This is a genomic window from Dyadobacter sp. CY323 (assembly GCF_021390245.1).
Taxonomy (GTDB): domain Bacteria; phylum Bacteroidota; class Bacteroidia; order Cytophagales; family Spirosomataceae; genus Dyadobacter.
Genome location: NZ_JAJUXH010000020.1, coordinates 54,952 through 112,622, shown reverse-complemented (window position 1 = coordinate 112,622; position 57,671 = coordinate 54,952). Strand labels below are relative to the sequence as shown.

The 57,671-nt window shown below is 46.1% G+C and carries 57 protein-coding genes (1 of these 57 running past the window's edge); 18 read left to right on the top strand and 39 right to left on the bottom strand.

What is annotated here, in order from left to right:
* The first annotated feature begins 3 nt into the window (after window positions 1-3).
* Window positions 4-1,590, top strand: coding sequence for a hypothetical protein (locus LZG72_RS23760; protein WP_233877630.1), 1,587 nt, complete (start codon window positions 4-6; stop codon window positions 1,588-1,590).
* 347 nt (window positions 1,591-1,937) lie between these two features.
* On the opposite strand, the gene LZG72_RS23755 is transcribed toward LZG72_RS23760, so the two are convergent.
* Window positions 1,938-2,402: a nuclear transport factor 2 family protein gene (locus LZG72_RS23755; protein ID WP_233877629.1), complete on the bottom strand. Its 465-nt coding sequence runs from the start codon at window positions 2,400-2,402 to the stop codon at window positions 1,938-1,940.
* A gap of 270 nt (window positions 2,403-2,672) precedes the next feature.
* Between LZG72_RS23755 and LZG72_RS23750 the strand changes: the two genes are divergently transcribed.
* The 3 genes from LZG72_RS23750 to LZG72_RS23740 all read left to right on the top strand — a co-directional run bounded on the left by LZG72_RS23750 (window position 2,673) and on the right by LZG72_RS23740 (window position 4,218).
* A complete protein-coding gene (locus tag LZG72_RS23750) occupies window positions 2,673-3,038 on the top strand; it encodes a type II toxin-antitoxin system RelE/ParE family toxin (RefSeq protein WP_233877628.1) in 366 nt (121 codons plus the stop codon).
* Between the two features lie 15 nt (window positions 3,039-3,053).
* Window positions 3,054-3,344 (top strand): helix-turn-helix domain-containing protein, encoded by a 291-nt coding sequence (locus LZG72_RS23745; RefSeq protein WP_233877627.1) that lies wholly within the window; start codon window positions 3,054-3,056, stop codon window positions 3,342-3,344.
* A gap of 97 nt (window positions 3,345-3,441) precedes the next feature.
* The gene (locus LZG72_RS23740; protein WP_233877626.1) at window positions 3,442-4,218 is read left to right on the top strand and encodes a class I SAM-dependent methyltransferase; all 777 of its coding nucleotides are present in this window, start codon (window positions 3,442-3,444) and stop codon (window positions 4,216-4,218) included.
* A 179-nt stretch (window positions 4,219-4,397) separates the two neighbouring features.
* Here the strand turns inward: LZG72_RS23740 and LZG72_RS23735 are convergent, their stop codons facing one another.
* From LZG72_RS23735 to LZG72_RS29195, 7 genes are all read right to left on the bottom strand, one after another.
* The gene (locus tag LZG72_RS23735) at window positions 4,398-5,693 is read right to left on the bottom strand and encodes an MFS transporter (RefSeq protein WP_233877625.1); all 1,296 of its coding nucleotides are present in this window, start codon (window positions 5,691-5,693) and stop codon (window positions 4,398-4,400) included.
* The gene (locus tag LZG72_RS23730; protein WP_233877624.1) at window positions 5,693-6,331 is read right to left on the bottom strand and encodes a bifunctional 4-hydroxy-2-oxoglutarate aldolase/2-dehydro-3-deoxy-phosphogluconate aldolase; all 639 of its coding nucleotides are present in this window, start codon (window positions 6,329-6,331) and stop codon (window positions 5,693-5,695) included. The genes LZG72_RS23735 and LZG72_RS23730 overlap by 1 nt, the downstream gene beginning before the upstream one ends.
* Before the next feature lie 186 nt (window positions 6,332-6,517).
* Window positions 6,518-8,752 (bottom strand): pyrroloquinoline quinone-dependent dehydrogenase, encoded by a 2,235-nt coding sequence (locus LZG72_RS23725; RefSeq protein ID WP_233877623.1) that lies wholly within the window; start codon window positions 8,750-8,752, stop codon window positions 6,518-6,520.
* A 153-nt stretch (window positions 8,753-8,905) separates the two neighbouring features.
* Window positions 8,906-10,147, bottom strand: a complete 1,242-nt coding sequence (locus LZG72_RS23720; protein ID WP_233877622.1) for a mandelate racemase/muconate lactonizing enzyme family protein — start codon at window positions 10,145-10,147, stop codon at window positions 8,906-8,908.
* Window positions 10,148-10,186: 39 nt separating this feature from the next.
* The gene (locus LZG72_RS23715) at window positions 10,187-11,221 is read right to left on the bottom strand and encodes a LacI family DNA-binding transcriptional regulator (protein WP_233877621.1); all 1,035 of its coding nucleotides are present in this window, start codon (window positions 11,219-11,221) and stop codon (window positions 10,187-10,189) included.
* 6 nt (window positions 11,222-11,227) lie between these two features.
* A complete protein-coding gene (locus LZG72_RS23710) occupies window positions 11,228-12,583 on the bottom strand; it encodes an enolase C-terminal domain-like protein (RefSeq protein WP_233877620.1) in 1,356 nt (451 codons plus the stop codon).
* A gap of 41 nt (window positions 12,584-12,624) precedes the next feature.
* Window positions 12,625-12,879, bottom strand: a complete 255-nt coding sequence (locus LZG72_RS29195; protein ID WP_310590570.1) for a hypothetical protein — start codon at window positions 12,877-12,879, stop codon at window positions 12,625-12,627.
* Window positions 12,880-12,920: 41 nt separating this feature from the next.
* Between LZG72_RS29195 and LZG72_RS23700 the strand changes: the two genes are divergently transcribed.
* The 3 genes from LZG72_RS23700 to LZG72_RS23690 all read left to right on the top strand — a co-directional run bounded on the left by LZG72_RS23700 (window position 12,921) and on the right by LZG72_RS23690 (window position 15,296).
* Entirely contained in the window at window positions 12,921-14,114 is a 1,194-nt protein-coding gene (locus LZG72_RS23700) for a sensor histidine kinase (RefSeq protein ID WP_233877619.1), read from the top strand.
* Window positions 14,089-14,859 carry a LytTR family DNA-binding domain-containing protein gene (locus LZG72_RS23695; RefSeq protein WP_233877618.1) on the top strand — a complete coding sequence of 257 codons (771 nt, stop codon included), beginning with the start codon at window positions 14,089-14,091 and terminating at the stop codon, window positions 14,857-14,859. Before LZG72_RS23700 ends, LZG72_RS23695 begins: the two co-directional genes overlap by 26 nt.
* A gap of 140 nt (window positions 14,860-14,999) precedes the next feature.
* A complete protein-coding gene (locus LZG72_RS23690) occupies window positions 15,000-15,296 on the top strand; it encodes a hypothetical protein (RefSeq protein WP_233877617.1) in 297 nt (98 codons plus the stop codon).
* A 51-nt stretch (window positions 15,297-15,347) separates the two neighbouring features.
* Here the strand turns inward: LZG72_RS23690 and LZG72_RS23685 are convergent, their stop codons facing one another.
* From LZG72_RS23685 to LZG72_RS23670, 4 genes are read right to left on the bottom strand one after another with little or no spacing between them, the layout of a single operon-like run.
* Window positions 15,348-18,419 carry an efflux RND transporter permease subunit gene (locus LZG72_RS23685; RefSeq protein ID WP_233877616.1) on the bottom strand — a complete coding sequence of 1,024 codons (3,072 nt, stop codon included), beginning with the start codon at window positions 18,417-18,419 and terminating at the stop codon, window positions 15,348-15,350.
* Window positions 18,420-18,438: 19 nt separating this feature from the next.
* Window positions 18,439-19,479 carry an efflux RND transporter periplasmic adaptor subunit gene (locus tag LZG72_RS23680; RefSeq protein ID WP_233877615.1) on the bottom strand — a complete coding sequence of 347 codons (1,041 nt, stop codon included), beginning with the start codon at window positions 19,477-19,479 and terminating at the stop codon, window positions 18,439-18,441.
* A 1-nt stretch (window position 19,480) separates the two neighbouring features.
* Window positions 19,481-20,851: a TolC family protein gene (locus tag LZG72_RS23675; RefSeq protein WP_233877614.1), complete on the bottom strand. Its 1,371-nt coding sequence runs from the start codon at window positions 20,849-20,851 to the stop codon at window positions 19,481-19,483.
* 50 nt (window positions 20,852-20,901) lie between these two features.
* Window positions 20,902-21,516: a TetR/AcrR family transcriptional regulator gene (locus LZG72_RS23670; RefSeq protein ID WP_233877613.1), complete on the bottom strand. Its 615-nt coding sequence runs from the start codon at window positions 21,514-21,516 to the stop codon at window positions 20,902-20,904.
* Between the two features lie 168 nt (window positions 21,517-21,684).
* Between LZG72_RS23670 and LZG72_RS23665 the strand changes: the two genes are divergently transcribed.
* Both LZG72_RS23665 and LZG72_RS23660 read left to right on the top strand, forming a co-directional pair.
* Window positions 21,685-22,269, top strand: coding sequence for a hypothetical protein (locus LZG72_RS23665; RefSeq protein WP_233877612.1), 585 nt, complete (start codon window positions 21,685-21,687; stop codon window positions 22,267-22,269).
* A gap of 9 nt (window positions 22,270-22,278) precedes the next feature.
* Window positions 22,279-23,835, top strand: a complete 1,557-nt coding sequence (locus LZG72_RS23660; protein WP_233877611.1) for a sulfatase — start codon at window positions 22,279-22,281, stop codon at window positions 23,833-23,835.
* A 16-nt stretch (window positions 23,836-23,851) separates the two neighbouring features.
* Here the strand turns inward: LZG72_RS23660 and LZG72_RS23655 are convergent, their stop codons facing one another.
* On the bottom strand, window positions 23,852-24,307 hold the full coding sequence (locus LZG72_RS23655) for a hypothetical protein (protein ID WP_233877610.1): 456 nt from the start codon (window positions 24,305-24,307) through the stop codon (window positions 23,852-23,854).
* A gap of 167 nt (window positions 24,308-24,474) precedes the next feature.
* Here LZG72_RS23655 and LZG72_RS23650 point away from each other — a divergent pair, with 167 nt between their 5' ends.
* Together LZG72_RS23650 and LZG72_RS23645 are read left to right on the top strand one after the other, a co-directional pair.
* Window positions 24,475-25,284: a metallophosphoesterase gene (locus LZG72_RS23650; RefSeq protein WP_233877609.1), complete on the top strand. Its 810-nt coding sequence runs from the start codon at window positions 24,475-24,477 to the stop codon at window positions 25,282-25,284.
* A gap of 28 nt (window positions 25,285-25,312) precedes the next feature.
* The gene (locus LZG72_RS23645; RefSeq protein WP_233877608.1) at window positions 25,313-25,885 is read left to right on the top strand and encodes a hypothetical protein; all 573 of its coding nucleotides are present in this window, start codon (window positions 25,313-25,315) and stop codon (window positions 25,883-25,885) included.
* Here the strand turns inward: LZG72_RS23645 and LZG72_RS23640 are convergent.
* A complete protein-coding gene (locus tag LZG72_RS23640; protein WP_233877607.1) occupies window positions 25,882-28,161 on the bottom strand; it encodes a PAS domain-containing protein in 2,280 nt (759 codons plus the stop codon). The two genes, LZG72_RS23645 and LZG72_RS23640, sit on opposite strands and share 4 nt — an antisense overlap.
* A 215-nt stretch (window positions 28,162-28,376) precedes the next feature.
* On the opposite strand from LZG72_RS23640, the gene LZG72_RS23635 reads away from it, so the two are divergent.
* From LZG72_RS23635 to LZG72_RS23615, 5 genes are all read left to right on the top strand, one after another.
* On the top strand, window positions 28,377-30,089 hold the full coding sequence (locus LZG72_RS23635) for a hypothetical protein (protein WP_233877606.1): 1,713 nt from the start codon (window positions 28,377-28,379) through the stop codon (window positions 30,087-30,089).
* 28 nt (window positions 30,090-30,117) lie between these two features.
* A complete protein-coding gene (locus tag LZG72_RS23630) occupies window positions 30,118-30,603 on the top strand; it encodes a DUF1440 domain-containing protein (protein WP_233877605.1) in 486 nt (161 codons plus the stop codon).
* A gap of 234 nt (window positions 30,604-30,837) precedes the next feature.
* Window positions 30,838-32,337, top strand: a complete 1,500-nt coding sequence (locus LZG72_RS23625) for a tyrosine-type recombinase/integrase (protein WP_233877604.1) — start codon at window positions 30,838-30,840, stop codon at window positions 32,335-32,337.
* A gap of 48 nt (window positions 32,338-32,385) precedes the next feature.
* A complete protein-coding gene (locus LZG72_RS23620; RefSeq protein WP_233877603.1) occupies window positions 32,386-32,703 on the top strand; it encodes a hypothetical protein in 318 nt (105 codons plus the stop codon).
* Window positions 32,700-32,990 carry a helix-turn-helix domain-containing protein gene (locus tag LZG72_RS23615; protein ID WP_233877602.1) on the top strand — a complete coding sequence of 97 codons (291 nt, stop codon included), beginning with the start codon at window positions 32,700-32,702 and terminating at the stop codon, window positions 32,988-32,990. The genes LZG72_RS23620 and LZG72_RS23615 overlap by 4 nt, the downstream gene beginning before the upstream one ends.
* Before the next feature lie 582 nt (window positions 32,991-33,572).
* Here LZG72_RS23615 and LZG72_RS23610 read toward each other — a convergent pair.
* From LZG72_RS23610 to LZG72_RS23595, 4 genes are all read right to left on the bottom strand, one after another.
* Entirely contained in the window at window positions 33,573-33,911 is a 339-nt protein-coding gene (locus LZG72_RS23610; protein WP_233877601.1) for a hypothetical protein, read from the bottom strand.
* Between the two features lie 53 nt (window positions 33,912-33,964).
* Window positions 33,965-34,234 carry a hypothetical protein gene (locus LZG72_RS23605; protein WP_233877600.1) on the bottom strand — a complete coding sequence of 90 codons (270 nt, stop codon included), beginning with the start codon at window positions 34,232-34,234 and terminating at the stop codon, window positions 33,965-33,967.
* A 361-nt stretch (window positions 34,235-34,595) separates the two neighbouring features.
* Window positions 34,596-34,760: a hypothetical protein gene (locus LZG72_RS23600; RefSeq protein WP_233877599.1), complete on the bottom strand. Its 165-nt coding sequence runs from the start codon at window positions 34,758-34,760 to the stop codon at window positions 34,596-34,598.
* Window positions 34,761-35,119: 359 nt separating this feature from the next.
* Window positions 35,120-35,542 carry a response regulator gene (locus LZG72_RS23595; protein ID WP_233877598.1) on the bottom strand — a complete coding sequence of 141 codons (423 nt, stop codon included), beginning with the start codon at window positions 35,540-35,542 and terminating at the stop codon, window positions 35,120-35,122.
* Window positions 35,543-36,382: 840 nt separating this feature from the next.
* Here LZG72_RS23595 and LZG72_RS23590 point away from each other — a divergent pair.
* Window positions 36,383-36,781 (top strand): hypothetical protein, encoded by a 399-nt coding sequence (locus tag LZG72_RS23590; RefSeq protein ID WP_233877597.1) that lies wholly within the window; start codon window positions 36,383-36,385, stop codon window positions 36,779-36,781.
* Between the two features lie 29 nt (window positions 36,782-36,810).
* Window positions 36,811-37,347 carry a hypothetical protein gene (locus LZG72_RS23585; protein WP_233877596.1) on the top strand — a complete coding sequence of 179 codons (537 nt, stop codon included), beginning with the start codon at window positions 36,811-36,813 and terminating at the stop codon, window positions 37,345-37,347.
* A 74-nt stretch (window positions 37,348-37,421) separates the two neighbouring features.
* Here LZG72_RS23585 and LZG72_RS23580 read toward each other — a convergent pair whose 3' ends face one another.
* The 21 genes from LZG72_RS23580 to LZG72_RS23480 form a co-directional block, all read right to left on the bottom strand.
* A complete protein-coding gene (locus tag LZG72_RS23580; protein WP_233877595.1) occupies window positions 37,422-38,405 on the bottom strand; it encodes a patatin-like phospholipase family protein in 984 nt (327 codons plus the stop codon).
* Between the two features lie 3 nt (window positions 38,406-38,408).
* Window positions 38,409-38,861, bottom strand: coding sequence for a DUF5675 family protein (locus tag LZG72_RS23575; RefSeq protein WP_233877594.1), 453 nt, complete (start codon window positions 38,859-38,861; stop codon window positions 38,409-38,411).
* A gap of 5 nt (window positions 38,862-38,866) precedes the next feature.
* The gene (locus LZG72_RS23570; RefSeq protein WP_233877593.1) at window positions 38,867-39,301 is read right to left on the bottom strand and encodes a hypothetical protein; all 435 of its coding nucleotides are present in this window, start codon (window positions 39,299-39,301) and stop codon (window positions 38,867-38,869) included.
* Window positions 39,298-39,711 carry a hypothetical protein gene (locus tag LZG72_RS23565; protein WP_233877592.1) on the bottom strand — a complete coding sequence of 138 codons (414 nt, stop codon included), beginning with the start codon at window positions 39,709-39,711 and terminating at the stop codon, window positions 39,298-39,300. The genes LZG72_RS23570 and LZG72_RS23565 overlap by 4 nt, the downstream gene beginning before the upstream one ends.
* Before the next feature lie 107 nt (window positions 39,712-39,818).
* A complete protein-coding gene (locus LZG72_RS23560) occupies window positions 39,819-41,642 on the bottom strand; it encodes a hypothetical protein (RefSeq protein ID WP_233877591.1) in 1,824 nt (607 codons plus the stop codon).
* 27 nt (window positions 41,643-41,669) lie between these two features.
* Window positions 41,670-41,930: a hypothetical protein gene (locus LZG72_RS23555; RefSeq protein WP_233877590.1), complete on the bottom strand. Its 261-nt coding sequence runs from the start codon at window positions 41,928-41,930 to the stop codon at window positions 41,670-41,672.
* Between the two features lie 32 nt (window positions 41,931-41,962).
* A complete protein-coding gene (locus LZG72_RS23550) occupies window positions 41,963-45,190 on the bottom strand; it encodes a hypothetical protein (protein WP_233877589.1) in 3,228 nt (1,075 codons plus the stop codon).
* Between the two features lie 2 nt (window positions 45,191-45,192).
* A complete protein-coding gene (locus LZG72_RS23545; protein WP_233877588.1) occupies window positions 45,193-45,666 on the bottom strand; it encodes a hypothetical protein in 474 nt (157 codons plus the stop codon).
* A gap of 18 nt (window positions 45,667-45,684) precedes the next feature.
* Window positions 45,685-46,125 (bottom strand): hypothetical protein, encoded by a 441-nt coding sequence (locus LZG72_RS23540; protein WP_233877587.1) that lies wholly within the window; start codon window positions 46,123-46,125, stop codon window positions 45,685-45,687.
* Between the two features lie 72 nt (window positions 46,126-46,197).
* A complete protein-coding gene (locus tag LZG72_RS23535; protein WP_233877586.1) occupies window positions 46,198-50,802 on the bottom strand; it encodes a hypothetical protein in 4,605 nt (1,534 codons plus the stop codon).
* A complete protein-coding gene (locus LZG72_RS23530) occupies window positions 50,802-53,138 on the bottom strand; it encodes a tape measure protein (protein WP_233877585.1) in 2,337 nt (778 codons plus the stop codon). The genes LZG72_RS23535 and LZG72_RS23530 overlap by 1 nt, the downstream gene beginning before the upstream one ends.
* Window positions 53,120-53,419 (bottom strand): hypothetical protein, encoded by a 300-nt coding sequence (locus tag LZG72_RS23525; RefSeq protein ID WP_233877584.1) that lies wholly within the window; start codon window positions 53,417-53,419, stop codon window positions 53,120-53,122. The genes LZG72_RS23530 and LZG72_RS23525 overlap by 19 nt, the downstream gene beginning before the upstream one ends.
* A gap of 41 nt (window positions 53,420-53,460) precedes the next feature.
* Window positions 53,461-53,859 carry a hypothetical protein gene (locus LZG72_RS23520; RefSeq protein WP_233877583.1) on the bottom strand — a complete coding sequence of 133 codons (399 nt, stop codon included), beginning with the start codon at window positions 53,857-53,859 and terminating at the stop codon, window positions 53,461-53,463.
* A 72-nt stretch (window positions 53,860-53,931) separates the two neighbouring features.
* Window positions 53,932-54,408: a hypothetical protein gene (locus LZG72_RS23515; RefSeq protein WP_233877582.1), complete on the bottom strand. Its 477-nt coding sequence runs from the start codon at window positions 54,406-54,408 to the stop codon at window positions 53,932-53,934.
* A gap of 12 nt (window positions 54,409-54,420) precedes the next feature.
* The gene (locus LZG72_RS23510; RefSeq protein ID WP_233877581.1) at window positions 54,421-54,816 is read right to left on the bottom strand and encodes a DUF3168 domain-containing protein; all 396 of its coding nucleotides are present in this window, start codon (window positions 54,814-54,816) and stop codon (window positions 54,421-54,423) included.
* Window positions 54,813-55,340: an HK97 gp10 family phage protein gene (locus LZG72_RS23505; RefSeq protein ID WP_233877580.1), complete on the bottom strand. Its 528-nt coding sequence runs from the start codon at window positions 55,338-55,340 to the stop codon at window positions 54,813-54,815. The genes LZG72_RS23510 and LZG72_RS23505 overlap by 4 nt, the downstream gene beginning before the upstream one ends.
* Entirely contained in the window at window positions 55,337-55,693 is a 357-nt protein-coding gene (locus LZG72_RS23500) for a hypothetical protein (RefSeq protein WP_233877579.1), read from the bottom strand. Before LZG72_RS23500 ends, LZG72_RS23505 begins: the two co-directional genes overlap by 4 nt.
* Entirely contained in the window at window positions 55,693-56,238 is a 546-nt protein-coding gene (locus LZG72_RS23495) for a phage head-tail connector protein (RefSeq protein WP_233877578.1), read from the bottom strand. The genes LZG72_RS23500 and LZG72_RS23495 overlap by 1 nt, the downstream gene beginning before the upstream one ends.
* Complete coding sequence (locus tag LZG72_RS23490; protein ID WP_233877577.1) at window positions 56,239-56,418, bottom strand: hypothetical protein; 180 nt, start codon at window positions 56,416-56,418, stop codon at window positions 56,239-56,241.
* Between the two features lie 57 nt (window positions 56,419-56,475).
* On the bottom strand, window positions 56,476-57,156 hold the full coding sequence (locus LZG72_RS23485; RefSeq protein ID WP_233877576.1) for a phage major capsid protein: 681 nt from the start codon (window positions 57,154-57,156) through the stop codon (window positions 56,476-56,478).
* On the bottom strand, window positions 57,153-57,671 hold the 3' portion of the coding sequence (locus LZG72_RS23480) for a hypothetical protein (RefSeq protein WP_233877575.1). The gene runs 105 nt beyond the window's last position; 519 of the gene's 624 nt are visible here — the last part of the coding sequence; its start codon lies beyond the right edge, outside the window — the gene reads right to left on this strand; it ends in the stop codon at window positions 57,153-57,155. Before LZG72_RS23480 ends, LZG72_RS23485 begins: the two co-directional genes overlap by 4 nt.

The window sequence follows — 57,671 nt, the reverse complement described above, 5'->3', positions numbered from 1 at the left end:
TACATGAACCATTTATTTGCGACCCGGAACGACACGGCCACCACCTACCAATCGCTCCGAACGCTTAAAGCCGTTGCCCTCCGAGCGCGTGATCACGAGCTTGCCCTCGAAGCGGACTATGTGCGCGCCTCGCTGACTATCGAGATTCCGGGTATAGCGAAAAGCAAGGTCGTCCAGGAAATTAGCGCATTGATCGATAAGGCCAAAGAAGAGGGCAACCTGCAGATTGAGATTCGGTCGCGAATGCTTCTCAGGCACTATTACTGGTATTTTACCAAAAACTATGAACAGGCATTTGAGGAATTTTTAGAAGCTTACCCATTGCTTCAAAAAGTCAGCGGAAAAGAGTTTCCTGAAAAGGCGGTGACACTCAGCCATATGGGGGAATCGTATTACTTTTTTGCTGATTACAAAAATGCCATTCGCTTTTCCCGGGAGGCACTTACCGCCGACGTCATTTACGAGCAGCGGGGTGTACATAATATTGCGATGACTACTATCGGATTGAGCTATGTAAAAGAAAACAAGCTCGATTCGGCCGACTATTATTTTAACCGGATCCTGCATAATCTGGCAATCCATGATTATGCCGTCTGGAAAGGAATTGCTCAGGGAGATCTGGGGCAGACTGCCTATCTCAGAGGTAATTATCAAAAAGCGTTACCGTTATTGCGGGCGAATGTGAACCAGGCATTGATCATCCAGGACCATTCGCAGGCTGCAAAGTCGCTGACATTAATGAGTGATATTTATTTCCGGCAAAACCGTATCGCCGATGCCGGGACTACCATGAAAAAAGCCAGGGAAAGTATACGGATATCGGGCTTGCCAAGACCATTGGAACATCTCTTTCAGATTTTTGCAAAGGTGTACGCTGCAAAAAATGACCTGCACCTTACCAGTGTATACCTGGATTCTGCCAATCTCATCAGGGATAAATCTGCGAATGAATTCAATACCATTCAAATGCTGCGTGCGGCGGAAAAGTCACAGCTACAAGCTCACCGGGCATCACTTGAACGTATTAAGGCGGAACAACTTATCAAAACGCTCGAACGCAATATTCTGCTGATCCTGATCATTCTGATGATCGTGCTGGTTTTCTATTTTTATAAAACTTACTATTACCAGGCCCGCGAAAAACAACGGATCATGAACGATCAACTTATCCGGGCCGAGCAGGATCTGAAATTAGCGTCGATTCAACTGGAAGAATTTACGCGTAGTATTTCCGAGAAAAATCAGCTTGTAGAAGAACTCACCGCGAAATACGGGGTAAATGTAAATGATGCCGCGGTTCAGGAACTGCAAAAAATCACCATTCTTACCGATGAACAATGGGATTGTTTCCGAACACTGTTCGACAAAATCTACTGGGGATATCTGTCGCGGTTGAGGGAAAAACTTCCTGGCCTTACCCCTGCGGAAACCCGGTTTATGGCGCTGGCGAAGCTGAACCTTACCTATAAGGAAATGGCAAGTACGCTCGGTATTTCGGTCCAAAGTGTCCGGGTGATCCGGCACCGGCTCAGGAAAAAGTTAAATCTTCCCGAAGAAGCAGACTTGAAAGAAGTAGTCGGGTCCATTTAGAAATAGGTCTACAGAAAATAAATGTGTCTAATCGCCGCTAAAACAGGCACAAACAAATTGAAATGTTTTTGAAATGCTGATTTTTTGCAGTTTTTGCCAGTTAGTTCTACATTTACATCCATAGATTTAGCCCTTCATCCTATGCGACCCGTAAAACACAAGTACTTTATTTTACACTCCTTATTGCTCGTGCTGCTCGCTTTTCTGACAATCTGTAAATGGCATAACAACCAGTTGGCGCAAGCTCCTAAACAAGAAAAAACAAGTCCCTCTCTATCCCAACAACTTACGATCCGCTAGACAGTCTGTCCAGGCGGATCGTTTCACTTTAAGTCGCGTACCGTTTTTCAGGCAACAATCTTGACGGCTTGTCTTGCAATCAGAACCCATTTATTTCCCTGTTTCTGCCAAACCTGCAGAACTTTAATATTAGCCGTTCCAGGTCCTTTTCCCGCATCATCGGTTTTAGCAGTCAGGATGTGACGAACGATTGCTGCATTTCCGACGATCTTTATCGTTTGTTCGGTCAAATCCATGGTCACGAAATCGTACTTTTTGCTCATCAACGATTCCACGAATGTTTTTTGATCTTCTACGAGGCCATTAGAATGCCCGTAACTGAGTTCTTTCGCTGAAATCGCTTCCAAACCTTTTTGTGCGGGTTCAACCAAAAGGGCTTTTAATTCTTCCACCGCTTTCGCAACTTCCGATTCTTCTTTACTCTGGGCCATAGTCATTTGTGAGATCATTAGGAACGTTATGATGAATGCGAAATGCTTACTCAGCCGAATTTTGGGGATAATGCCTGCCATTTAAATAGGATTAAGGTGAAGATTCTTAGGGTTAAAACAAAACACCGGTGATTCTATACTCTCCCGTTTCACACTTTCCATTTCGGAATCTAGTACCGGAGATTGTAGCGTGGTTTGAGAATGCCAAAAGCCATCACCAGCATCACTTCAAAAAAATTAATAAACAACTCCGTTACTTCTTTTTCAGAGCTCCGTCTAAATAGAGGAAGCAAACGTCTTCTTGACTGCTGATGAAAAAGTGGTTAAAAAAATAATGGAAAGTTTCATGTAATGGAAACTTTTTTTACCTTTGATGAAATGATTGAGAAACTGTTTGAGGTTCTGTTCCTTGAAGAATCATTTGAATTTTTGAAAAGCCTTGACAAGAAGCATTCGGAGAAAATACTTTACAATGTCCGAAAGGCCCAGGCGAAAAACGATCCCGAGCTGCTCAAAAAACTGAATAGTGACATTTGGGAATTTAGGACGCTTTATCAAGGTCATCAATATAGATTGCTTGCGTTTTGGGATAAAACCTGTTCTGAAAAAACGATGGTGATCGCAACTCATGGTTTTGTGAAAAAACAAAGCAAAGTGCCTGACAATGAAATTGGCAGAGCTCTCAATTTGAGAGATAGATATTTTCAAAAACAATAACTTAATAAGAACGCGATGAAAACTTTCACTCTTGAAGAAGTTCAGGATCAGGTAATTGGTAAAGTTGGTACACCTGCCCGCGACAAATTTGAGTATAACCTCCAAATCGACCTTGTTGGAAAGGCGATCAAGCAAACCCGGCTCGAACGCAAGCTCACACAAGAAGAGCTTGGAAAACTGATCGGGGTACAGAAAGCACAGATTTCTCGGCTCGAAAGCAATGCCGGGAATGTCACCATCGACACTTTATTGCGGGTTTTTGGGGCTTTGAAGGCAAAAGTAATGTTGCATGTCGAGCTGATGTGAGTGCGGGCGTGAAACCGTAATGTTACGCATGCCGAGCAATTAATACCTAAAAGCATTTTACTGCCAATACAAATTCCTAAATACAACCAATTACTCCATGACGATCAGAGAGCTTTTTTACAGTCACGAAGGAAATCTAATTCATAAATGGGACCATTACTTTGATATTTATGAAAAGCATTTCGCCAAATATCGGGGACAAAAAGTGAATATGCTCGAAATAGGAATTTCACATGGCGGCTCTATGCAGCTCTGGAAGAAGTATTTCGGAATTGACGCACATATTTACGCCATTGATATCAATCCCGACTGCAAAAAGCTTGAAGAAGAAAACACGACTATTTTCATTGGCTCGCAAAGTGATGAGAATTTCCTAAAGCATGTAATGAGCCAACTACCTGAACTGGACATCATTCTGGATGACGGCGGGCATACGATGAACCAGCAACTTGTGTCGTTTGAAACTTTGTATCTTAAAGTGAAAGAGGGAGGATTGTATGTTGTCGAAGACACGCATACTTCATACTGGACGGAATTTCATGGGGGATTAAAAAAACCAGGGACATTCATCGAGCATTCAAAACATCTCGTCGATACGATTTATGAGGGTCACATTCATGAAAAAGATAAAATTGAATTCGACGACATTACCCGGCACATTAATAGCATCACCTTTTACGACAGTGTTGTGGTGTTTGAGAAAGAAAAGCGCAAAAAACCATTTCACAAACAAGTGGGAAATAAGACGATCACGCCATATGTACCTGTTGAACTGAAAAAGGAAACGTTTTGGGAATCGCTTACAGGCAAATTTAAGCCCAAACAAAAGCACAGCTTTGAAGAGAATAGCGGGGGATTTGTTGAGAAATCCTGATCGTAAATTTATATATTCAATTTGATATCAGACATTTAACTTGTTCGATTATCTGAAAGGTGGAGAAAATTTATCCGAATTTCCGGACGATTCCCCCATCGGTTTCTCAGGCGGATACCAGCAAAATATCCACCGGCTTGGAGTAACGGTATTCGTTGATAAATGCGCTGTCGTCACGATCACCGCAACTCATCCAACTCTACAACTTTCGGCGTTTTTGTTAGCAAATGAATAATCAGCCACGCTACCAGATAAGTGAATCCGCAAATCGTGAAGATGATATTATAGCCGCCTTCCAGGTTTCCGGCGGCTTTGTAAGTGTCCAGTAAGCTTCCAATCAAAATCGGGAAAAGGATCCCTCCTACTGCACCCGCCATTCCGCCTATCCCAACCACCGAACTTACGGCTTGTTTTGGAAATAAGTCAGACGGTAATGTGAATACATTGGTTGCCCAGGCCTGGTGCAGAGCAACTGCGAAACTGATCAACCCAACCGCTACCCATACGTTTCCAGCGAATTGGATCAGGATTACCGACAATTCCAGGCACGCAAATGCAAGCAATACGGTCTTCCTCGCTTTCAGGGTTGGCCAGCCTTTATTGATCAGATAGGATGAAAGATAGCCTCCCCCAATACTCCCGATCGTTGTTGCCGTGTAGATCAGCATTAACTCCAGACTTGGTTTTTTGAGGTCCAGGTCGAATGTGGATGCAAAATAAGAGGGTAACCAAAATAGGAAAAACCAGTAAATGGGATCAATTAGGCCTTTTCCGGTGATATATGCCCAGGTTTGCGGGAAGGTAAAAAGCTTGATCCATTGTATCGGTTGCTTTTCGGCATCATTTTCATCCTGATCCTGTCCGCTCGTAATGTAGTGCAGTTCTTCGTCGGTGAGGCGCTTTTGCTTCGCGGGGATGTCGTAAAAGATGATCCAGAATATTAGCCACACGAAACCTAATGCACCGGTGATCCAGAAAACTTCCTGCCAACCATACCTGCTTAGTATCCAGGGCACAATGATGAGCGCAACAACTACCCCGACACTTGTTCCCGCATTAAACAGGCCCGTTGCAAGTGCCCGTTCTTTTTTTGGAAACCACTCGGCAACCGTTTTTACTGCCGCTGGATAATTTCCTGCCTCTCCAAGGCCAAGCCCGATGCGGGCGAGTCCGAAACCAAATGCACTTCTTGCCACGGCATGAAGCATACCCGCCACACTCCAGAAAACGATTGTAAACGAGTACCCGGCTTTCGTGCCGATTTTATCGATTAACCAGCCAAAAACGAGTAGCCCTACCGCATAGGCAGCGGTAAATGCCATTACGATGCGGGCAAAATCAGTTTCAGTCCATACAAACTCTTTTTCCAGGATAGGTTTCAGCAATCCTATAATCTGACGATCGAGGTAATTGATCGTAGTCGCCGTAAAAAGCAGGACCACGATGATCCAGCGATAGTTCTTGATTTTACCCATTACCAGGAGAGTTTTTGAACGAATTCGCGGAAGTGATTTTTCAAGCCATCCCAATTTTTTTCCTGAATCATTTTTTTGTCAAAAAGCTGCCCGCCGATTCCCAGACCATTTGCTCCGGCTTTCAGGAAAGCGGTCATATTTTCCAGACCTACCCCGCCGGTTGGCAGCAATTTCAACTGGTTCATCGGTGCTTTAAGATCCTTGATGTATTCCGGACCGAGCGACGTCGCCGGATAGATCTTCACCATCGTGGCACCTAACGTCCAGGCATTATAGATTTCAGTCGGGGTAAATGCTCCCGGGAAAATCGGGACCTTCTTTTTTACACAGGATTTGATCACTTTTTTGTTGATGACCGGTGTCACGATGAACTGTGCACCGGCCTCTAATGCGGCTTCCAGATCATCTTTCGTACAAACTGTTCCCGCGCCGATATTCAAACCGTCGCTTTCATTTGCCAGTGCATACCTGATCATTTCGGTCGCGCCGGGCGTATTCATCGTGATTTCAATGGTGGTGAGGCCCGCTTCCCGGTAAATCGGCAGGATCTGTTTCACATCTTCCAATGCCACATTTCTGATGATCCCTACTAATGGCGCTTTTCGGAACAGTTCTTCCGAGAATTGATCTTTACCCATGATTCGCTTTGTTCAGTATGAGTTTCTGGTTGTCAAATATTCGGACGTAGGCCGTTGTTGCCGCTTTGTACACGATTGGCGGATGGCATTCGGCAGTCGGCTTTCGGCAGTCTCTTTATCTTTTTGATTACATACGACGATTGACAGTCAATCGTCAAACAGTCAATCACAAACCCCGTTCCTTCCTCACGGCAACGCAAATGCTACGTAAGTACCTCCGGATTTTAAGCCATATCTTGTTCCTCCGGCGGTGATTGCGATGTATTGTTTGCCGTTTACCATGTATGTGATCGGGGTAGCAAAGCCGCCGGCTGGTAGTTTATATTGCCAAACAACCTTGCCCGTTTTAGTGTCATAAGCTCTCAAATGTTCATCGTAAGTGGCCGCAATGAAAAGCAATCCGCCAGCTGTAACGATCGGCCCGCCGTGGTTTTCGGTTCCGGTGGGTGGTATGCCCTGCTTTGTCAGCTCAGGATATTCACCCAGAGTTACTTTCCAAAGATATTCACCTGTATTCAAATCAACAGCATTTAAAGTGCCCCAAGGCGGTTTTATAGCTGGGTAATTATCCTGATCCTTGAACTGTACATTTCCATTATTCACAAAAGGTGGCACAAATGGAAATTTTTTGTCTTTCTGAACGGTGGCTTGCGAAGTTTGCGCATGAATGTCGTTGGCCGCTGGTTTTACCTCGATGTGCAATAAATAATTTACGATTTCGGTTCGATCTTCTTTTGAAATATGTTGAAAAGATGGCATTCGTCCGCGTCCGGTCTCCAGTAATGCGGCGATTTGTTCGCGGCTCATTCTTTTACCAATGTCTTTTAAAACGGGATATGCCTGATCCGCTGCCGGCGCAGTAGCGTTCTGGGTGGTGGCATGACAAGCCGCACAATTGGTATTAAACAAAACATTGCCTTTCGTTAACGTTTGTCCGGATGGCTTCTCTTTCGCATCACGCATTTTGAGCCACCAAAGCATATTATTGCCATTCACATACATAATGCCGCCAGGATCCGCAGCTGCGCCGCCCCATTCCGCTCCGCCGCCAATTCCGTATAGTAACCCTCCATCCAGGCTTGGCGGATAATTTTTGGCTCCTTTATTACTGTTTAAAAAACGATCTAAAACGAAGGCGTGCGCCTCCGGAGTGCGGGTTGTAATATCAGCTTCCGTGAAGGTTTGCTTGGCAAATGGTGCAGGTTTGGTCGGGACAGGCTGGGTTGGCCACGGCTCCTCGCCGGGCAATGCTTTTGTAATGGGCACAGCGACTTCTTTTACCAGAAACAAAGGCTTGCCCGTGTCCCGGTCAAACACAAAAATATAACCGTCTTTGGTAGCCTGCGCCACGGCGTCGACTACCTTTCCTTCATGCTTTACGGTGATCAGGTTCGGCGGGCAAGGAATATCACGGTCCCATAGATCGTGGTGAACGGTCTGAAAATGCCATTTACGCGTGCCTGTTTCCGCATTGAGTGCAATCACGCAATTTGCAAACAGGTTCGTCCCTTTTCGTGCGCCTCCATAAAAGTCAACCGATGGTGAACCCGTTCCCAGAAAAACCGTCCCCCGCTTTTCATCCAGTACCATTCCAGCCCAGCAATTGGCCGCCCCCAGTTTCAGGTACGAATCTTTCGACCAGGTTTCGTATCCATATTCTCCGGGCAAAGGAATGGTCCTGAAAACCCAGGCCACTTTTCCGGTGCGTACATCAAAAGCCCGAATATGGCCCGGCAATGCATCCCCACCCTCAGAAACGGAAGAACCGGTGATCAGAAGATTTCTGAAAATAACGCCAGGTGTGGTGTTGCGAATGTTAAACTGAGCCGCATTGTAGCCATACGTTTTCTCGTCTACCAGACCATCGTGAAAATCTACTTCACCGTTTACGCCAAATGTTGAAACCGGTTTTCCATTCGCCGCATGAATGGCATGTAGTGTGGCACCCGCGGTAAACAGAATGCGTCTATCATCGCCGTCTGCCCAGTAAACGACACCACGCATGGGGTGAAACTGCGGTTTCTTCCCCTGAAATGGATCGAATTTCCAAAGTTCTTTCCCGGTTGCCGCGTTAATGGCGAAAACCTTCAACCTGGGCGTGGTGCCATACATAATCCCATCGATCACAATGGGTTGACATTGCATTTCCATGCCTCTCTGCTCCGGATTTTTATTCTCACCGGTATCATACGACCAGGCGGATTTCAGGCCGGCAACATTGTCTTTATTAATCTGGTTGAGAGGCGAATAACGGTTACCACCGCTGTTTCCGCCGTATTTCGGCCAGTCTTCGTTGGTACCGTCAAACCTGGTAAGTCTGAAAGACTGGCCCGGTTTCGAAGGTTCATTACCAGGTTTTAGCCCGCTAAACAATCCTATTAACAACAGAACCGGAAGGATTAGTAGTAACCTATTTGTCATTTTTTCAATTTTTACCAACTACGGGAGTTTTTGGGTAAAAGTAATGTCCCGGTCGCATCAATGGCCAAAACCGATTGGATCGCCTGCCACCGGGAGACTGCAGATGTTTCAATTGGTTTCATTTTTAAAAAGGGTTAGGATATCTGGCCCCGGCTACCAGTTATGGATCGAACCATCCGGGGCTTTCAAAATCGGATGCGGGAATTTTGTTTTCTCTTTTACTTCCATCACAAACGTTGCCTTTTTAGGGTCAAATTTCACGCCCAGCCCCGGCGCATCGTTCAGATACAATTTGCCATTTTTGAAATTGATAAAATCTTCGTTGAAGTAAGGCGGACGTTCCGGTTCGCCACCGCCGAGTTCCATTAATGCACGCGCCGGGCTGCTCGAACCTAATACATGAACCAGCGTCGCGGTTGATAATGGGCCTGTAAAATGAGGGATCATCCCTACATAATGCGTTTCGCACATAGACGCCAGTTTCTTGAATTCACCGATTCCGCCCGTGTTTGGTAATGTAAACCGTGTATAGTCGATCCAGCGTTTTTCGATGAATTCGTTGCTATCCCACCGGTCGCCAAACTGTTCGCCCACAGCAATAGGCACTTTTGTCATTGCGCGGACCTGCTGGTACACCGCCGGATTCTCAGACCTCACAATGTCCTCGACAAAATACGGCTCCGTCGATTCCAGGGCTGTGCAGATCTTTAAACCATCAGTCAGATCAAAACGCGTATGCAGATCCACGGCCCATTTACCGCCGCCGCCCACCGCCTCGTCGATCCTTTTACAGAAATCGATTGTCTTTTTAACGTTTTCATAAAAGTCAAATGGCGTTTCGCCGCTACCGCCCGTCGGGCCGATCCGGTAGGCTCGCAATCCGGCTTCGATGCAATCTCTCGCACGTTCTTCTTCCGTTTTTGCCTTACTTGCCCGGAAACCGGTTGCATAGCATTCGACATAATCGCGGGTAGCGCCGCCGAGCAACTCGTAAACCGGGACATTTAACGCTTTGCCTTTGATATCCCACAACGCCATTTCCAATGCGCCCAGTGCATGCAGTTTTTCGCGACCGGGAGGATAAAACATCCCGCGGTACACATTTTGCCAAATGTGCTCGATGCGAAACGGATCTTCGCCGATCATCATTTGCGCGCATTGTTCGATCATATCCTTGGAACCTCCCTCGCCAATGCCGATGATCCCGCCATCGGTTTCTATTTCGACGATTCCACGAGCCTGATTAAAAAGTGGTTTATTGTAACCCGGAGCTGCATAATACCGGATCTTAGTGATCTTCATTTTGGATGCCGCCTCCGCTTTGATCAGTGGAAAACCAGCCGCAATTGCAGTAGAGCCCAGCAAAGCAGTTTTAATAAAATTTCTTCTCTCCATAAATCTTATCATTAATCGATTAAGCTTTTTAACAAAAAATCAAACTGTCGCCACCGTTCTGGCAAATGACGAGTCCCGGGCAATCAGTTTTGCTTCCATAAGGATCTGTTTCACTTCCTCTTCAGGGTTTTTCAGCCTGGCTAAAAGGTATTCGACTGCTGTTTTGCCGAGCATTTCCAGCGGTTGCCGCAAATAGGTAATGGGGCAATAATACAGGTCAAAAACTTCTGCCTGACCAAAGCTGACAATGGCCAGATCGGATGGGACTTTCAGCCGAAGCTCATTGATGTATTTCAACCCATTAATAGCTAATCCATAAGTTGCGAAAATGAGCGCTTCTACTCTATTTTCTGACGCAAGTAATTCATCAATAGCAACTTTCACTTCCTTCTCGATCGTTTCAAAATGCACTTCTCGCAGCCAGCCGTTTTGAAATTCTAGCTCACTATCCAGCAATGCATGTTTGTAGCCACGGATACGTTCTTCCATGTGATACATATCCGACCGGTATGCTATTAATCCAATTCGCTTATATCCGCCATTTTTCAAATGAATACAGGCATCATACGATGCTTTGTAATTGTTTGTGGCAACAAAATCCGTCTCGATATCGGGAAAATGCCTGTCAAGCAACACGAAAGGTATGTTTTGCTCTTTCAGATAATGAATTTGATTTTCGGATCCTTCCGTGGAAACAATGATAAAGCCATCAACCTGTCTGCTGATCAGCACATTCAGCAGGTCCCAGCATTTGTCCGCATGTTCATCGCAGCTCCCGATAATGACCGTGTAGCCATTTCGTTTTGCCTCGTCTTCCACAACGCGGGCAATGTTGGCAAAAAAAGGATTTGAAATGTCGGCAATGATCAATCCGATGGTGTGTGTTTTACCGCTTCTCAGACTTTTTGCAAGGTGATTAGGCTGGTAATTCAGCTCTTTGGCAATTTCCCTGACTTTCCTGGCAATCGCCTCGCCCACTCTCGTTTCCTTTTCCCGGCCATTCAGCACGTAACTTACCAGTGCAGTCGAAACACCAGCCATTTGGGCAATGTCTTTCAGTGATGTTTTTTTCATAGTGCATCACGGCCGGATTAACGTGCCGTCGAATTTCCGCACTTGCCAGTTTGATTTGGTCGTGATCGGATACTTGGCAGCTTCCTTTTCGTTGATGTCCACTCCGATACCCGGCACCTCATTTACAGACATATACCCGTTTTTCATAGTCGGACAACCTGAAAAAACTTCCTGCATTTTGTCATTGAAACTCACCGCTTCCTGGATACCGAAGTTCCAGACAGCCAGGTCAATGTGCGCGTGTGCGGAGTGACCGACCGGAGAAACATCGCCCGGACCGTGCCAGGCCGTTTTTATATTAAACCATTCTCCAAGCCTCGCCACTTTCATAGCAGGCGTTACCCCACCTATCTGCGAAACGTGGATGCGGATAAAGTCAAACCACTGATTTACCATCGGTTCCACAAATTCATTGACGTTATTGAAAAGCTCGCCCATGGCGATCGGCACCGTGGTACTTTGTCTTAATAACTTAAACCATTTCTGATTTTCCGGAGAAAAAGGATCTTCTATAAAAAACGGATTGAACTCTTCCAGTTTTTTGATCATATTGATCGCATTCATCGGCTGCACCCGCTCATGAATGTCGTGAAGCAGCTCAATTTCTTCCCCGCAACTTTTCCGCACAGCTTCAAACAACTTGGGAATTGCTTTTAAATAAGCATTCTCATTCATGAAATTATCAGTCGGCCCGCCAAAATTCTCCTTTTTAAAGTCCGGCTGCTCGTTGGTACTGCCTACTGCACCATACCCACCCTGCTGAATCCGTATGTATTTAAAACCTTTCTCCTGGATGCTTTTTACACTTTCGACGGTAGCCTCCGGGGTATTTCCATTGGCATGCGTATAACAAGGTACAGCGAAACGAACTTTTCCGCCGAGAAGCTGATAAAGAGGCATTCCCGCGCGCTTTCCTTTAATATCCCAAAGTGCCTGGTCGAGACCGCTCAATGCATTGTTCAGCACCGGGCCATTCCGCCAGTAGGAACTTACATACGCCCCATGCCACATATCTTCGATGTTATCGACATCTTTTCCAACACAAAATTCATTCAGATAGGTATTGATCGCAACGATAACCACGGCGGCACGTTGGGTAAAGGTCGCGCAGCCCAGCCCGTACAGGCCGGGTTCCGATGTTTCCACTTTCACGACGATCAGATTGGAACCCTGCGGTGCGGTGGCAATCGCACGGACACTTTTTATCGTAACCGGTTTCATGGCCTTTGCATACTGAGGAGTGCCTTTTTCTTCTTTAGCCTGCGCATCGGAGATCCCGCCAAACAGACCCAACAATCCGGCAGAACCACTCAGGCCCAATGCTTTCATGGTGTCGCGACGGCTTATTCCAGTTTCTTTCATGAGATTTTGGGTTAAATAAAATGTGATTAAAGGTTTAGGAATTAAAAGGTTGATGTCGCCGCGGTTTTACTTCTTATCCCACCAAACCCGCGTGTCAGGATTATTAGGTCCAGATTAGCGCGGATTTCTTCGGCGTAATAATCGGCCGCAGTACCCGTCACCCAGCCACGAACGGCAGCCTCGGCAAGTAAAAGCTGTTTTTGGACATAAACCGCAAATCTGTCATTTGGATAATAATAATAACGGTTCACACGGTCTGACGACGAATATTGGGGGTTAAAAGTTATTTTTACCAAGGTAAGTTCTCTTTTTGCGCAACATCCCCGGCCTCGCATCCATGACTTTTTTAAGAAGATTACTCGATCAATCCAGACTGCCATTAACGGAGCGGGAGTTTTGGCGATACTCATTGTGTTACTGGAGCGTTTTTGCGGTAATCACACTCTGGCAGCTAACCATGCTTTGGCTGCTCATGGAAGGATACGTCATGCGCTATTACGAAATGATCATCTGGCTGCTCGACGGGCTTTTCTGGTGGTCCACCACTCCACTGATTTTATATACCTCTCTTAAAATCCCGGTGACTTTCAACCTCAGAACGACTTCTCTGATAAAACCCATACTTTACCATCTGATCATCGTCACCTTTCTCAATGTCTTTATCAATTGCGTCCATTACTACCTGACAAACCCCGTTTTGTTCTGGACGTTTGGAGAGTCCGTTGCGCTGGAAAGCTATCTTTTTTCATTTTATATGGCTTTTACCGGAAGCTATGCACAGTATATGCTGCTTGTGGTGGGATTCAACAAGGTCTCACACATTTACCGCTATCAGGCGTTAAAACAGCAACACTTCGAGACGGAACTGAACAATGAACAACTTCGGGGGCAGCTCGCGAATGCGCAGTTGCAGTCGTTGAAGATGCAGCTAAATCCGCATTTTCTCTTCAATACCCTGCATTCCGTTGTGAGTCTGATGGTGACGAACGATATCCGGAAAGCTACATTGATGATCACTACGCTGAGTGACTTGCTGCGGGCAGTGCTCATTAATCAGAAAGCCGATTTCATCCCATTTCAGGAAGAACTGAAACTCACCCGGCAATATCTTGATATTCAGCAGGTACGGTTTCAGGACCGACTGAATGTGGAGTACCGCATCGACCCCGCTTCGGAACTTTATCCGGTACCCCAGCTCATTCTGCAGCCGCTCGTCGAAAATTCGATCACCCATGGCATCTCAGATGTGACTACGAATGCATTGATCCGGATCACAAGTAAAATGAGCGCCAACGGGCTGGAAATACAGGTTTGGGATAATGGCGTCGGGGCAAACCAGCGGAAACCGTCCACGGGCACCGGCCTGGGATTGGAAAATACGAAATTACGATTGAAAAAAGCCTACGGTGAACACGCCACGCTTACTTTCGATCAGCCCGTTGAAGGAGGAACAGTCGTGACATTACGCTTTGAAAGTCAACCCATTAATAAAACTAAAATAAACCATGAAGCATTCTTGTCTGATCATTGATGACGAGGTACTGGCCCGCGAAGTAATCCGCACATTTCTGAAACACGACCATTCCATTGAGATCGTGGATGAGGCCGCGAATGGTTCTGAGGCGGTAATTAAAGTACTGCAGCATCGGCCGGATATTGTTTTTATTGATATTCAAATGCCGGGAATGGATGGGTTTGAAGTGATTAAGGAAATTTGGTCGCATCATCAGCCATTTGTCGTATTCACAACTGCATTTGATCAGTATGCAATCCGTGCTTTCGAAGTGAATGCGATTGATTACCTGCTGAAACCTTTTGATGAAATCCGGTTTCACCAGTCTTTGGGACGAGTAAAAGAAAGGTTAAGCCAAAAATCCCAGCCGCGTATAGAGGAACTCGTCAACAACCTGTTGCGTGAAAAGCAATCGAAAGGTGAGAGCTATCTTGAACGGATATTGGTAAAAGAAACGGGCAAAATGTATTTTGTAAAAACCTCGGATATCAGTCATTTTTCCGCTGATGGGAATTACATTTCCGTTTATACAGCCCAAAAAACATATACCATTTACGAGAGTCTGGGTAGCCTGGAAGTCAGGCTTGATCCGTCCGTGATGGTGCGCGTCGGCCGGTCCAATATTGTGAATATGAATTACATTACGGAGCTGGAAACGTATTTTAACGGTGAATACATCATCCATCTTTCGACCGGCGACAAGATAAAATGGACACGCGGATACCGGGATAATATCAAAGCTTTTCTCACCCGCATGAATTAACGAAACCAACTTCAACCGATGTCTGATGCATTTCAGATAAGGAATTGCTCAATTCAGATAGGATGGATTGCATTGCAACACATTGGACCACAAATTTGTCATCAGAATTAGTCGTTCCAATCTAGCTCAAATCATTAGCCATGTCTTTAAAATCTACCAATCCAATTAAACTCGCGTTTCTACTCTTTGCCGCCACCGGCCTGATCACATTGGGCCTCACATCAGCAACCGACGCCGAAATCAGCAGCCAGCCCGATCTCGCGCCCGAGACCAATGCCCATCAGGCCAATCTGAAATGGAGCTACGATGAAATCGCACATAAACTGATCATGGAACCGGCTTACCGCATGGCCGAATTGAACAACCCGGAACTTCCGTCAAAACTTGGAAGCTCGCTTTTGAGAATCAGCAGACAGATAGAGTGTTCGAACATGTGAGCGAGTCGCGGGTGACAACACCCGCGACGAGCAGGCGCACTAGTAATGCAGTTATACTTCCTCTTCCACCTGAACTTTCCGCTCGATCGCCGGAGGTAACAGCTTGTACATTACCGGCGTCACCAATCGGGACAGCAGTGTGGAGCTGATCAACCCACCAATCAATACCAATGCGAGCGGCGAATACAATGCGCTGTACTCGATCACCAGTGGAAGCAAACCTCCGATCGCAGTGAGTGAAGTCAGCAGAATGGGCACGAAACGGATTTCGCCTGCCTCGATAATCGCTTCCTCAATGCCTTTTCCCTGTTCGCGGAGCTGGTTAGTGAAGTCGACAACTAACAGTGAGTTTTTAACCTCAATACCAACCAATGCGATAAACCCGATCGTCGCTGTAAATGAGAGCGTTTCGCCGGTAAGGTAGAGCATCGCCAGCCCGCCGACAATACCCAACGGGATCACCGAGAGTACGATCAGAATGCTTTTAAAAGTTTTGAATTCAAGAATTAAGACACCCAAAAAGCCAAATATCGTAAGCAGGATAATGAGCCCCAGACCGCCGAAACTTTCTTGCTGACTTTCCTTTTCACCCGCCACTTTAAATGTCTGGCCCTTTTCAAACTTAAATGCATTGAGTTTCTCTGTAATCTGCTCATTTAGTCGCTGCACATTATAGTCAGGTTTTACAAATGCAGATACCGTTACGTACCGGTCTTTATCGTAATGCCTGATCTGATTCGGCGAACTTTCCAGCTCGATGTTTGCTACGTTTTTCAATGGAATGCTGGCGCCGGTCGCGGATGGGACATACAGTTTATCAAAAACACCATAATCCTGAATGGCCGCATTTCTGGAGACCGACACATTCACGTCGTAGTTATCCGCTTTGCCTACATCTTCGCGATACGTCGCCACATTCAAGCCCGCAGTGCCAAGCCTCACGGTACGGTCGATGTCTGCGGAAGAAATGCCCAAGGCTCCCGCTTTTTCTTTGTTCACCTGAACGCGGAGATCCGTTGGCTGCACCAGCAATGGGTTATTTACGTAAATCGTCCCTTCGGTTTTGGACAAAAGATCTGCTACGCGAAAAGCTGTTTTTCTTAACTCGTCCAGGTCTTCACCGTAGATCCGGTAAGCTAATGGAGCTTCAATCAGCGGACCTTGTTCAAAATCCTTTACCTTGATTTCCGCGCCGGGATAACGTTCCAGCTTTTTCCTCAGCCGCTCGATTACCTCTACCTTTTCATGCGTTTCCAAACCTTCCACCTGCACAAAAATCTCGGCAAAGTTCTCGCTTTCATTGCGCTGGATCACATTGTAATAAACACGTGGGTTCCCTTTTCCTACATTGGTTGAAAACGACGTGATCAAAGGTTCCTTTTTCAAAATCTCTTCCACATATCGCGCAACCTGGTTCGTCTTTTTCAGATTTGTTCCCTGAGGTGTTTCAATGTCCACCAGGAACATCGGCTTTTCAGATTTTGGAAAAAGGCTGTTTCCGATCAATGGGATTAATGCCAGAGATCCTCCGAAAATCAGTCCGGCGATCAGCAATGTCATTGCCGGACGTTTCAGTGCTTTATCTAAAAGACTTCCATAAGTGGTATGGATGATCTTTTTCATTCCGCGCAGCAAGAAATTTCCTTCCTCGGTCATGTGCGGTTTCAGGATCACACTCGATAAAAACGGTACGACCGTCAGCGAAACGACCATCGATGCAAATACCGTCGTAATCACGGACAATGGAAGGCTTCGGATAAAATCACCCGCACCTTCTGGCAGAAAAACCAATGGTAGGAATGCAAAAATCAATAAAATCGTGCAACCTACTACCGCCAAACCGATTTGCGAAGAAGCCTTGATGGAAGCTTCTACTCTCCCATACCCCATTCGCAGGTAACGTTCTATATTTTCCACCACCACAATGCTGTCGTCAACCAAAATGCCGAGCGCGACGATCATCCCGACAATGCTCAGCTGATTGATATTATATCCCAGCAGGTTCATCAAAGTCAGCCCGATCGCCAGAGAAAGCGGGATGGATATCATCACGACCAGCGAAGCCCGCGTACCCAGCGGAAGTAAAGTCAGCAATACCAGCAAAATGGCGATACCGAAGTCTCTCGCAAAATGCGAAAGCCGCGTATCCACGCTTTTGGCCTGATCGAAAACTTTTACAAGCTCAATGTTCGACGGTAATTCCTTCTGAAAACTGGTCGCAATGGGCTCAACCTGAGACTGTACCGCGATAATGTTCTCACCTTCTTTCAGGCTTACATTCACAAAACTGCACCGAAAGCCATTCAGCCGGGTAAGGTGCGTTTCATCTTCGTAACCCAGTTTCACATTCGCCACATCTTTGAGATATACGATTTTCCCGCCGGATGTGGAGACTACAGTATTCGCCACCTCGTCCAGCGTCCGGTAATTTCCGCTGGTTTTGATATTTAATTTTTTGGTTGCCATACTAATGCTTCCGCCGGGAATATTGACATTCTCGCTTTGCAATGCGCCAATGATCTGATCCTGAGTAAGCTTCTGCGCGGCTATTTTTTGCAAATTGAGGTTCACCTTCACCTGACGCTCCGGTACGCCCGAATACTCCACTTTTTTCAGCGTTTTTACTTTTTCCAGACGCTCTTTAAACTTTTTGGAATACTTCTTCATTTGCGCATACGTGGCATTTTCACTGATCAATGCATATTGATAAATGCTCACATCCGAGGGAATTTGTTTGTTAATGCGGATATCGGCCACATCCGCCGGCAGTTGCGAACGCAGGCTGTTGATCTCCCGCACCACTTCCTGGTATTTATCATCCGGATCGGAACTGTATTTGTACTGGATCTGCAACACCGCCAGCCCATCACCAATGTCGGTGATGATGTGTTTCATGTCGTCCAGCTCATTCATTTTTTTCTCAATGGGATCCACGATGAGCTGCTCCATATCCTTCGGACTTGTTCCCGGATAAATCACGATCACGGTAAACTGGGGCGGATGAATGTCCGGATCTTCGCTGCGCGGCATGGTGAAAAGCGAGTAGATGCCCAGGGCAAGTACCCCCAGAAAGACGACCAGCGTAAACTGGTAATTCTTAACTGCAAATTCAGGTAATTTCATGATTTCGTCGATTGAACAATTACTGAACTATTTTAATGGATGCGCCGTCGGCCAGGTAGGCTGAACCTTCCCGGATCACCTGCGAACCGCTCTCCACGCCCGAGAGAATAAAAGCTTTGTCGCCTTCCATGAAGGCAATTTTCACCGCCTTTTTCACCGCTTTGCTATTCTGCGCCACGAACACAAATGCACTGTCATTCTCACCCTCGATTAATGCGTCGACCGGAATGGAAACCATATTTGTTTTTTGTTTCGGATAAATACTTACTCTCGCAAAAAGCCCGGTCGCCAGCTTCGAAGCCTGTTTATCGAGCCCAATTTCCGCCAGGTATAATCCTGAAACTGCATCACTTCCTTGTGACAAGCTTTTCACACTTCCGGTAAAGGTCTGAGGATACGCATCGAAGGTGATCTCCGCTTTTTCGCCGCCTTTCAATCGCGCCCAATCTTTGTCGGTCAACCCGCATTTGATCACCCAATCCTGGCTTCCGGTGCCGCTCACAAACAAAACCGGAGTTCCACCCTCGACTTGTTCACCGCCATTTTGCAATTTTTTGATCACTACCCCATCGGTCGACGAGATGATTTTAGCCTGTGAAAGATTGAACCTTACAATTTCGAGCTGCTTTTCCGCCAGGTTCAAGGTTGTCAGACTGTTTTCCACCTGCTCTTTTGTGCTGACACTGTCGCGATATAGGTTCTGCGTGCGTTGTGCATCCCGTTTTGCTTTGCTAAAATTCTCTTCGGCCTGCGCCATTTGAGCGGCAATTTCCGTCGTATTAAGTATCGCCAAAACCTGACCTTTTCTCACCCGGTCGCCTTCTTTGACCAAAACATCCTTAATAATCCCGCCCACTTTGAAAGACAACCGCGCCTCGTGTTCAGACGCCAGCAAACCCGAAGTTTCCACTGCCTGCGCCTGGGTGAGAGATGACGAGCTCATGATTTTAACCGGAATGGTGCTGTCTGTCACCTCCACTTTCTTCCCTTCCTTTTTACAGCCAACCGTTACCGCAGCCAGAAAAAAGATCGTTATACCTAGTTGAATAGTCGTTTTCATTTTATTTTTCAGTTAAGAATACGTAGCTGGCTTTTGCCCTTTCCAGTTCGGCGGAACGGGTTTGTACATGTAGATAAGAAATACTTTGTTGCAGCTGGTCACCGATCAGCCGGTCTTGCGCGTCAAGAAGCTCGATATAAAGCAGTTGTCCTTCGCGGTAAAGTTTCTGCTGATCCTGGTAATACTGCTGCGAAAGTGTTGTCTGGCTTCTGGATGCCTGATAGATCTGCAATGCAGATTTTAGCCGGTTAGCTGCCGTTTGCGACTGCAATTGCATCTGCTGCTCAACCTGGCTGATCTGTTCAGCGGTGGCTTTGGTTTCCAGCATCGCCTGTTTTGCTTTGTACTGCGTGCGGTTTCCTGCAAAAACCCGCCAATCCAGCGTCACCCCAAAAAGGTAATAACGGGTATCATTATTAAAACGGACAAAATCGCCCTGCGACCCCAGGTCTATAAACGTTGCCAATTTCGGCAATGCAGCTGCTTTGGCAAGTTGTCCCGAAAGTGCATTGATCTTATACAGTGATTCCAGTTTGGCCAACTCTTCCCTCCTCCCCGACGCCGACGAATCCGTGTCCAAAATAACCTGCTCCCTCGCTTGCAGTTCGAGCTTCGTATCCAGTGGATTATTCAGGATAAAATTAAAATACGCGACTGCATTCACCGCTTGATTCCGTGCATCATCCAGCCTGACCTGCAAACCGATCAGCTCGTTTTCGGAGCGGCTGATTACAGTTCGGATCGCTTTATCATTCTTTACCAAAGACTGATTAAACCGCAGGTTTTCCCTCGCCAAAGTCACCGCGCTTTCGAGGATTCGAATCGATTCATCTGCCTGTAAGCAAGCATAATACGCCACTTTTATTTCCTTCACCAATTCCCTTTTATATACATCTACCTCCGCCTGCTGCAAGTTGATCTGCTCCTTCCGAATGCGCGTGTTGTAAGTGATTTCCGCATTATAAATGGGCAGCGAAGTCCTGAATTTCGAATCGTAATAATTGTTGGGATTAAAAGTCTGGTTGACGTTTTCAACCTTCGGAAAAGCAGAGGAATTGGTGAGCTGGTTCAGCGAAGAATACACCGGATTGAGCAGGTCCCCGATTGGAATGCTGATTTTCCGGCCACCTCTGGAATCGAGGTAAGTTGCATTGAAATTCACTTCCGGCAGAAAGAAAGTCTTTGCTTCTTTTAATGCATATAAGCTTTTTTCGAGGATAAAGCCTTGCTGGCGAAGTCCCTGGTTATTTTTCAGGCCTTGTTCAATGTAATTTTGTAAGGTGTTATCCTGCGCCGACGCCGTTCGCGCAAGTATTGTCAGTGTCAGCATGTAAAGTACGCGCAGTAACCTGACCAAATTGGTCTGTTTCATTATAAATCACGTTTATTTAGTGAACAGTGTTTACCAAACGGTAAAATTTTTTAAGTCTTTAAAATTGAAAGGTAATTTTCAAGTGAACTGTAAAGCATATCCCTTAATAAATCGTCGGACAATGGAAAAACGCACATTCTTTCTCTCACATACAGTGACACAAGACCATGTACAAAAGACCAGACAGACATTGCCAGCAAGAATTTATCGGCTGGCTTGATCAGCTTTTGTTCCAGGCAGGCTCCGATCGTTTCGGTCACATACCCGAACGCACACTCGCCCGCTTCCCATTTTTGCTCACTTTTGATCTGCGACAATGGCGCGCGCATGATGAACATCAGATCATAATAATCCGGGTTTTCAAGTGCAAATTTCATGTAAGTCCGACCAATGCCTCCTAGTCGGTCAAATGCATTTTCGATTGCTTCATTTTTACGTAACTCCTTGTTCAGCAGCTCGAATGCATTTTCATGGATCACATAAAAAATCTCATCCTTGTCTTTGAAATAAAGGTAAATGGTAGCCGGGCTGTACTCGATGTCGTCGGCAATGTTACGAATGGACGTCTTATCGTAACCGTGCTTCAGAAATAACTGAGTTGCTGATTCAATGATCAGGTTCCTCATATCCTGCTTTTCCCGCTCTTTCCTTTCCTTGATCGCCATATCCTTTTTGAAGTACGTTGTAAATATACTAAACAGTGTTTAGTAAAAACAAATCCGGGAGATTAATAAAGCAAAAAAACAATGTCCGTTTATCACAAAACTGCTCGTAATGGCCTGAATGAATGTATTTTAGTAAAACATTTTTTATCCAATCCTATCATTCTCGCTATGGCCATTCTACCGGATCTCTCTCAAAAATTAAGCTGGACGCTCCATTCCCTGCGTTTTATCAAAAAACACCTTTTGCTGATTTTGTTCCTGGGACTTGTAGCCGGATTAGGCCGGGCTGCCCAGCTTCGTGCATTTGGCCCCATATCACCGATGCTGGACACTTTCCTGGAAATCGTCATTCAAACAGCCCGGATACTCATTTTCCTTTTTAGTTTGGGATTGACAAATATTAAAAAAGGAATTAACCGTTTTTTGAAAATATTCTCCCCTCAAACCAGTGATCGTCCAAACTGGAAAACGGCATTAACAATACTGAAACAACAATGGATCGCAGTGGTCCTTAACATTTCCGCATTTATGGTCATCGCGTTTTTAATCAATCTTCTGATCGACCACATTGCGTACGAAACTTGCCTTTACGCCACTTTACGGGCCGACGGTATCATTTCGAGCGATTCTTCGGAATGGTCCATTATTCTCTTCCTCAAAAATATTTCCATCATTCCTCTAACTCTCGTTTTTAATGCTACCTTGCTTTTGTGGTTCGTTAACCGGGTCCCGCAGCAAGTCAGTAAAGCTTAAAACACGATTATGAGAAGATTTTTCACTTCAATGCTGGTTTTGGGATCGGCATTGATTTTTTTGTCCCTAACCCCCCGGCAGCAAGCTCAGAAACCGAATATCATCGTTTTTCTCGTGGATGATATGGGATGGCAGGATACTTCGGTGCCTTTCTGGACTAAGACTACGGAGTTCAACAAGCGGTACCATACTCCCAACATGGAGCGGCTCGCAAAAGCCGGAATGAAGTTTACCAATGCGTATGCAATGCCCGTTTGCACGCCTAGCCGCGTGAGTTTGCTGACCGGTGTGAATGCGGCGCATCATCGCGTAACCCATTGGACATCCCCGGATAAAAACAAAAACACAGACTTTGCCGATTCCGACCTGCACCCGGTTGACTGGAACATCAATGGGTTTAGTCCCACTGCCGGCGTGCCCCATACGTTTTATGCAACGGCTTTACCGGAAGTACTGAAAGAAAACGGCTATTACACCATTCATAGCGGCAAGGCACATTTCGGCTCCAAAGATACACCCGGATCGGACCCGAAAAACTCCGGTTTTTTGATCAATATAGCAGGTAGTGAAATCGGGCACCCGGCAAGTTATTTGGGTAAAAAAAATTATGACAATCCTAAAAACGGCAGGTCCGACCGCAATGCAGTTTCAGGCCTGGAAGCCTATCACGGCTCCGATGTTTTTCTGAGCGATGCCATTACGACCGAAGCATTAAAGGCCCTGGAAACCCCGATCAAAGATAAAAAACCATTCTTTTTATACCTGGCCCATTACGCAGTGCATGTTCCTTTAAATGCGGACAAACGCTTTGTTGATAAATACTTAAAAACGGGTTTAGACAGTACAGAGGCAAAATATGCCGCGTTGGTGGAGGGTATGGATAATAGTCTGGGCGATGTAATGGACTTCCTCAGTGAGAAGAAAATTGCTGAAAATACGGTGATCCTTTTTATGTCGGATAATGGCGGTTTGAGCCGTAGTCCGGCGCGTGGCGGGAAAGCCTGGACACATAACCTGCCCTTGAAAGCAGGAAAAGGATCCGTGTATGAAGGTGGGATCCGGGAACCGATGCTGGTGAGCTGGCCGGGCATTATAAAACCCGGAAGTGTTACCGATCAATATGTGATCATCGAAGACTTTTTCCCGACAATCCTGGAAATTGCAGGGATAAAAAGTCCAAAATTAACTCAGCAGCCTGATGGAAAAAGCTTTGTGCAACTGCTGAAAAATCCTTCGTTTTCCGATAAAAACCGCGAACTGGTCTGGCATCATCCCAACCGTTGGGTACCTGAGGAAGGCCCCAACATTCATTATTCAAGTGCATTCAGGAAAGGGGATTGGAAGCTGATCTACGATTACAAAAAAGCCAAACTCGAACTTTACAATTTGAAGGAAGATATTAGCGAGGAGAAAGATCTGGCATTAGCTAACCCGCAAAAGGTGAAAGAACTGGCCGTGCTTTTTACGAACCAATTGAAAAAATGGGACGCGCAAATGCCGGTCTTAAAAACGACCGGCAAGCGTGTACCCTGGCCGGATGAAGTTGCTTCAAATGGCCTTTTTTAAAATTTCATTAGCAGTGTCATTGACCTGACCCGCCTGGAAGTGATGCTAACTTGGACTCGTCGTCGCTAATGCGGCTGCGCAAGGATTCAATATCCCGTTTCAACTTTTCAAGATCATCCGCAGCTCTTCGTGCCCGTTTCGCATCCCGATGCGCTGAACCCGCACTTTTGCTGGCGCGTTTTGCTAGCTTTTTGCTCTGGGCATCGTCTCCGAGTTTTTCAGCCGCTTTTCGATTCTCATCTGCCGATTCCTGCGCGGCCTCAGCCGTTTTGGCAGCTTCATCCGTTTTGTTCTGCAGTTCGTTTTCCAGTTTGGCCAGTTCCAGCTTGCGGTCATTCAGTTTTTTGCTCAGCTCAAGTGCCTGTTTCTGATCCTTTAACATATTGATAGAATCTTTCGAAACGACCTGTGCCGACAATGAGAAGGTGATTAGCAGGAATCCGATGGTACCTGCCAGTGCTTTTATTTTCATATTCAAATCTTTTTTAGTTGTATTCTTACAGTTCTGGCATTGCAAAAACCATGCCTTCGCTTTAAACAAAAACAAACGTGGCAGGGTGGAATTATCACCTTCGTTTATGGGTTAGAAAACAGCGGGAGCATTTTTTCCCGCCGGCAAGTCATAAATTTTAACCAGAATTGAAAGCCTATTTACCTAAGTTACTGCTATTACCTCTTTTGTTAATTGCCATATCCTGCGACAGTCTCATTCTCTACAACCCGAATCAGATCATTGCTGATAAAGATGAGCGAAACCTGAGCGCCCGGAATATCGAACGCATTCAGGCCATTCCGGTTCAGGATACGCTCAAATTCATTCTCATGGGCGATACCCAACGCTGGTACGACGAATCCGTAGATTTTGTTAAAAGTGCTAACAGCCAGCCAGACATCGCATTTGTACTGCACGCCGGCGACATTTCTGATTTTGGGATTAATCAGGAGTTCAAATGGGTGAACAAAATTATGCAGAACCTGAAAACACCCTACCTCACTGTAATTGGCAATCACGACATTGTCGCTAACGGACCAGCCTCATATCGCAAAATATTCGGTCCGCTCGACTACTCTTTCGAATACGGGGATTACCGATTTGTGTTTATCAATACCAATTCACGTGAATATGCATTTGACGGTACCGTACCGGATATTTCGTGGCTCCGATCCCAGCTGAGCAACAATCCTCAAAACAAAAATATCATCGTAGTCGGTCACGTTCCGCCGTATGATGGGGACTTTGACAGGAAACTGGAAGGTGAGTATACTGATCTGCTGGGGTCAAATCCGAATGTAAATCTGAGTCTTTACGGACATAAACATGGTTTTAATGACGGTGAGTTTTACAATGACGGAGTTCATTATTACGTCACCACCAATGTCGGGGCCAGAGGTTATATGATCGTAAAAGTTTGGAAAGGAGGTCACCATGTCGTCCGGGTTGAATATTAAAATTATGTATAAATATCTATTACTGTTCATGTTAGCTACCACAATGAGTGGTTTCGGTCAACGAGTTGAGACCTTTCAGAAAAGCAAAAAGTGGTATTTGCCGGATCACATGAAATTACAGTTTGCGGGCGGAATTGGATTCCTATCAGGAGGTCCGGGCTATTCGTCCAGAAACAAGACACTGGAAACGGACATTCTTTTTGGTTTTTTACCCCAAAAATTCGGGGGAGATGCACTGGTAACCATTACCGGCAAAACGACCTACTCGCCATGGAGGATTCCGGTTAAAACCGATTACTATGTGGCACCGTTTTCGCTGGGTTTTTACCTGAGCTACACATTCGGACCTCAATTTGATACTAAATGGCCAGCTTATTATCCGGAGGGGTACTATTGGTGGGCTACTACATTCCGGCCGGGAGCTTACGTGGGCGGGAAAGTAGGGAAGAATTTTATCAGGAAAAGCCGGGCCCGGGGTGCTGAGTTTTACTACGAGCTGGGTACGTATGATTTGTTGCTCGTCAGTTACGTGCAAAACCGCGCATTTCTGAACCTCAGTGACATTGTAAATTTGTCATTCGGCGTGAAATACGGGTTTTAGGTCACCTGCTCTGTTTTGGCAGAAATATCTCTGATGATTTCATCCAGGGAATTGGCCGACGCGAGTAAATGTTCCAGCAGCTCGAGTGTTTCTTCCTCGGTATTGGAATAATTTTTCAAAAGGTCTACCAGGCCCATGACTCTGGCGAGCGGGGCGCGGATCACGTGCGACTGCATCCATGCAATCTCTTTCAGTTTCTTGTTCCGCTCTTCAATTTCGCTGATATAGCGAACTCGATCGGTCACATCACGCAAAACGCCGACCATTCTTACTGCCTTGCCAGTCCGGTTGCGACGGATATAGCCGGTTTCTTCTACGAAAGAATAAAGCCCGTTTGCTGTTGCAAAACGGTATTTCGCAGTCCATTTGAGCTGCCTCGGGTCCGCCAGGCTCACATCGAGACTCTCCTCGGTAAACTGCCTGTCTGCCGGATGGATCTGCTGCAGCCACTTTTCGGCGGGATACGGACTTCCATCTACCTCAAATCCGAAAAGCCGGACAAATCCGTCCCCCCACTCAATGTGATCATTGGCGAGGTCCCAATCGTAAGTAGCGTCGTTGGTTGCCTTGTTGATGAGCTCATAGCGTTCATTGCTTTTTCTCAATGCATTCTCAGTCTGCTTCCGCTCCGAAAGGTCGATTCCAATGCACTGGATCTCAACAATATTGCTGACATGATCGGCCAATGCAACAAAATGCCAGTATACGGAGCGTACCTTATCGTCCTGCATTACCTGATCGATCTCAATGGGGCAAATGGATCCAGGTTTTTTTATACACATCACGATGGTATCCGTGACCTGCTTTCTGTAAGCCGGTACTACCGCAGTGATGGAGTTAACACCGATAAAATTTTTATTTTCGTAAAACCACCCAAAGTCTTCCTCGTATTTCTTGTTATAATAGGTATAGTTCCCATCGAGGTTTGTGCGAATTACGTAATTGGTTTGCGCCTCCACGAGCCCTCTGAGCCTCGATTCGCTGGCAAGAAGCTCATCGTGTATCTGCCGGTTTTCCAGGATGATCTTAATAATGGAAATCGAGCGATCGATTACTTTGATCTCGTCTTCATCCGGCGCTTTGATTTTCTCATAATATACTGCGAAGGTGGCCACAACTTCGTCATCCGAATTCATGATCGGGTGCGACCAGCATGCTTTTAAGCCAAACCGTAACGCATCTTCCTTGTAATCCGCCCATCGCTCATCGGTAGAAATGTCACTAACAACAACCTTTTGCTTAAAAAATGCAGCGGTCCCGCACGAACCTGCGTTGCTTCCAATTTCTATATTTTCAATGGATGCGATATAATCAGCCGGTAACGACGGCGAAGACCAGTTCACAAGCCGGTTGTTCACGATCCCGGTGACCGCGCATTTCATCTGAGGGAAAATTTGCTCGATCCCGATGAGGTACTGAGTAAGCAAATTCTGAATGGAAGAGTCCGCGCCGGACTGAACTTCCAGAATAATTTTCTCAAGATGCTCGATGTCCTCCACCGTTTTTCGCTCATGGATATCCTGTACAGCTCCATAAACGCGGGTACAGACATCGCCAACAAGTTCCGCCTTGCCTGTAATGCGAATCCACCGATCGTTTCCTTTTGCGGTATGGATGATTAATTCGAGATCAAAAAAATCCCCGTGCAGAACAGCATCGTTGATCGCGGTGATAAACCTTTCACGGTTTGGACCGGCTTTGTAAAAATTCTCATGGAATTCAACGGTTGGCGTGTAATCGCGGGGAACCTCAAAAATCTCCTTCGTTACATCTGACCAGGTCAGGACCAAATTGATCAGATCGGCCTCCCAGCCGCCTACGCGGGCAATCCGCTGGGTTTCATCCAGAAGTCTGGCATTAGTCGTGATGCTCTCATTCCGCTGAAAATCGACCGCATTCGTCACGTCCGTAATTTGTGCGACGATAAATTCTACCTCATTTTGATCGCTAAAAATGGGTGTATTGGAAATCATGTAAAACTTGTCGCAGATCTTCGTTCCGGTAGGTCTGACAGAAGCCATTTTAAACACTGGCGTCTGGTTAGCAAGACCATCCTTTTGAACCTGATGCAGCAATGATATCCACACATCCCTGAGAGAAGTCGGCATATCCGGAAACGCCTGTGCCAGGCTGTGCCCAACTAAATCTTCTTCTGACTTGCCTTTTAAGGCTAAACACGCATCATTTACGTTCGAAACCGTAAAAACCGGAGCATCCGGCACCAACACCATGGTCGGAGTGGACATCCCTTTGAAGACCTTGCTGATGTCGTTCATACTAATCCCGGACTAATAAGCATTGAAAAAAATACCTGCTATGGCTAACGATATGTTGTAAACGTGCATATTGTATTTGATTCGTCATTGCCTGTTAGTTAGTGTGAATTTAAACATATTTTCTATAAGATTTTCGCCTCAGCGCAATAACGTAATAGTTCGACAATATTTATTATATTTCCTTAACAGACTTGCTTAAAACCGCCTTCTTACGAATGAAACTGATCATTTTACCTCTCACCTTTCTATCTCTGTTGCTTGGATTTGCACTTCTCCAAAAGCCTGCCCGAAAAATAAATACTACGGTCCGCAATGCAGAAATTGCTATTTGCGGCGCTGTACCTGTCACCGGACTGCAACCGATGGCGGATGGAAAATTTATTGTGGCACTTCCGGGGTGGGGTAATTATGAGTATCCGGTTTCTACCAAATCCGACAGCTCGCAATTCTATTTCAATCAGGGACTGAGTATGTATTACAGCTACCACTTTAAAGAAGCTTTGGCCTCGTTTAAAGAGTCGGCCCGTTTTGATCCTTCCAGTCCGATGGCATACTGGGGGCAGGCATTGACGATGGGACCATACTACAATGCTGCCCACAGTTACACGAAACCGAAAACGATTCCACAGGTACTTGAATTAATGAATCAGCATGCGGAAACTGCCCCGGCCAGGGAAAAGAAGCTCATCGAAGCTATGAATGTCCGCTACTCGGCAGATCCGACCGATTCGGACCGTGCGGCCTTAAATAAAGCTTATGCCGACAAACTGAAACTACTGGTATCGTCAGATCCACACGATGAATACAAAATGTTATACATCGATGCAATCATGCTGATACATGCCTGGGACTTCTGGAATAAAGACGGATCAGCAAAGCTGTGGACGCCCGAGGTGGTAGCACTCTGTGAGAAAGTCCTGAAAAGAAACCCAAAGCATCCCGCAGCGCTGCATTATTACATACACCTCACGGAAGCTTCTCGCAACCCCGGACTCGCTTTGGGTGGCGCCGAGACATTAAGGGATCTTTTGCCTGGCGTTGCGCATATGGTGCATATGTCCAGCCATGCTTATGAACGAAGCGGGCTTTATGCCAAAGGCGCGGAGGTTAACAACCTCGCCGATGATAATCTGCGGTACTATGACCTGCTGGCCAAAAACCTGGACCTTGCAAAACAGTCCCCGCATTACTTTGCCGTACAAACGTACTGTGCTCTCACCGGCGGCATGTATAAAGACGCGATGCATTATGCCGAACGCAGCCGGAAAAGTGTAGCTCCCAGCCCCGAGGGTACGTATGATCAGTATGTGTACATGCTACCGGTGATGACCATGGTAAGACATGGGAAATGGGAAGAAATTTTAAAAGACAACGTTACTCCCGACAGTCGCTGGGTTTATGCAGGTCTTTTGGCGGATTTTGCAGATGGTCTGGCATACATCCATACAGGCAAAACAGATTCTGCTTCCGCTTCACTGGAAAGACTAAAATTGAAGGCCAAAGATCCAGTGCTCACAAAAAGACGAATTCCATTTAACTCACCAGTACAGATCGCCGCCATTGCCGAAAAGATACTGGAAGGTGCCATTCTTTTCACAAATAATGAAAAGGTGAAAGCGATCAAATCCTTGGAACAAGCCGTAGCCGCCGAAGATAAACTGATTTATACCGAACCAAAAGATTGGCCGATCCCGGCAAGACAATTCCTGGGCGCATACCTTTTGAAGTATGGAAAACCGGCTTCTGCGGAGAAAATTTACCGGGAAGATCTGAACTTCAACCCGGATAATGGCTGGTCGCTGGTTGGGCTGCACCAGAGTCTGGAAGCTCAGGGAAAATCGGGGCAACTCGTGAAATTGAAACAGAAGTACCGGCAAGCTTTCGTAAAAGCCGATAAAATCCCGACAAATTCAATTTTTATGAATTGAGTATTGAAGACCTTAAACACCGAATGATATGGCTAAAAGTCAAATGGGGCATGTACTGGCAACAATCTTCCGCGCAGCTTTCGTGGCCGGCGCATTGGACATACTGGCTGCCATTTTGATATATGCGATCGTAATGGAAAAGACGAGTCCGTCGGCATTGCTCATGTCGATTGCGAGCGGCGTTTTCGGTAAATCCGCATTTTCGGGAGGTACGCCCATGGTACTGGCCGGCCTGCTGCTTCATTTCCTGATCGCGTTCATATTTTCGGCATTCTATTACCTGATCTATCCGAATCTGGCGTTTCTGCGTAACCGGAAACTGCTAAGTGGAATCTTTTACGGGATCTTCGTTTGGCTGGTCATGAACCTGGGAGTCTTGCGGATCGCATTTTCCGGCTCACCACTCCCCGACCCCAGCTCGGCATTACTCGGAATAGCCATTGTGATTGCTGCGGTGGGGATTCCTATCTCCTACATCATCTCTGCGGGCAGGTCAGGTTGGAACAAGTCATAAAAAAAGGGTTAGCTAAATAGCTAACCCTTTGATTTTCAAGAGCCCCCAGTCGGGATCGAACCAACGACCTACTGATTACAAGTCAGTTAAATAGTGTTTTCGTTGTTGACAGTACTTTATAGAATGCGTACTTTGTGCTCATTTTGAGCATTTTATAAAATATATTTAGCTTTGTTAATTTCTGATATGTGTACATTGACTACATTTACATCGTGATATTCATCGTGAAATGAAATGTTTAAAAAACCATCAGTTAGCTTGTACTTCGACAAAAGACGTATGCGCGACGGTTATTGCTCCATCAAATATGTAGTTTACTACCGGGGTAAACAAAAGGAATATGCAACTGGTATTGAAATTACTAATGACGAAGCGGAATTTCTGAGAGAATTCAAGGGTGGTATAACCGGAAGATTCAAAGACTCTAAGCGTGAACTGTGGAATCAAGTTTACGCCGACTCGTATATTGATCAGAATACAGGCCATGAAAAAGAGGGCTTACTTTTTAAGGCAAAAAAAATAATTGCCAAAATTGAAGATTATTTTACATTTGAAATTTTTGCAAGGACGCTGGCTGGGGATTTCGTGCCGGAGGATACTACTCCAACAGATGCGGACATGATCGTTGCGTTAATGACTCGGGGCAAGGCATTGAGAGAGCAAGGCGATATCAGTAACGGCAGTCTTCACGAAAGCACGGCCGCCAGCTTACGGCGTTATGCGGTATATGCGAAACTCGCGAAGACTCCGGAAGCGGCCACGTTGCCAATTATGATCATTACTCCATTGTTCCTTCGAAACTATGAAAAGTGGATGCTGCAATTTGGGAAGGCTCCCAAGTTTAAAGTGGATGGAAAACGTCGAACGTCCACCGAAGTCGCTATGGCGAAGGAAAAGGTGGTCAAGGAGTCCCCGGCTTCAATTACAACCGTTTCTATTTATACTCGCTACATCCGAAAGATTTGGAATGACGCCAAAAGCGAGAATGATAAGTTTTTGGCCAGTTATCCATTTGCCAACAAATCGAAGAAGGGATATAAGATAGCCAACGTTCTTAACACTAAAAAGGCTCTGAATAAAGAACAGATTGCGGACATTTTTGAATATGCCTGCGAATATGGGAGTTCACGCCAAAAGTACAGGGATATGTGGCTATTGGTTTACATGTGTAACGGCATCAATATCATGGACTTATGTAAGCTGAGGAATAAAGATTATATACCTTCAAGCGGGCTCATAGAATTCTACCGAGACAAAACGTTTGAAACTAAGCGTAAGGACGTAGCCAAAATTACAATTTATTTACTTCCTGAGGCAGAGCAAATTATCGAGCAATGGCGTAGCGACGATCGCGATCCTGATGATCATCTTTTTGACTTTTTAAAAACTTCTGCCGATCCTGAGGAAGAAAAAAAAGTGGTTAACCAAGTTACGTGGAATATCAACCGGCACATGCGGTTAATTGCGAAAGATTTGAAATTCAACTTTCCGGTTCGAGTTTACGAAGCACGTCATTCGAACGCAACCGCACTGATGAACGCGGGTGCTCCTCTTAAATTCATTCAAGACTCATACGGGCACGGTAGCCCGCTCACAACGCAAAAGTATTTATCCAGTTTTGAAGATGAAAATGCAGCAAAGTATGTAGCAAGTGTGATTCCTGCCCGAGTACGAGAGGCAGTGAAAGTGCAAATTGAGTCAACGTCCAAAGAAGAAAGCCAAGTTGTAGAATAGCGCAGCTTTCAGTGATTATTCACATATCCAGATTTACTTCAATTGACAATGAAAGCACCCAAAAAGAAATTGAATGAGAATCCTAGCCTGGATGAACCATCTGGCCCATCCGCATACTGGACAAAACGAGTTTTGAACCTCGAAGAGGTAATTATGTATACCGGTTACTCCAAGTGCTACATTTTGAAATTGGCAATTAACTCAGTGATCCCGCACTCAAGACCTACTGGCGGAGCACCCTTCTTTGAAGGAGAGAAGCTCGAAAACTGTCTCCTGAGCAATCCTATCAAAACGGTTCAGGCAATCGACAAAGAAGCGGCGAACAGAATAGTAGAGAAACCAATCAAAGCAAAACGGAATTCATGATGGATCACCACCTCATAGTAATCGAAAAGGCGCTTTGGGACGGGCTTATCGCAAAGATTGATAGCCTGACAGAACAGGTTCAAGAACTGGTTAAGGACCGCACCAAGCCGGATATCCTGACGCACCGTGAAGCTGCATTCTATTTAGGGTATTCATCAAGCTCGCTTCACGATTTGAAGGATACCCTACAGATACCATTTATTCAGCATGGCAAAAAAGTCACTTACCTCCGGGAGGATCTTAACGCTTTTATGGCAGAGCACCGGATTAAAAAAAGGAGGAGGTGAGTCCATGGATCTTAGAGATAGCACGGTAGTTTCACGGACGCGAGTGAGTAACAAAGGCGCGCAAAAGAAAAACACTATGTAATTTATTGAACTGTTTAAGGTTGATTCTCAACTGCTTGCTTTTGGATAGTTATTACCCTTTTTTTAGGGTCAATAAAACATAACACAATTATGATTCATCCGAAGTACTTTTTTGAAAAGATCGGGGCATCCGGCTACTATGATTTTACAGGCAACTATATACCGCTTGAGACAAATGGATAGAAACTGACAGGTTGGGATATTGAAGTATTTGGGATTTAGTGAGTTAGTTTGTGTAACTTACATATCTACCACTCGAAACTTCCACTATGGAAATCTCCAACAGTATTTCGCATGTGAAGCGGTTATTTGACCATTCAGTAGATTTGCAGGCTCGTTTTCGCGCTACTTGTCAAAGGAGTTTACTTATAAGTGAATACATTACGACGATTACCTTGATGGCTGACAAGATCAAAGGTTCTAGCAAAGCCAAATAGGACGGAGCAGGTTACGTACAGGAAATTTCAGAGAGGCTTCGGCCTCTTTTTTTGGTGTCAAAGATCAAACTACACGGGTAATCTTTATCCCGGCAAGCTTCTCCATTGCAACGACTACCCGCTCAATACGGTCGACGTGACCTCGTGAGGTGTCTGAAATGGCTTGTGATACTGATCCCATGAAATCAGCCCCCAGCTTCGTATTAAAGAAAGGGTCGCTCTCGGCCAGCTCATCCCGCCAGTGCTTACCGAGGACATCCCTGGCGACCACAAATCTTTTTATGAGCCGTTCTTTTATTGTGAGGTACCCGAATTCCTTGATCTTTGATGGGTCCTCTTCCGGTGAGTGCATTGTTATTTTGCGATGGTTCTGAATTGGCATCCTTAATGATACGAAGTTCATATCTTTTAGACAAGTTCGGCAGCAGGATTCTGTGTCTGGCTCGAATGGGCAAACTACAGAATCGCATCATCTGGATACGTACGCAAATACGTCCTTACAACTTTCTCATACTCCTCACTACTTTTTAGTTTCTTAGGATCGTCAGCATAGAATTCATAAAGCCTATCAGTCAGTTCGTCGTGCAAGTAGAAAGAAAGAGACCGGCTACGGGTATAGATTTTCAAGGTCATTATTTTCGGTTTCAACCAACCCAGGTGCGGAACATAGGAGTCAATATTGAATTTCTCAATCTCTTTAATGAAGGTATAGCCGTATAGGGACATGGTGTTTTTTACTGCATAGGTAGTCACAATAAAAAAGCGACGCAAAAGAACTGGGCAAATGACTGACTTGTATTATTTAAAGGGCTAGCTAAAAAGCAAACTAGGGACTCTTAAATATCCCGGAAACAATTAGGTGTATTTTAGCTAATGTGGTGGCGAGGGTCAGTTCATCATTAATCAACGCATGTAGGTCTAATAAAAAATCCTTGTGCGGATTTGCTGTAAGCATCAATAACCGTTTCTTGGTCGACAGCTGTGGAAAAATAAATACGGTATGCATCTCCATGCGAGCTCCGAATCATTATGTAGCTTCTCCTTTAACTCCAGACCTTTTAAGACCGGCAAGTCAATGTCAGTAGGATCATGAATGGCTTGGCTTTTTTGCCATGTAATACTGCAAAGCTTCAAGTCCATTCGAGAAATAAACGCGTTTGTTCGTGTATGAAAGCGAATTGAAGATATCCTCAAATATGGTTTGATCGTTGTGGTTATCCTCAATAATGACTATTTCACCATCTTTATTCATAGTGGTTTCAATCTTTGGGTTTCCTAGTAAAACAATAAAATTATGTCAGGATTTTTGCTTCTAATCCCATTTGTTGAAAAGCACCGTTTCCGGATGCTGTTACTGGCACAAAATTTACGCATGGCCAATCTCCACTTTTAATTGACCAGAATGCAGCCAGAAACCAACCGCCAATTAAGGGACTTTCAAAACTATCTTGACATTTTAGAAGACGTCAAAGAGTGTACGGACAAGATCCGGTCCTATATAATAATGCTTGAAGCTTCAAATATGGAGATGCATCGCAAGCTAGATCAGATTGAGTCGAGATTTGCGAAGAAAGGCGTTGCCCACGCTAAAATGCCCCTACGGATTTCTCACTATATGCTGTTTGGGACTATGCACTTCTTCCAATAAGTTACAATCAACTTCAATATTTGCTGCAACTCACTAAATTGGTCAGCCTTTACGAAAAAACCTTGCGCTAACGTGCTGTAAGCATCGTGTACTGCTTGCTCATTGGTAGATGTAGTAAAAAACAGGAAAGGGATATATTCCAACTTCAACCTGACATAGTTGTTAAGCTCCTCCCGTAATTCAAAACCGTTAAGTTTTGGCATATTTATATCCGAAAGTATGAGAAATGGGACACTATTGGAACTATTAAAGTACTCCAAGACCGAAAGCCCATCATGAAAATAGACCCGTTCGTTAGAACACTCTATGGTACGAAAGGCTTCTTCCATTAAAAACTGATCGTCTGGATCATCTTCTATTATAATGATGTGCCCATTCTTGTTCATGATATCGCTGGATTGAGTAGGCAGGACGAGTTATTAAAACCGAGCCAAACATGCTTAATGCTACTGGAAAATAATTGTCGGGAACAGGCTAGATCAAGGCCATCCGAGAAAACGAGTTTGAACCAATTATGTACCCAGAAGAATTAAACGATTTCTAACAAGATGTTCATACCTCGGAATTTAGATCCCGATCAGCAAGATCGCGAAGGACTGAGATCTGTAAGTCCATCAACTGACATATGTGCTGGGTTCGAAGGCCGGACGATATATGGTAGGCTCCCGGATTCAACGATTCCTGTTCAGCGGCTTGGCTGGCTGTCAATGTGGATCTTTTCTGCTCATACTGGTTCATTATAGCAGTTACTCTCTCAAAGCTGGTCTTCATTGTTTCCTTTGTTTTGGTGGCTGCGGCACTTTACAATAATCATTCCAACTTAATTCGCAGATAAGCAGTATGCTAGGTTTGAAATAAATCAGGGGCCCTGTTCAGTCGTGGCCCCCTGATTTATGTACTTCGCCTCAGCTGACTGGATGTCGCGGCTTCGTCCGGATCAGCTTATTGTATGGACAAACATACTCTGCCCGGTGGCGCCTACAAACCAACTGGGACGAAGTAGGCTTGATCAGGGACGAAATGAGGCGTTTTAGGTATCATGCAAAGGGTAGGATTTAGATGAACTGCGCTCAAATCCTAAACGACAGGGATCTTTTTTAACCAGTTAATAAATAATATCGAGATTTTTTATTACTTTTTGAGTATAAAGGCATTTCTACATAACTTTCTGATCAAAGCACTGTTACCAGCGTAAACTCAACTTATGGATAAACTTTTTACTACTGATGCCTGCCCCAGTTAAAGAACCACAAAAAACCCCAAGGTCAAAGAAGACAACTGAAATAGGATTTCCTCAAATTGCACTCGCATGCGCGGGCATAATAAAAGAAATCGGCTTACCAGGATTTATAGTAACCTTTGTTTGTACCATTTTCTTCCTCAACGGATCCTCGATACAGAAACAAGAGTTCATAGATAAGTATATACTATTTAAAGGAGTTAGCGAAAATCCATTCCCATTTGGCATGGTTGTTATCGCCTTAATTATTTGTAGTGTTGTACAGCATATTTATTACTCACTTCGTTTAAAGGTTGCGAAGGGAGAAAACGAACGGATGGTAGTCCAGAACAACGATCTTCAAAAAAGATTACTCGCAAGAGAAAGCAAAGCAGCTAAAAAGTAATTATCCATTAGAAACAATTCGGAAACACGATGGAAGCACTACCCTATATTATCATATTTCTTTCAATCGGAATGTATTGGAAGAGACAACATCAGAAATTCGCTCACGAGAAATTCAGAAACAATGTTAGCGAGATTAAAGATCGCTTAGTGATCTTAGCCTTAGATGGAAAGGTTGATCCTAACTCTTTTGCTTTCAAATACCACATACTTAGTATTGAAAAGACGCTAGAAAAGAGTTATTTCTTAACTTTCCCATTCGTTTTTCTTAGCAAATTCTTTCACAGAGACGATGCTGAAGGTTTAAATGAATTTCGCATGAAGGTAGAAGAAAGCACAGCAAAAAACTTAGACCTTGTGCGAATTCAAAGCGACCTAATCAAGGCTTTATTTTTGTACATGAAGGACCAACATTTCGTGAGCTTACTTTTAGTTAAAGGCATCTTCAAAGCGTTCGGTAAGGCGAAAAAGATGAAAAACGAATATAATAAGATTATTTCGGCAGCACTGTTTCTCCCTGAAACGTCCGCATCGGATCGTTACACAATGAATCAAGCCCTTTGTTAACTGAAACCGCATCCTATCCGTAAATAAATCAGGGGCCATAAGCCCCTTTTTTATACACCATAACTAAACCGAACTTATACCGCCTGACTGTATTCTGCACAGAATTTCTGAACATCCCGGCGTGCGCTGTCGATCATCGAAATGTAGGATTGTTGTGTGAAATTGAGGGAGCCGTGCGGATCGGAACATTCGATTATATGAACCGGTGCGAAGATCATCCCATCCTTACCCGGGTTGTCTTTCAATATTTCATTCTTCAACATCGTGACATCCAAATCACCCTGATAAACCTGGTTCATCATAATGGCCATGGTTCGCTGAGCGATCTGGAATATGTTGTCGAGCTGATCAGCCTCAACCATATCTTTGGTATTGCAGTTGATGGATATCACCCGGTATTTGCGGCCCGGCTTCATTCGCCGGAACATCATAGCCATCGGCGTTCCCTCAGCAACGCCTCCATCCCCGAGATGATCAAACGTGCCTTTTTTCGACTTGACGCCATGCACCAAAGGCAGAAGTACGGGTATCGTGGCGGACGCCGTTACCCCTTTCATTAAGTTATCATCGTCTTCAAAATCCTCTGGCCAAAAGTCGATCACTTTGCCGGTTTTCATATCGGTCGCATTGAAACCAAAATCTACACCATAGGCAAACCCAGGCTTCATTTTATTGAGCTCTTTGAGCGTTTCCAGCAGTGGCCCGTTGCCCATCAGTCCTTTGATTGATTTGCTCTTAAACAAGGCTGTTGGAATGGCTTTAAACCAATTCACGTCAAGGTTTCCATTTTTTAGCCTTAGAATACCTTCACTGAAAATTTCCTTTGCATTGCTTTGAAATACCTGATTATACAAATTTGTGGTTTCCATATACAATCCTTTGGCGAAAGCAAAAGCGTTCAGGCTGCCCGCAGAGCAACCGCAGATCATGGAGATTTTGAATCGTTTTGCTAGTTCCATCAGTACGGTCCATTGCCATAGTCCAAGTGCCCCACCTCCGGAACAGATGATCACGGTTTCAACATCATTGTCATCTGCTTTTAATAAGTCATTGAACATGTTTCAGTAGTTTGAAGTGATATTAATCCACACCTCCGACTTTGCGCGAAGTGCAGCTTGTATTTGGGTAAAAAGGGAATTGAACAGATCCCGGCTGTTTGTCACCTGGTATTCATCGCTGATGTGCTGGTATTTCAGTCCAGGCAGTAAGCAACCTTCTGTATCCTTATGTCCATTACCGGAATGTATCCGGATACCAGAAAACCCGGGAACGGTAAGCAGTATAGGTAACAGCTTTTTAAACCTCATCGAGTGCGTTACCAAAACCTGATATCTACCTTCTGGAATCGCGGTGCGGCCATGTATCTTAATTTTCTGGATGTCAGGCAATGGCATTTCCTGTGTTAATCCACGATCGACGTCTTCCAGGCAATAGCCGACTTGCTTCCCATCGAGCACAATGGTAGAAAGCGTGGAGTTTTTGCCTCTCCACTTCCGAATGACTTGAATTTCCATACTGATCAGTTAAAAATACGCCTCCACCAGCTGGGCTTTTCCATCTCAACCGGCTTGATTTGAATTGAATCGGTTACTACCGATAATGGGGTTACAGGTCTGGGATTCGGCAAGGATGCCTTAATTTCGACCGGTACAAGCTGCATCCGTATCTTTGTTTGCCTGCTGATCAAGCGGTCGAGTTTTAATTCTAACTTCCCGCCGCGGGTGTAATTCGCGTCGACCTTCTCCAATGCTCTATCACCCTTCTCGCTGACTGCATTTAAAAGGCTATCATTTGAAACAATCCTGCTTGTTGAGTCTGATAACGCAGGTTTCCCGGCGGGCACAGTGTCGGTTTTCACATCTCCCGGATTCTCCTGGGACGCTGTCGGATTGGTGCTCATGAACAGAATGATCAGCGCCGCCGACATTAAGGTACTCATGATACGGTTTTTCATTTTTGAATGATCTCTTCGATCTTTTGAGTTTCACCTGAAAACGTTTTTACTTTCTTTTCGATCTTGTCAAACTTTGAATCAGTCGATGTAGCCTTGCTCAGGATTGCATCAAACTTGCCGCTCAATTCTAAAATCCTCTTTTCCTCTTTCTCCCGGGCTGACTCATATTGCTCAATCCGTTTTTCAAACTGCGCGCTTACTTCAAATTGCGCCTCAGCCCGGATCTTATCTTCTCGCTTCTGGAAATTATCGCTGATCGTCCGAATGTCGCGCTGCAACTTCTCAATTTGAAAGTTTTGGAATACGACCACTCCTGACAATACGCTGATCACGACAGCCATTCCATAAACAAGGGCTAGGCCTGGTTTCTTTTCGGCCAGATCTGTTAATTTATCTTCCTTATTGTCCATCGTAGCGGGTGGGTTACATTGTCAGGTCAGCAACACGACTAATATGCACAGTCCGGCAATTGCCACGATCAGTGCTGCCTGATCAATCCGGAGCCGGGTATTATCACTCATTGAAGTTTGAATTTTACCTGCTTGTTGATGCCACCGCCCCGGTCGTACCATTCCTGACGGAACCCCTGTAACCCGCTATACCGAGTAATGGGAAATACAAATTCCGTGCCCTGCTGGATGCCGGTCATGCCTTCATTCGTATCGCGGAATTTCTTTTTGATCATGTACAATGGTTCAGCCATTTGGCGGAGAATATAATCCGGGTAACCCATGGCCAAGTGTGGTATGTCGCCGCCTCTTCGATGAAATGATTCGGTGTAGTTGTATAAAAGATATGGGTTAAAACCCTCTTCCTTACCAAAACCTGCTTGGCTCCACGATACGTCATCCCAATCAAATTCAATGGCTACCCTTGCGCCCGGAAATGTTCCCAGATTGAGATCCGTGGCCATCAGTTTCCAATTCTGTGTATGGCTACCGCCTTCCGAGCTGTATATAATATCCGGCTGATCAGGTGTGCCGGCACTGAAAATCGTATTCAGTTTCGTGCTAAAATCAAAAACTCCCGAAGGTGCCCCGATACCGGCGTACATGCCGCATGCTTGCACTCCCCCTTTCCTGGCTCCTCTGGTTGCGGCTACTTGCGTTTTACGAAGTGCATCTGTCTGGAAGAGATAAAACGATTGCCCCTTTGGTGTTGACGTAAAGTAGTTTAGCTGTTCTTCGCTCCGAACTTCGTCATAAGTGGGCATTGGCTGCCCGCCTGACCAGATGGCCCACTTCTCTTTATCTACGTCAGCAAATCCGGAAATGGTCATTGGTTCCTCTCGCCTGACCAACTGAAACTCCTCGGTAGGTGCAGTGACGATGGATATGTAACCCGCTACATTCCCATAACTGGCCATGACTGATCCCATGTGTGCGGTGACGCGTTCTAGCTTCGTATGCATCAAATCGCTGCTCATCGACGGCATATAAATCTGTGGTATTGATGGCAACCCGGGATTATCCGTCCATCTTTCTCCATTAGCTAACATCGTCTTATGTCCGTCCGGAAACATTCCGTCCCCCTCCGCACGCCATAACACGATACAGATAGCAAGTTTAATACCCCGTGCTTTGCACCATTCTAGAGCACGTACAAGTACATCATCCCGGTAAACATTGTCCTTCGGCTCGTAAGCGTACCAGCGGGTATTTAGTCGGATACCAGTGATGCCTTTAAACTTCTCACCCTTCCATTCCAGGTTCAGTAAAATCTCGGCCGCTTTCTGCCATTCGATGCCAATACCATTCGGAGCGTCTAAATCGAAACCTGATCCAGTAGCATTCATGTAGAACTCGCGACCGCCGACAGATGGCTGCGGCGGATCCACAACTACCGGAGGCGGTACTACTACGCCTCCGGTAGTTGTGATCGTGAATTTGCGCTGGCTGACCTTACTTAAACAGCTGCGCCCGGATATCTTTAAATAATACGACCCGTTCGGGAACGCCTGGTATTTGAATGGTACCGAGTTGGATTGAAGGTTTAACAGGCTATCTGTGTAAAGCGGGGCGCCGACTTCATTGGTGATCGTGTAATTGATATCCGTTACCTGCAAGGCATCGAAAAGCAGCACCGCGCCGGTGTTCGTGATCTTGGAAATGCCGGCGATGTTTGGCCCATATACACAGGAATCTTTCACCGCAACCGGATCCTGAATAACAGGAGGTGGAACGACTACCCCGCGTAGCGCTTTAACCAGGCTATCAAGCCGGGCATCTGTCTTTTCGAGCTGGCTTTGATAGACTATCCCAGGCGGTAGCGGGACGGTAATGGTTTGCGCGGCACATAGTACCGGCAAGATGGCCATAAGCCATAGGATGATTTTTTTCATGTTTGTTGATGAATGATACTGCCCGGATTATAGCCCGAGGTCTTTGATTAACTTCTTGGCATTCTTATTATCCGGGTCGTGCGAACTGATCATTTTTTTGACCAGTTTCGGCAGGACCGCCGCAAAGTGTGGCTTATCGTTTAAAGCCCGGTTCAGATCTGCCTCATCCTGGAAGTTCAGTGAGACAGAATCGTTAAAAACATGTTTGGTAGGTTCCGTTCCGCTGGTGTCCTCGTAATCTACCCGAACCGAGACACTGACGTGATTGATTTTAAGCTGTGTTGACATTCCTTCTTTTTAGTTTGGTGTATGAAATTTTACTACGGCGCCAAGACCGGATCGTTGATGACGTTGATCGTCCCGGTCCCTGCCGACTTATGTTTGGCAGAATTGGTATGAGAAGAAAGACAGTTGCTTGCGTTCAGGATCGCACCTGCCGATGTGGCCCGGTAATTGAACACAGACGATTCCCGGGCTACGCAGTTACGCAGGTCCATGATTGCGCCCGACTCAGAGTTATTCTGAAACCCAACCGTGTTATTTATGGCATAGCAGTTAACAGCAAGTAAAGATGTGTGGTTGCGCCCTGATCCTGCGGAGCTGTTGGTCATGCTGAACCCGATGCTATTGGTACGGGCTAATGCATTGTAAACTTTAAACCCGCCGCCATTGGCTGGGGTGAACCCGCCGCCGCCTGTGTTGTTTTCAGACAACCCCCCGTAAACCGTTATTTCTGACCGGATGTGCCCCGACATGCCATCATCACCGTTATCGTGCGCCCATACCTCGTAGTAAATGCCTAACCCAACCCCGCGCCGTAAATCGTCCGTTGGATGGTTGCCATTATAGGCATCATAATGCTGGTTAAACCCGTCGTTACTGCATCCGGCCGCTTCGTCTTTGTAGCTGATCACATGTGCGCCATCATCACGGAAACCTCCGTTTGCGTCGACCACCCCCATCGCAGTGCAGTTTATGCGCGTGACCAATGAAAAGCCGGAAGAAATCAGGCCGGACGTTGAAAACATGAACCGGATATTTTCATAGTCCACCCTGGCCAATGCACCCGGATTGCCGGAGGAAGGGACAATGTTGGTTGCGCGAACCGGGATATGGTAATCAAACCCATTTGACGCGGGGTTTGTGCTGCCGGAAGCGTTCAGGTAAACCTTTCCGCCTGATAGGTAGTATTTCCCGGGTGCTGCATCCAGAGCGGTTAACGTTGCTGGAAGGTCGACACCGGCCACTACCTGCCCGATCTCTGTATAGGGCAATCTGTGCGTCAGTCCTTTTTGGAGTGGATGCACCTCTGCGTCCGGTATCAATTTGGACGGGTTTTTATCTTCAAAAATGCGCGGTAAACCGTCCGAGGTATGTGCCCATGTGGGGATAGTACCGGCAAATGAGGCTTCATAGATATTTGTCCTTCCTGAGGTTTTCGTCCATCCTGTTAACTTCTGGCTGCCCATTACCCGTACCACCTCGTTATTTTTCGCCACGATCCGGATATGACCTGACACGATCATTGACATGTCCAGGGTTTCGTAGTAGGATCCACCCGATACTACAACCTGCGTGGGCGGCCGGGCCACACAACTGGATATCCCTTTGCCGATCGTTTTAAATGGGGTCGATTCAGTAAGGCCGTCGTTGGTGTCATTCCCGGTAGCATCTGAGACATAGAAGGCTGGAACCGTGCCTGCCGTTAAATTCCCTATGATCTCGTTGATGTAAGTACTCGCTACCAGATCAGCCCGGTATTGCAGAATATACGAGGAACCAACTGCGGCGACGGACGTGATATCACCAAAGATAGCCCAGCTGTTACCCCCACCGCCTACTATGTCCGAAAACTGCATCGTGCCGGTCGGTTCAAAGGCTATGTACCAGCCTGGTTCCAGAACCCAGGAAGAGAACAGCGATCCGGGGAGTATGTTTTCCCCTGTCGTAAAAACATGCGAAAGCCCGTATTCCTCAGCAAAATATGGCCCGTTTGGTGAAATTACCTTCACCCTTCCTGTCCCTGCCACCGCTACCTGAACTTTAAGCTGGCTGATTTTTATCGTTCCCGTTAACGCCGGGATAGGCTGCGCGTCAAAACGTGTACGGACTGTGCCGCTGGCAACGCCAGCAGTTGGTGTAACCTGTCCGGCCAATGAAACGGACGAAACAGAAACCTTATCTTCCAGCGATGCAAGCTGCACGTCGATGGGTGCAATCTGTGCGTCGGTATACGCCCTGGCCGTGTTTAAAGCTGCTGGAATGCCTGAGTTCTGTTCGGTCGTCAGCGTGTACACCAGGTTCATGCTACCCCGGCCGCCAATGATCAAGTCACCAGTTGGAAGAAATGAAGACGTTGTGGTCGTTACCAGGATCCCGGAAATGTAAAGGTTGATCGTCGTGGACGCGCCACCGAAGACCAGTTCCATTTTAAGTTGATTGGTCGCCACGTAATCCCTGATCACATCTGCATTTAGCATCGTGTTCACGGGAGCTAACCCTGCTTTTATATAAGATAACTGGCCGGTATTTCGCCAAAGGAAGATAATCCTGTCCGCCCCACTGACGAAACCAATCCCAAAATGAGGATCCGTTGTGACAAGTGATGACGGGGTAAATTCGAGCGATACTTTTGTTAACCCTGAACTGGAAACACCAGTCTGCATATCGGTGATCAGCGAGTTTGTCGTCTGGTCCGTAAAGCCGGTAACAGATACACTGCGGTCCGCGCTTTTTACCTGGACCATATTACCCGCTGTGGTCGCGACGCCAGTTGAAAGGTACCGCGTGAAAGTGAGCGGAACAGGCAAATTCCGCGTCAACCTCCCTACGCTCACCTGCGTAAGGTTGTCGACAGCGGAAGAGCTTGGATAAGTTGTGATCAGCGTGGAAACCGAGCTGCTTATCCTGCGATATTCGAAAGCCGCCATATCACCGGCACCCTGAACTTTGAAAGGCTGCCCATCAGCTACCGCAGCGCGGCCAAGTGCTTCGGTTGCGTATAACCCAGGCTGGATGAGAGCTGCATCACGTGCGGCTTCCGCCACGGCCTTGGCAGTCAATGCACTCTGCTCTGCGGCTTTCGCCGATATTGAAGCCTGTATCGCTTCTGCTGCGTCACCAATGAGGTTCACCCTGAACACAACATTGCCAGGCAGAGTGATAGTCTTGGTTAAGGCTGTAGGCACCCCGACGTCTATTGTTGGCTGAATGTTGGCCCCCAGTATGTAGGTTGTGTCAACTCCGGATACCTGTCCTATAAAAAATTTCGGGTTCCGGCTCAATGGCGCCAGCTGCTTTTTGGTCAACGAAAATCTAACGGTGTCATTGGATACCGTTATGCTGGTTGAATCAGAAAGCTTTTGCCCATTATTCCAGATCTCGACAAACGGGTTGGGGATCGTATAATCGGTTGGTTTGATAATTGTAATATGCGCGTTGGCATTCTTGAATACCGTAAAAGTGCCCATACTCGACGGCAGGTTACTGGTTTGCCCCAAGACGCCAACTGATACAAGCAGCAGCAGAAAACTGAGTAATCGTTTCATTTTTATTCTTGAATTGTGATGAAGTCTTGTTCTATTAATGCCTGTAATGACAGATATGGATTAACCGAATAAGTGGCGTCCCTGAACGTCACTTGTACTTTGTCGTCTTTGAACCGGTCGTAAATGATATCTGAGAATGGAACCTCAACCGGTTTAAAATCGAACTCCACTTCACTTTCCCACACCTCATTCTCTTCTTTGTTCAGGGCTCGATAGTCTTCTCTTTGATGACAGGTCTGAAAAACTAGTGCGTTAGTTACCCCTTCTTTCTTATCTCTCAAAAGGGTATCAAGTACCTCAGATTCGATAAGCTTTTTTTTGCCACGGATCATATCGAATTTGATTTCGTAGTCAATGTGGTCAACAGCCAAGCGTCCCAGTTTCCCGAGGCGGAGATCATTCTTTAAGCCAAGTGCCCTCTGTGAATAGATTGCATCGATTTGAAGTTTAAGCTGTTTTAATTGATGAAGTTTCATTGTTTTTTCGATTTAGTTTTACCATGTTGATAATCCATATTGGAAGTCTTTCCATACCGTTCCGTTGAACCCATAAAACCGCCCAGTGGTCGAGTATGCGATCGATCCGGGGCCAGCTCCTGAGGGGGCGCTGGAAAAATTACCGACCGCGAATATCCCGTTGTTTATTACCAGGTGCCCGTTTATTGTGATTTGAAAGCCATTGTCATTCATGATCCCGCTTGCTGTTATTGATCCCGTACCGTTCCAGATAGCAGCTCGACCATAAAGTCCATCTCCTACCCCTCCGACCCCTGAACCTAGCCCGGAAAGCAGGGCATCAACTTGCGTTTTGGTGTAAACCGTTGAATCCAGTCCGTATCCGGTTAGTGATGTCGGGTTGCTTCCCGCTATCACTCTACCATAGACGTCAACCTGAACTGATCTGTATGTGCCGGCGCCTACGCCAGACGTTTCCAAAGCAAAGGTTACATCATCGCTTCCGACCAGTTTATTTAAGAGCGTACCTCCTGTAATAGACAGCCCGAAGCCCTAGATTATATCGCCTTTGGCAAAAGTATTTTCTTTTAATGCCAGAGCAGTTATGTGCTGCGTATACGTGACCCCGTCGAGTATCCCAAAACCGGCCAGATCGGTAGGCTTGCTTGTTACGTCGTTCCAAGGCATCGAAATCGCACTGATTACGATATTACTCGGCCCGAGGATCACACCTGCCCCAGAAGTGGAGAAATGGATGTTCGTGCCTGCGATCAGATCCGATGTTTCAATCTCATGCGTATGCGACGAAGTCGAAACGGCATTGGTCGTTGAATTCGTCAACGTCGAAGGAAGCCCTAAGGTCAAAGTCCTGCTCAAATCAAGCAGTCCGCCCCCCGTCATTCCATTTCCAGCAAGTATTGATTTATAGTTTGTAAAGTTATCCCAATTTAGGTAAAAAGCACCATGCTCACCGTCTAAATAATCTGCATTCAGGTTGGTAACCAGTGTCGTGGAAAGCACGGTAATAGGCGCTGTACCTGTTGCAATGCCGGATTTCAGCTGGCCGGTTGCCAGAATATTCCCGGATGCATGTATTGTTTCGGTGGCGTCAATCCCAAACCCGACTTTCCCCGCCAACTGACGGATAATACTATCCTCAAAAGTGTGAACGGTGTTGTATATAGGCACGTATCCAATCGTACCGGTTATCGCATCTTCAAGCTGCTCGGTCACATAGGTAACCATGTGATTATGGATGGCAATCGGCGTAACCAAATCACCCACCTCTGCTTCTTCGAAAATGTCTTTAACCAGTACCGCGTAAGGCGTCAGGTCCCCAGCTGTCAAATTCCCGATCAACGTCATGGTCGGGATTTCCTGAATGTGCTCAAACAGGATCCCGTTTTGTTTTACCCGGATATGGTTGACCGGATCCGAGTCAGGATCGTCAGGCGATTCAGGTTCAAAAACTTCGAGCGTCTCCCCGTCAACGGCATTATCCAGGTATTTGACATAATCGACCACACGCTCCCGCATACCGGCGCCAGCCCGAACCGCTACAATTTCAGCCGTAGGATCAGAATCTTCAACATCGCCGGTGTCTACCGCTGGCCCGAACGAGAATTCCGTTTTCAGGATTGCGGAAACCTCGCCAGACTGTCCGCCTAACTTTCGGGTACGGATGTACTGAAAAGTGGACGGCTCCCCGTGTATCTTACCAATGTCAACGCTTGAAAGGTTATCAAAAGCTTTGTAATCAGAGAAGGTGATCTCATAACCATAGGCCACAAACTGCGGCCGGCCGGTGTGTTTTGAAATATCTACCTCAACCCATTTCCCGCCTTTGAGCTGCGCCATGTAGTCACCTTCCCAGTCGAACGGGTCAGTTTCAGCATCAGAGCCGATATTCCAGGGCACAAGGTCAAACGATCCGCCCGTTTCCGGTAAATCGCCAACAACCGTGAAGCTTTGGGAATTATCTGCTTTTTCAAGCAGCTGCATCAAACCCCCAACCGGCTCAGGTTTTTTCTTTACGGTTTCAAAATCAACGTACCGCATCAGCACTTCCGCACCTTCAAGCAAAAGAAGAATAGAGGTGTTGTACTGCGCGAGTGGATGTGCCTCATCAGCACCGTATACCGGATAGGATTGATCTGTTACCGGATCTTCGTGGGTGATTACCCGCTCTTTAATTACTGATCCATCATCGGCATTTAAACGAATAATGGCCTTATCATGCGGTGTTTCGGCAATTAATGCCCTGGTATCCCACGTGCCCGGATCCTCAAATTTGCTTGTACCGGCCGGGTCGATCTGGGAAATGTCAGCAGCACCTTGCGTGAAGAAGAATTTCGCCGTGTTTAAGAATTCATCATCGTAAAGAACAAAGGTGATATTCTGGTTACTGACGTTACGATCTTCCAGGATTGTCAGGGCGTAAGTCCTGAATAGTCCGGCCGATGTTGTCAACCCGTCTCCTTCAAACATCAAATACGTTCCCTGCTGCGTGGTATTGACTGTCTCCGCCCGGGTCTCGCTGATCTCTTTACCCGTAGCACCTCCGCCTTGCGTTGTGAATTGATACGCGTCATGAGGCCCGGATATGTTGATCTGAATGTTCCATCTGGCAGGTAAAGGCCACGATCCCGGAAGGGAGCCTACAATAACAGGTGCATCGCCGGACGTATCCAGCAATGTATACTTGATGACCGTTTTCGGGTAAACGATGATCGGTATTTTGACATTAGGAATTACTCCAAATGCATCATCAACTACCGAAAGGATCAAATAAAATGTCCCTGTGACAGTTGGTTTTGCAGTCGCAGAAACATTCAAGCCTTCAATTACGACCGACTCAACCCATGCCGGTTTATCAACCAACGAAAGAACAAAATCAGCTGGATCATGCCGGTCCTCTTCCTCAATATCCTCGCCTTGTTCCTCATCTAAATAAGCCTCGGATAAAAATTCTTCTAAGTTGACACTGTCGAAACTGCGTTCAGAAACTGTATAATACAGCGTTGGGACGTCCTCGAAAATACCGGTTCGTCCGTTCTTTGTTTCCGTTTCCGTATCCTCGGGAAGCAGTTCCTCCTCCGCACCAATCCTTCCTGAGGGCGTACCGTCACCGGGATAAATACCGTCCCCGTTTGTTTCGCTATCTAAAAGCCCTTGTGCATCGGTATAGTTTTTCTGGATAACATTCGTCAGGGTCGTGTAATTAAACTCAACTGCGGTAACGCTTGCAATCCTGCGGTACTCATCAAAGCTAAACCGGACAATTTTAAAAAGCTGGTCGCCTCGATCAGTAAACCTCAGGTAGTTTAAAAAACTAATATCCTGGCCTCCCGGTAATATTTTGAACGAAGCTTCAATTACATCGGGGGTTGCATAGGTTACGGCCAGCCTGTCGAGCAGCATGACACGATAAATGCTGAACGCCTCATCATTTTCGCGCCTCTTCCATTTCCCGGTTGGCCCATCCGGCCAGAATGTTGCCCCCAAAAATCCTTCCGAGTAATCCCCGGAAATCAGGTTGATGGTTTCGCCTTCCTCGGACTCATTATTTTCTTGTTCGAGCGTTACTTTGTACTGACTATCACCGGAAGCCGGTTCATTTTCCGAGGCAGTTTTACCTGTAACGGAATAAATAGTATATCCATCACCCGTTTTATTGGTGAAGTTCATCATGTAATAAAACCGGATCTTAATGTAGGTATAGACCGGCTTATCTGGTGAATTTACCCAGGGGTTTTTATTGAATTCGTCGGTTTTAAAAGTGACCTCAACCTTTCCTTTTGACTGCGTTACACCGTTTTCAGGATTTATCTTTGGATGTGGTGCGGCTATTAAATGATTAAATTCATTTGTGATCAATGTGGCGCCGCTCGGTTTGTACCACAAAACCTCGGGATACTTGCTATTCGGGTTGTCCATTCCGATATGGATGGAATAAAAGAACCCTTCGGCGTCTGGATCTGTATAATATTCAAAGCCAACTGTTACCTGTTCGTCCGTGGGTTTTATGCGGATCGCGGGTGTTTCAATCCATAGATCTGGTTCAATGGGGACTGTGACAGTTTTTCTAAATGGCCAAACACCTTTCTTTTTGAATTTAAAATAAGGGTGCTGGGCAAACCCTTTAATATAAAGTGCGAAGGGGCTGCCGTCGATGCCTGTTTCGCGTTTCTGCCAACCATGGACATTCAGTGGAGGGATTATAAAGTGCCACCCTACCAATCCGCCCTCTTCCCACAGCTGCATCCCACCGTTGGTGAAACTTGGTATTAGCCCGGACATGTCTGCTTTTACCGTGTATTTCCTTACCGGTGCCTGTAAGGATACGAGCCCGCCATCAATGGCGCCGTTATTTTCGTTGTTAACTGCCAGTTCAATCCCGCCAGGCCATTCATTAACAATGAACGGATCACCTTCAATCGGAAATTCTACATAACCGGTAAATCCCAGCCCGTGGTCAACCTTTCCACGGATTACCCACATGTTATTATGCAGGAAGAGCTCAGCGTTGAATTTTTGCAGGATGTCAATAATGATCGTCCGGCAATCCAACCATTGCCCGCTTGGAAAATATCTGTAAATGCTAAGGAAAACGGAACCTAATGGATTGGGCGCCGATGGCGAAGCATTCATGTACGTGTACAAACTAACACGTAGCACCCTGTCAATACCGATTGAAGCTAAACAGATCTTCATGATCTGGATGTAGCTCAAATTCACCTGCGCCTCATTATACCCGATCGGAACAAAAACCTTTTTAGCCAGCCGGTTCAATCCGCACGAAGCGGCCATGCTCACAAAGTAATTAGGCCCGCGGTAATCCCGGGACGTGTCATAAGGTTCAACCCATCCCGACCATAAAACGGTAGCGCCTTCAAGAACGATGACTTTATAAGTACGGGGTTCTGCAACGAAGCTTGTTAGATCATAGTGCTGATCAAACATGAATTCGAGCCGCAGGACGGAAGTGATGATGCACTCACCAAAAATGGAATCTGCCGCACCCTGTTCGCGCCGTGGAGCGTTTGTGCTGACAAACCATTCAGTTATGCCACCCGCATAACCTTCTTGTTGCAAAAGGATGGTACGAACCCTTGTGCCAGATTTATACTTAGCTTGATATTTGGTTCCGTATGCCATTAAAATCCTTTGAGGCCTGCCAGTGACTTTTCAGCCCTTCTGAATGCGATTACGAAATCTTGTCCTTTAAGAGTAACTTCTGGAATGATCGTGAACCCACGATTTGCGCCACTGTCCCGGACGCTCCTTTTTATAGATTGGTCAACTTTGGAATACGGTGCGATCATTTCAGGGTCAAATCGGGCGTTCGGGTTGTCCCCGACAATTGCCTGCATTTCCCCGTAGGCGAAACCACCCTTGGCAAACCTTGCCTGGTTTACTGTTTTGCTGGCTGACGCGGAAACCGCAGAGCCGATGATCGTAAGTGCCGCACCGGCCGCAAGTGCCAACCCCGGCTTATCTTTAAAGTTTTTGATTGCTTCACCTGCAAGCCCAAACCCGATCAATGATTTTCCGAGTTCTTTCAAAACAGAACCGACCATCCCGAGCAGCTTCTTTCCAAAACTGGCAAAGCTTTCTTCGCCTGCAATGAAGGCCCCGATCAGCTCAGAAATTCCTGACACACCATCGGATGCGGCACTGTTTATGATCCCGTTGATACGGTCCTTCTGTTGTGAGAGAATCTGCTGTGTTTCCTCAGCAGAGCGTTTAAGCTCTTTGTTTCCTTGCTTCTGAGCATCAGCAGCCGTTTTTGATATCGACTTGTCGCCAATTTTTTTGAACTTCTCGTCGGCTCTTTTATTGGCGAGTGCAGAATTGAACTTGTCATCATTTTCGTAGACAGGTTGGACGCCAACACCAGTTAACTCTTTAAGTCCAGATCCAATTTTTTTGATTTCTTCGAGTAAACGTACCCTTTCTTGCAGCTCCTCATTTTCTTTTCTGAGCAGGTCTTTATAGGCTCTGCCCGCGCCAAGATTATCACTGAGGCCTTTGCCCGTTCCAGCGGCCTTTGGTATGTTTCCAATCCCTCCGAGAACATCATCAAATTTCTTTTTCAGGCCGTCGAGCGCAGCAGATGTAACGCCTACCGAACTTGGAACCGATATTGTGAGGGCATTCACCAGCTTGTCGACACCGCTGGTCAAAAATGAGGTGTTAATACCTGTAACCAGCTTGAAAGCGGATGGAAGAATTTTAAGCATTCCGCCGACAATCTGCACGCCAGCGTTGCCAATATTTTTTAGCATATTGATCAGGGCATTCTGCATATTTCCCCAGTCGCCCGTTATCAGGTTAGCGGCAATTTTGAAAAGCTCAACCAGGGCATTAAGCGTCGATCCGCCAATATTGGCTAGTGTTGACCAAACGCCTGTATCGCCAACTGAACCCTTAATATCATCCCAATTAGCTATAATGGCGGTTCCGGCAATAGCAACAGCGGCAGAAATAGCGAACACTGAACCAGCTGCAACACCTAATCCAGTTGCAAACATGGTTGTAATCGCAATCGCTCCACCCACGGCTGTGATCAGTGTTGGGATAATGGCGGCCATACCCACAAAACCTAAAATGGCTTTTTGAGTTTTGGGATCCAGGGAAATGAATTTTTCTGTCAGGACGCCGATTGTATCTGCCAGACTGTTAATAGTCCCGGTAATACCAAAAGATTTATCGATTGATTCGCCAATCTTAGCCAGGCCGAATTTTGCATCATCACCAAGCTTTTCCAGGGCCATCCCCGCTCCGCCTGCTACCGGTGGGATTTTTTCAAGCTCCTTTATCAAGCCTTCAACCACAACACCAACGCCTTTCTTGGTTAATTCTTCGCCGGAAGCAGTTCCAAATGCATCGATCAACGCTTTCCTTGCTTGCGGGATCCTGTTTGCAAGTTCTTTGACGTCCGCAGCCGAAACCACGCCAGTAGAAAGCATCTGCACGATATTTGTCAGTGCGGGATTTAAATCAACGGAAGATTTGCCCGCCGCAGTCAATGCATTCGCAAACGCCGTGATACTGCGCTGAGCGAATTGAGATTCAACGCCAACCGCCCGTAATTGTAATAGGGACTGTGCAGCACCTTCAATGCTGACATTAGGAAGTTTTGCGAGTTGGCGTACCGTTTTTAGTGATTCGCCATATTGGGCTAATCCAATTTCAAGCTTTTGAAGATCTGCGAATGTTTTAAATGCAGCACCTGCGGCGAAAAGTGTAGGAAGTGTGCCGAATAAAGATAGCTGGTTGCCTATTGTTTTAAGCTCGCCACTCAGCCGCGTTAACCCGCTCCGAAATACTTTTTGTTGGGCGTCCGCAGCTTTGTAAGCATTCGCCACATTGGTATTTATCTCCCGTGAGAACAAGGCAAATTGTTTGCGCGCCTCATTTAGCCCGGTAACAATACCGAGGAAGTCAACTCCCAGCTTTATATTTGATCCAGCTACGCTTTCCCCTGCCATGGTATCCGATTCATTTTGGCTTCCATTTCAGCCTTGTACTTGGCACTAACTTTTCTTGATTCTGGCAGGTCTGAACTGGACTGTCCATCCCCTTTGAAGAAATCGTCCATGGATACGGCATTGTCGCCGCCAACCTGCAAGACGTAATAGGTATAGGCGATCAGCTTCGTGCGTTCCCACTCAGCCTCCTGCATAATTTTGAGATGCTTATTATGGCCCTCCCTGAGCAGATCGAATTCGTATGGTGTGATATTTTCCAGTTCAGATGGAGAAATGCCCATCGCACCCGCATCACGCCAGTAGTCCCGCCAATCGATCAGGCTTACTTTTTCGGGCTTTTTTGATTTGCCTCTTTTTCTTTTGTTGCCTCTGCTACCACTTCGCTCAACCGTTCGATTACCGGCCCGAACTGCCGATTGGTAAACCCCAATGCATTTTGAAATGCAAGTGCCACTTTGCCAAGCCCCTCAACATCCTCGCAGGATTCGTAGAACTCAATGAACTGATCCTCACTTTCCCAATTGCGGCTTTCAGGGGCTATACCGCACTGGATCAGAAATGGGACAACTTCGAAATCGGGCATGTCTGATCCGAATATTGTGAACCCTGGTTTCTTCTCTTCGATGCGGCGGCGGGCGTGTACCCCAAAATTTACTGTGTGTTCTTTGTCACCAAGTTTCAGTTTAAACTTGGTTTCTGAAAATGTTTTTAATTCGTCCATGTCGATTTAGTTTTTAAGCTCCCCAGGCCTGAGGAGCTTATTTTTGTTGATGAAATGTGATGACGGTGTTGCTTATCCTTCCTCTCCGGCGCCCTGATCTGAGAACTCAGGAAGTCCGTCAAACTGGAATGACATATTGTATGTCCTTGCCTCGCCATTATTTCCAGACTCACGGAATGAAGCAATAATGGCGCTGAAATCACGAACAAGGTCGTCTTCGTACTTGCCTGCAAGACGATATTCCCTGGCGATCTGCGGGTTGGTTTTAAACCAGGTTTCAAACTCCCGGCGTGATACATTCGCGGCAACATTGGCGCTGGCGTATTCGAAAACAAAACCCGTGAAATTTAGGTCGTATTCGGCATCTTCCCCATCGTGGACTTTACGGGTCCCGGAGTCGCAGTTCAGTTTTAGGACGTTAATTGCGCCGCCGTAATCTTTCGAAGTCCCGCAACCAACCATTACAAAGTTGGGAGACCCGGTCGTTCCTTTATTCACAAAAAGGTTGACCTCCTTGTTTAAAACGGCCTCATTAGCTCTTGCTGCCATTGTTGATTTATTTTAGTTTGTTGATTTTATCTGGGCGAAAGCTTTGAAATCAATAGCTTTCAAATTCATTTTAAGATCTTCATCGTAACCGTCGGGGGCTTCTTCGCCTCGCAAGAATGTAATTCCGACGCTATTGATAATGCCCGAATATTCATCGAGCTTATCCCTGATTGCCTCAATACAATCATAGCATACCTGGTAATCATCTGACCAAATCCCGATTTCAACCGTGCCGCTTTTAACACCAGAATGATTGTCGCATTCCAGTTTTTCCATTTGGTTTGCTGCAACGTAAACAGCTGGGTAAGTGGCGCCTGCTTTGATGATATTTGGGTAAATCCGGTTACCTACAATCGCGGTCAGGGCTAGGCTTTGCCTCAACAGCTGTATGATGGCTTTCTCAATCATATTTTGCCCTGAGGTAAGTTTGTTTTAGCCCATCTACTGAATGCCTCGCGGTAAATCCGTGTAAATGCGATCCTTGCAGGTCCGATCGTTTGATCGTATGCCCGCTGTAAAAAGTTATTTGCTTGTGTGCGTCCAGTGTTCCTTCCCTTCTTTGTTTTACGCATTTTGGTACCATGCGTAATGAATATCGTTCTCCATCCCACTTTACCCGATCTCTTACTAACTCCAATCAGTATACGTCCAACTTCGTTAGACTTTGGGGTGACCGTTTTAACCCGGAGATCACGCCGAGTTGCGCCGCCCTGGCTGAATGAATCTGCTGCTTTCCCTCGTTTTCGGTAACGGAGTGATGTCCTGGTTTGCCCACCTTTTGAAACTGGCACCTCTGCCTGTGCTGCTCGGTACATGGGCCGTGTGGCTTTCCGTAAAGCAGAATTGGCGATGTTGGTAGGCATAATGCCTGCATACCGCTTCATTGCCTCACCAAGCTTATCAATCTGACCCGTATCGAAGGTAACTTTCACTGCACAAGTTCCGTTTTGACTAAATACCCTTGTCCTCTGCCTATTTCAGCAATTGGAGCGACCACGTTATAGACCAGTCCATTGTACACATCCTTGAATTTCCATCCGGTTGCCAGTTCAAGGCCTGGAACGTACCTTAGCTCCCAATCAAGTGACAGGATCGCCCTGGAAACATTTTGTGTTAAATTATCATCCTGGGTAGTATTCCTTTCAAGTTTGCAAGCCGGAAACCCGCTGTACTTTACCTCGAACTCGTTCTTTTCCTCATTGAAATCATTGGTGACCGTGATTGGCTCCATGATATCGATGCGCCGGTCGTACTTCCCTGCTCTCCTGAATTCTTGCTTTGCCATTATGCCACGTATGGGATTGCGTAAGGGGCCAAAAGATTATCAACAAAGGTCTTTTTCTCCTGGGTGAGGTTGCCACGGTTATCATACCACTCAGCGATCAGGGCACGGATTGCCATCAAAATGCGTGGCGGGATTTCTTCCTCGTCAAAACCAGCAGTGAATGTGATCGTGAAGCCGGTGTAATCGTGCCGGTACCCATCAATCCATTTTATCTTCCTGCCGCGTTTCCCTGTCTTCAAGAGGCGATAGTCTGTATCAATGATCAGATTAACGCCTGATGCATTTGAACCGCTTATACTTGAAATTTCCTGAACGTAAAAAGTGTCTGGTATAACGCCAGGTAGACAGTCTGCCTCCCATTCGTAAGTTGATATGCCAAGTGAAATATTACATTCCGTTTCAACGTAATCCGCTGCCATAACGATCAGATCTTTCACCAGATCATTGTCCCCCATGTAAGAATCAGGAATACGAAGCCAGGCCAGTGCTTTTTCAAGGGCAATTGGAAGAGTATCGTATTTCTGAGTCCGGACTGGGTAGTTCATTTACTTTTTCAGTGCTTTGGCGTAACCAATTTCAATGAGCCTGTCAGCTGTTCCTTCTTCAAGGAATGGTTGCTCACCAATCTCGTGTGCTACGAATGGGTGGAATTTGAGGATTTCAACCTGCTTGGTTTTTACTCCTTCAACTGGAGTCTCCTCAACTGTGACCTTTGTTTCTGCCATTATAGTTTTAGATGTGGCCGGTTTCCCGGCCTGTTGATACATTTACAAAAATGGAGGTTACGCGGTGAGCGCGTCTTTGATACCGGCGAACGATTTAACGCGGGTTGCTTTGGTTTTCCAGTAAGCATTCGCGGTGATTTCGACCTGGCCCTCTTTTGCTTTTGAATACGGGTTATAGATGTATTCTGTGCCTCCCCATTGTCCGACAATGAAATCAGAAAAGTTACCAAAAACGATTGCTGAGGCATTGTTTGCGGATCCTTTCACCAAGGTCGAAGGAACAATGTTTGACGCCACTGCTTTGTAACCATTCAGCGTGTTATCGCTACCCCAAACAGGAACGCCGCTTGTGCCGGTGAAAATCTGCGTGGTTTTGAGCTTCCCTTTAACTTTCGTGTTGGTCAAATATTTAGGAGTACCACGTTTATGGTTGTAGCCATCTACCAATGTTTCGAGAGCAACAATGTTCTCATAGGTTGGAACCGCACCATTCGTGCCTAAGGCAAGAAGGTTTCCATTTCCTGATGTGATGATCGACAACAATTCGATAATACCTTCCAGGTTCATCTTTTGCGCTAATGCTTCACCAATGGCGTTCACCACAAAGTTCTGCATGTCGAACGATGTTTGTCTCAACAGCTGCTTTGAGATCGGAACGCTGGTACCGCGACGTGCAGGCGCCATTTCGAATGTACTGAACAGAATTTCAGTATCGATCATAGCCTGAATCTCTGTCAACTCCTGAATCGCAGGAGTTGTATCCTGAACAGGGAATGAAAGATTCCAGTTAGACCAGTTAAGAAGCGGGCGCCGACTTCCTCAAGCCAGGTATTGGCCTGCAATACTTCGAGGATACCCATCACACGTTTTTCAATCAAAACACCGCCTTGATCGCCGGGATTTGTGGTTTGCAAAGTCGCAGTCTGACCACGTTTTTGCAGGATTTCATCCATGATAACCACACCGCCGCCTGTCAACTCAATACCGTCTTCCATGGCGCGCTTCTCGCATAGCTGTTGTACTTCGGCTTCAATCCCGTCAAGGCTGCGCTTCTCAGATATAGTCAAGAGAGCCTTATTCAGACTATACTTTCCCAGATCGTTCTCATCGCCTTTTGACGTATCGCGGTTTCCTTCCGCACCGGTTCCCACTGATGCCGAACGTCCCGCCTGAAAAGCTTCGATCTGCTGCTTGGTTGAGATCTGACCATCGAGGGCGCGGATCTCGACAGTTAGCGTACTGAACTGCGTGCT

Excerpts from the sequence above, each read along its gene's own strand:
- LZG72_RS23560 (WP_233877591.1), bottom strand. The coding sequence starts at position 41,642 with ATGAAAAAAATCATCCTATGGCTTATGGCCATCTTGCCGGTACTATGT.
- LZG72_RS23720 (WP_233877622.1), bottom strand. The coding sequence starts at position 10,147 with ATGGAGAGAAGAAATTTTATTAAAACTGCTTTGCTGGGCTCTACTGCA.
- LZG72_RS23625 (WP_233877604.1), top strand. The coding sequence starts at position 30,838 with ATGTTTAAAAAACCATCAGTTAGCTTGTACTTCGACAAAAGACGTATG.
- LZG72_RS23750 (WP_233877628.1), top strand. The coding sequence starts at position 2,673 with ATGGAAACTTTTTTTACCTTTGATGAAATGATTGAGAAACTGTTTGAG.
- LZG72_RS23685 (WP_233877616.1), bottom strand. The coding sequence starts at position 18,419 with ATGAAATTACCTGAATTTGCAGTTAAGAATTACCAGTTTACGCTGGTC.
- LZG72_RS23580 (WP_233877595.1), bottom strand. The coding sequence starts at position 38,405 with ATGTTCAATGACTTATTAAAAGCAGATGACAATGATGTTGAAACCGTG.
- LZG72_RS23710 (WP_233877620.1), bottom strand. The coding sequence starts at position 12,583 with ATGAAAGAAACTGGAATAAGCCGTCGCGACACCATGAAAGCATTGGGC.
- LZG72_RS23600 (WP_233877599.1), bottom strand. The coding sequence starts at position 34,760 with ATGAATAAAGATGGTGAAATAGTCATTATTGAGGATAACCACAACGAT.
- LZG72_RS23595 (WP_233877598.1), bottom strand. The coding sequence starts at position 35,542 with ATGAACAAGAATGGGCACATCATTATAATAGAAGATGATCCAGACGAT.
- LZG72_RS23660 (WP_233877611.1), top strand. The coding sequence starts at position 22,279 with ATGAGAAGATTTTTCACTTCAATGCTGGTTTTGGGATCGGCATTGATT.
- LZG72_RS23610 (WP_233877601.1), bottom strand. The coding sequence starts at position 33,911 with ATGAACTTCGTATCATTAAGGATGCCAATTCAGAACCATCGCAAAATA.
- LZG72_RS23530 (WP_233877585.1), bottom strand. The coding sequence starts at position 53,138 with ATGGCAGGGGAAAGCGTAGCTGGATCAAATATAAAGCTGGGAGTTGAC.
- LZG72_RS23745 (WP_233877627.1), top strand. The coding sequence starts at position 3,054 with ATGAAAACTTTCACTCTTGAAGAAGTTCAGGATCAGGTAATTGGTAAA.
- LZG72_RS23760 (WP_233877630.1), top strand. The coding sequence starts at position 4 with ATGAACCATTTATTTGCGACCCGGAACGACACGGCCACCACCTACCAA.
- LZG72_RS23715 (WP_233877621.1), bottom strand. The coding sequence starts at position 11,221 with ATGAAAAAAACATCACTGAAAGACATTGCCCAAATGGCTGGTGTTTCG.
- LZG72_RS23500 (WP_233877579.1), bottom strand. The coding sequence starts at position 55,693 with ATGGCAAAGCAAGAATTCAGGAGAGCAGGGAAGTACGACCGGCGCATC.
- LZG72_RS23665 (WP_233877612.1), top strand. The coding sequence starts at position 21,685 with ATGGCCATTCTACCGGATCTCTCTCAAAAATTAAGCTGGACGCTCCAT.
- LZG72_RS23740 (WP_233877626.1), top strand. The coding sequence starts at position 3,442 with ATGACGATCAGAGAGCTTTTTTACAGTCACGAAGGAAATCTAATTCAT.
- LZG72_RS23585 (WP_233877596.1), top strand. The coding sequence starts at position 36,811 with ATGGAAGCACTACCCTATATTATCATATTTCTTTCAATCGGAATGTAT.
- LZG72_RS23620 (WP_233877603.1), top strand. The coding sequence starts at position 32,386 with ATGAAAGCACCCAAAAAGAAATTGAATGAGAATCCTAGCCTGGATGAA.
- LZG72_RS23670 (WP_233877613.1), bottom strand. The coding sequence starts at position 21,516 with ATGGCGATCAAGGAAAGGAAAGAGCGGGAAAAGCAGGATATGAGGAAC.
- LZG72_RS23655 (WP_233877610.1), bottom strand. The coding sequence starts at position 24,307 with ATGAAAATAAAAGCACTGGCAGGTACCATCGGATTCCTGCTAATCACC.
- LZG72_RS23635 (WP_233877606.1), top strand. The coding sequence starts at position 28,377 with ATGAAACTGATCATTTTACCTCTCACCTTTCTATCTCTGTTGCTTGGA.
- LZG72_RS23525 (WP_233877584.1), bottom strand. The coding sequence starts at position 53,419 with ATGGGCATTTCTCCATCTGAACTGGAAAATATCACACCATACGAATTC.
- LZG72_RS23735 (WP_233877625.1), bottom strand. The coding sequence starts at position 5,693 with ATGGGTAAAATCAAGAACTATCGCTGGATCATCGTGGTCCTGCTTTTT.
- LZG72_RS23615 (WP_233877602.1), top strand. The coding sequence starts at position 32,700 with ATGATGGATCACCACCTCATAGTAATCGAAAAGGCGCTTTGGGACGGG.
- LZG72_RS23535 (WP_233877586.1), bottom strand. The coding sequence starts at position 50,802 with ATGGCATACGGAACCAAATATCAAGCTAAGTATAAATCTGGCACAAGG.
- LZG72_RS23570 (WP_233877593.1), bottom strand. The coding sequence starts at position 39,301 with ATGAAAAACCGTATCATGAGTACCTTAATGTCGGCGGCGCTGATCATT.
- LZG72_RS23550 (WP_233877589.1), bottom strand. The coding sequence starts at position 45,190 with ATGAAACGATTACTCAGTTTTCTGCTGCTGCTTGTATCAGTTGGCGTC.
- LZG72_RS23510 (WP_233877581.1), bottom strand. The coding sequence starts at position 54,816 with ATGATTGAGAAAGCCATCATACAGCTGTTGAGGCAAAGCCTAGCCCTG.
- LZG72_RS23640 (WP_233877607.1), bottom strand. The coding sequence starts at position 28,161 with ATGAACGACATCAGCAAGGTCTTCAAAGGGATGTCCACTCCGACCATG.
- LZG72_RS23545 (WP_233877588.1), bottom strand. The coding sequence starts at position 45,666 with ATGAAACTTCATCAATTAAAACAGCTTAAACTTCAAATCGATGCAATC.
- LZG72_RS23675 (WP_233877614.1), bottom strand. The coding sequence starts at position 20,851 with ATGAAACAGACCAATTTGGTCAGGTTACTGCGCGTACTTTACATGCTG.
- LZG72_RS23605 (WP_233877600.1), bottom strand. The coding sequence starts at position 34,234 with ATGTCCCTATACGGCTATACCTTCATTAAAGAGATTGAGAAATTCAAT.
- LZG72_RS23645 (WP_233877608.1), top strand. The coding sequence starts at position 25,313 with ATGTTAGCTACCACAATGAGTGGTTTCGGTCAACGAGTTGAGACCTTT.
- LZG72_RS23575 (WP_233877594.1), bottom strand. The coding sequence starts at position 38,861 with ATGGAAATTCAAGTCATTCGGAAGTGGAGAGGCAAAAACTCCACGCTT.
- LZG72_RS23680 (WP_233877615.1), bottom strand. The coding sequence starts at position 19,479 with ATGAAAACGACTATTCAACTAGGTATAACGATCTTTTTTCTGGCTGCG.
- LZG72_RS23725 (WP_233877623.1), bottom strand. The coding sequence starts at position 8,752 with ATGACAAATAGGTTACTACTAATCCTTCCGGTTCTGTTGTTAATAGGA.
- LZG72_RS23495 (WP_233877578.1), bottom strand. The coding sequence starts at position 56,238 with ATGAACTACCCAGTCCGGACTCAGAAATACGATACTCTTCCAATTGCC.
- LZG72_RS23755 (WP_233877629.1), bottom strand. The coding sequence starts at position 2,402 with ATGGCAGGCATTATCCCCAAAATTCGGCTGAGTAAGCATTTCGCATTC.
- LZG72_RS23730 (WP_233877624.1), bottom strand. The coding sequence starts at position 6,331 with ATGGGTAAAGATCAATTCTCGGAAGAACTGTTCCGAAAAGCGCCATTA.
- LZG72_RS23695 (WP_233877618.1), top strand. The coding sequence starts at position 14,089 with ATGAAGCATTCTTGTCTGATCATTGATGACGAGGTACTGGCCCGCGAA.
- LZG72_RS23590 (WP_233877597.1), top strand. The coding sequence starts at position 36,383 with ATGCCTGCCCCAGTTAAAGAACCACAAAAAACCCCAAGGTCAAAGAAG.
- LZG72_RS23690 (WP_233877617.1), top strand. The coding sequence starts at position 15,000 with ATGTCTTTAAAATCTACCAATCCAATTAAACTCGCGTTTCTACTCTTT.
- LZG72_RS23565 (WP_233877592.1), bottom strand. The coding sequence starts at position 39,711 with ATGGACAATAAGGAAGATAAATTAACAGATCTGGCCGAAAAGAAACCA.
- LZG72_RS23630 (WP_233877605.1), top strand. The coding sequence starts at position 30,118 with ATGGCTAAAAGTCAAATGGGGCATGTACTGGCAACAATCTTCCGCGCA.
- LZG72_RS23515 (WP_233877582.1), bottom strand. The coding sequence starts at position 54,408 with ATGGCAGCAAGAGCTAATGAGGCCGTTTTAAACAAGGAGGTCAACCTT.
- LZG72_RS23555 (WP_233877590.1), bottom strand. The coding sequence starts at position 41,930 with ATGTCAACACAGCTTAAAATCAATCACGTCAGTGTCTCGGTTCGGGTA.
- LZG72_RS23490 (WP_233877577.1), bottom strand. The coding sequence starts at position 56,418 with ATGGCAGAAACAAAGGTCACAGTTGAGGAGACTCCAGTTGAAGGAGTA.
- LZG72_RS23520 (WP_233877583.1), bottom strand. The coding sequence starts at position 53,859 with ATGGACGAATTAAAAACATTTTCAGAAACCAAGTTTAAACTGAAACTT.
- LZG72_RS23700 (WP_233877619.1), top strand. The coding sequence starts at position 12,921 with ATGACTTTTTTAAGAAGATTACTCGATCAATCCAGACTGCCATTAACG.